The 57,671-nt window shown below is 71.2% G+C and carries 27 protein-coding genes (2 of these 27 only partly in view); 17 read left to right on the top strand and 10 right to left on the bottom strand.

Annotated elements, in window-relative coordinates:
• The 6 genes in view from HWY45_RS27015 to HWY45_RS26990 are tightly spaced (at most 59 nt apart) and all read right to left on the bottom strand, a layout consistent with a single transcriptional unit that may run on beyond the window.
• Positions 1-7,020 carry the 5' portion of a non-ribosomal peptide synthetase gene (locus HWY45_RS27015; protein ID WP_150999371.1) on the bottom strand. 2,064 nt of this gene lie to the left of the window's left edge, so only the first 7,020 of its 9,084 coding nucleotides appear in the window; its start codon is at positions 7,018-7,020; its stop codon lies off the left edge, out of view.
• A gap of 42 nt (positions 7,021-7,062) precedes the next feature.
• A complete protein-coding gene (locus tag HWY45_RS27010) occupies positions 7,063-7,281 on the bottom strand; it encodes an MbtH family protein (protein WP_059534389.1) in 219 nt (72 codons plus the stop codon).
• A gap of 59 nt (positions 7,282-7,340) precedes the next feature.
• Positions 7,341-8,111 carry an SDR family NAD(P)-dependent oxidoreductase gene (locus HWY45_RS27005; protein ID WP_059960446.1) on the bottom strand — a complete coding sequence of 257 codons (771 nt, stop codon included), beginning with the start codon at positions 8,109-8,111 and terminating at the stop codon, positions 7,341-7,343.
• Complete coding sequence (locus HWY45_RS27000) at positions 8,101-19,221, bottom strand: non-ribosomal peptide synthetase (RefSeq protein ID WP_081069869.1); 11,121 nt, start codon at positions 19,219-19,221, stop codon at positions 8,101-8,103. Before HWY45_RS27000 ends, HWY45_RS27005 begins: the two co-directional genes overlap by 11 nt.
• Positions 19,218-26,933 carry a non-ribosomal peptide synthetase gene (locus tag HWY45_RS26995; RefSeq protein WP_059884193.1) on the bottom strand — a complete coding sequence of 2,572 codons (7,716 nt, stop codon included), beginning with the start codon at positions 26,931-26,933 and terminating at the stop codon, positions 19,218-19,220. Before HWY45_RS26995 ends, HWY45_RS27000 begins: the two co-directional genes overlap by 4 nt.
• Position 26,934: 1 nt before the next feature.
• Positions 26,935-33,903: a non-ribosomal peptide synthetase gene (locus tag HWY45_RS26990; RefSeq protein WP_176118405.1), complete on the bottom strand. Its 6,969-nt coding sequence runs from the start codon at positions 33,901-33,903 to the stop codon at positions 26,935-26,937.
• A 366-nt stretch (positions 33,904-34,269) separates the two neighbouring features.
• Between HWY45_RS26990 and HWY45_RS26985 the strand changes: the two genes are divergently transcribed.
• Positions 34,270-35,574: an MFS transporter gene (locus tag HWY45_RS26985; protein ID WP_059564964.1), complete on the top strand. Its 1,305-nt coding sequence runs from the start codon at positions 34,270-34,272 to the stop codon at positions 35,572-35,574.
• Between the two features lie 111 nt (positions 35,575-35,685).
• Here the strand turns inward: HWY45_RS26985 and HWY45_RS26980 are convergent, their stop codons facing one another.
• Positions 35,686-36,672, bottom strand: a complete 987-nt coding sequence (locus tag HWY45_RS26980) for an AraC family transcriptional regulator (RefSeq protein ID WP_150999379.1) — start codon at positions 36,670-36,672, stop codon at positions 35,686-35,688.
• A 149-nt stretch (positions 36,673-36,821) separates the two neighbouring features.
• Here HWY45_RS26980 and HWY45_RS26975 point away from each other — a divergent pair, with 149 nt between their 5' ends.
• The 5 genes from HWY45_RS26975 to HWY45_RS26955 all read left to right on the top strand — a co-directional run bounded on the left by HWY45_RS26975 (position 36,822) and on the right by HWY45_RS26955 (position 42,048).
• Complete coding sequence (locus tag HWY45_RS26975) at positions 36,822-38,489, top strand: acyl-CoA synthetase (protein ID WP_059883404.1); 1,668 nt, start codon at positions 36,822-36,824, stop codon at positions 38,487-38,489.
• Between the two features lie 30 nt (positions 38,490-38,519).
• Positions 38,520-39,287 (top strand): 3-hydroxyacyl-CoA dehydrogenase, encoded by a 768-nt coding sequence (locus HWY45_RS26970; protein WP_059806573.1) that lies wholly within the window; start codon positions 38,520-38,522, stop codon positions 39,285-39,287.
• A 19-nt stretch (positions 39,288-39,306) separates the two neighbouring features.
• Positions 39,307-40,497: an acetyl-CoA C-acyltransferase gene (locus HWY45_RS26965; RefSeq protein WP_059883402.1), complete on the top strand. Its 1,191-nt coding sequence runs from the start codon at positions 39,307-39,309 to the stop codon at positions 40,495-40,497.
• Between the two features lie 563 nt (positions 40,498-41,060).
• A complete protein-coding gene (locus tag HWY45_RS26960) occupies positions 41,061-41,393 on the top strand; it encodes an H-NS histone family protein (protein WP_059564960.1) in 333 nt (110 codons plus the stop codon).
• A gap of 328 nt (positions 41,394-41,721) precedes the next feature.
• The gene (locus tag HWY45_RS26955) at positions 41,722-42,048 is read left to right on the top strand and encodes a hypothetical protein (RefSeq protein ID WP_059564959.1); all 327 of its coding nucleotides are present in this window, start codon (positions 41,722-41,724) and stop codon (positions 42,046-42,048) included.
• A 389-nt stretch (positions 42,049-42,437) separates the two neighbouring features.
• On the opposite strand, the gene HWY45_RS26950 is transcribed toward HWY45_RS26955, so the two are convergent.
• The 3 genes from HWY45_RS26950 to HWY45_RS26940 form a co-directional block, all read right to left on the bottom strand.
• Positions 42,438-43,598: a DUF3466 family protein gene (locus HWY45_RS26950; RefSeq protein ID WP_081069817.1), complete on the bottom strand. Its 1,161-nt coding sequence runs from the start codon at positions 43,596-43,598 to the stop codon at positions 42,438-42,440.
• Between the two features lie 572 nt (positions 43,599-44,170).
• Positions 44,171-44,875, bottom strand: a complete 705-nt coding sequence (locus HWY45_RS26945; protein ID WP_059883400.1) for a hypothetical protein — start codon at positions 44,873-44,875, stop codon at positions 44,171-44,173.
• 121 nt (positions 44,876-44,996) lie between these two features.
• Complete coding sequence (locus tag HWY45_RS26940; RefSeq protein ID WP_059883417.1) at positions 44,997-45,887, bottom strand: alpha/beta fold hydrolase; 891 nt, start codon at positions 45,885-45,887, stop codon at positions 44,997-44,999.
• 104 nt (positions 45,888-45,991) lie between these two features.
• Between HWY45_RS26940 and HWY45_RS26935 the strand changes: the two genes are divergently transcribed.
• The 11 genes from HWY45_RS26935 to HWY45_RS26885 form a co-directional block, all read left to right on the top strand.
• Positions 45,992-46,897 (top strand): LysR substrate-binding domain-containing protein, encoded by a 906-nt coding sequence (locus HWY45_RS26935; protein WP_059883399.1) that lies wholly within the window; start codon positions 45,992-45,994, stop codon positions 46,895-46,897.
• A gap of 74 nt (positions 46,898-46,971) precedes the next feature.
• Entirely contained in the window at positions 46,972-47,544 is a 573-nt protein-coding gene (locus tag HWY45_RS26930; RefSeq protein WP_059883397.1) for a GNAT family N-acetyltransferase, read from the top strand.
• Positions 47,545-48,138: 594 nt separating this feature from the next.
• Entirely contained in the window at positions 48,139-48,843 is a 705-nt protein-coding gene (locus HWY45_RS26925; RefSeq protein WP_059564975.1) for an energy transducer TonB, read from the top strand.
• A 74-nt stretch (positions 48,844-48,917) separates the two neighbouring features.
• A complete protein-coding gene (locus tag HWY45_RS26920; RefSeq protein ID WP_059883394.1) occupies positions 48,918-49,826 on the top strand; it encodes a MotA/TolQ/ExbB proton channel family protein in 909 nt (302 codons plus the stop codon).
• A gap of 17 nt (positions 49,827-49,843) precedes the next feature.
• On the top strand, positions 49,844-50,266 hold the full coding sequence (locus HWY45_RS26915) for an ExbD/TolR family protein (RefSeq protein WP_059806556.1): 423 nt from the start codon (positions 49,844-49,846) through the stop codon (positions 50,264-50,266).
• Positions 50,267-50,275: 9 nt separating this feature from the next.
• Entirely contained in the window at positions 50,276-50,701 is a 426-nt protein-coding gene (locus tag HWY45_RS26910; RefSeq protein ID WP_059806553.1) for an ExbD/TolR family protein, read from the top strand.
• 237 nt (positions 50,702-50,938) lie between these two features.
• Positions 50,939-51,514, top strand: coding sequence for a helix-turn-helix domain-containing protein (locus tag HWY45_RS26905; RefSeq protein ID WP_059883392.1), 576 nt, complete (start codon positions 50,939-50,941; stop codon positions 51,512-51,514).
• Positions 51,515-51,718: 204 nt separating this feature from the next.
• Entirely contained in the window at positions 51,719-54,469 is a 2,751-nt protein-coding gene (locus HWY45_RS26900; RefSeq protein WP_059883415.1) for a TonB-dependent receptor, read from the top strand.
• Between the two features lie 98 nt (positions 54,470-54,567).
• Positions 54,568-56,403 carry an extracellular solute-binding protein gene (locus HWY45_RS26895; RefSeq protein ID WP_230946955.1) on the top strand — a complete coding sequence of 612 codons (1,836 nt, stop codon included), beginning with the start codon at positions 54,568-54,570 and terminating at the stop codon, positions 56,401-56,403.
• Between the two features lie 19 nt (positions 56,404-56,422).
• Positions 56,423-57,475: a microcin C ABC transporter permease YejB gene (locus HWY45_RS26890; protein WP_059806545.1), complete on the top strand. Its 1,053-nt coding sequence runs from the start codon at positions 56,423-56,425 to the stop codon at positions 57,473-57,475.
• Positions 57,429-57,671: the beginning of an ABC transporter permease gene (locus tag HWY45_RS26885; RefSeq protein WP_059564949.1), read on the top strand. 867 nt of this gene lie beyond the right edge of the window; 243 of the gene's 1,110 nt are visible here — the first part of the coding sequence; its start codon is at positions 57,429-57,431; the stop codon falls past the right edge of the window. The genes HWY45_RS26890 and HWY45_RS26885 overlap by 47 nt, the downstream gene beginning before the upstream one ends.

Here is a 57,671-nt window from a genome sequence, read left to right as displayed (position 1 = left end):
CGCGGCCAGCGCACGCGGGTCGCGCGCGTGGGCGGCGTCCGGGATATGCAGCGTGCCGCCGCTCGCGAGCATCCAGAAGAGGGTCGCGATCGAGCTGTCGAACGCGAGCGACGGCACGAGCAGCATGCTCGCCACGGGCGGATACGCATGCAGGCGCGCCGCCGTCGACGCGGCCAGGCTGCGATGGCTGATCGCGACGCCCTTCGGCACGCCGGTCGAGCCCGACGTGAAGATCGCGTACGCCAGCGCGTCCGGATGCACGGGCGCATCGAGCGGCGACGCGTCGCGCGCATCGATCGCGCCGGCGTCGCGATCGACGAGCAGCATCGCGCGGGCCGCATCGGCGAAGCGCGGCGCAAGCGCCGCGCGCGTGATCACGAGCGCCGGCCTTGCCTCGCCGACGATCGTCGTCACGCGCGCGGGCGGCTGCTCCGGATCGACCGGCACGTAGACGCCGCCCGCCCGCAGGATCGCCACGAGCGCGACGACGGCGTCGATCGAGCGCTCGAGCGCGACGGCGACGATGCTTTCGGCGGTTGCGCCGGTTTCGCCGGTTCCAGCGCCGATGCCCATTGCGCGCAGCTGGCGCGCGAGCCGGTTCGCGGCGGCATCGAGCCCGCCGTAGTCGAGCGTGCGATCGGATGCGACCAGCGCCGGATGGCCGGGCGCGGCGCGCGCGTGCCGTGCAATCGCATCGTGCACGAGCGGTGCGTCGAGCCGCGCCGCGCGACGGTCGCCGAAGGCGAGCAATTGCGCGCGCGCCGCGTCGTCGAGGCCGTCGAGCCGCGCGAGCGGCGTGTCGGGCCGGCGCGCGAGATCCGCATACAGGCGGCGCAGCCGCGCGCTCAGCGCGTCGATCGTCGCGCGGTCGAACAGCTCGGCGTCGTATTGCCAGTCGAGCCGCAGTTGCCCGGACGCCGTGTCCTCGTGGGCGAACAGCGTGAGTTCGAACTGCGCGGCCGTTTCGTCGTCGTCGAACGCGTCGATCTCGAGCCCCGGCAGGCGCATCGCATGCCGGGGCGCGCTCTGCAGCACGAGCATCGCCTGGAACAGCGGCGTGCGGTCGGGCGTGCGCGGTTGGCCCGACGCGGCGACGATCGTCTCGAACGGCACGTCCTGCCATTCGAACGCGTCGAGCACGACGTCGCGCAGCCGGCCGAGCGCGTCGCGCGCGCTCGGTTCGCCGCGGAAGTCGCAGCGCAGCGGCAGCGTGTTCAGGAAGCAGCCGATCATCTGCTCGGCGTCGCGCGACGGCCGCTGGGCGATCGGGCTGCCGATCACGACCTCGTCCTGGTCGGCGTCGCGCGCGAGCAGCCACGCGTAGCCCGCGAGCAGCACGACGAACAGCGTCGTGCCCGTCTGCCGCGCGAGCGCGCGCAACGCGGCGGTTTCGTCGGCGTCCAGCGTGAACGACACCTTGCCGCCCGCGTGGCTGCGCTGCGCGCGCCGCGGCCGGTCGGTCGCGAGCGCGAGTGCCTCGGGCGCGCCCGCGAGCCGCTGCCGCCAGCGGGCCAGCGCCGTGTCGAGGCGTGCGCCGGCCGCCGCTTCGCGCTGGCGCGCCGCGTAGTCGGCATAGCCGAACGGCAGCGGCGCCAGCGGCGCGCCGTGCGCGTAGCCATGCGCGAACTCGCGCGCGAACAGGCCGAGCGACCAGCCGTCGCAGACGATGTGATGCATCGCGACGACGAGCAGCGCATCGTGCGCGCCGAGCGTCAGCAGGCCGACGCGCAGCGGCGGCTCGGCGGCGAGGTCGAAGCGCTCGCGGGCGAAGCGGCGGGCCGCGTCGCGCACGGCGGCGTCGTCCGCGCCGGTGAGGTCGACGATGCGCAGGGCCGGGCGCCACGCGGCGTGCACGCGCTGGCGCGGTGCGTCGCCGACGAGCGCGAACGTCGTGCGCAGGCTGTCGTGCCGCGCGACGATCGCGTCGATCGCGCGCTTTGCGGCGGCGACGTCGAGCGGCCCGCGCAGGCGCAGCGCGGACGCGATGTGATAGAGCGCGCTGTCGTCGCCCGCGAGGCGATCGAGGAACCAGAAGCGCTGCTGCGCGAATGACAGCGGGGCGGTGTGGATCGGGGCGGCTTCGGTTTCCGATTCGGGGTGGGGGATGGGGTTGTGCGCCGGCGCCTCTGCCTCTGCCTCCGACTCCGACTCCGACTCCGACTCCGACTCCGACTCCGACTCCGACTCCGACTCCGACTCCGACTCCGACTCCGACTCCGACTCCGACTCCGACTCCGACTCCGACTCCGACTCCGACTCCGACCCCGACCCCGACTTCGCATCCGCATCCGCAGACGCATCCGCAGACGCAGACGCAGACGCAGACGCAGACGCGGACGCCTCCACCGACACCGACGTACGCGACTGCGCTTCAGCGCGATCGCTGTCGCGCCGCATCGGTTGCGCGGTCGGCGATGCTTCCGCCGGTTCGCCGATCGCATCCGCGTTCGCCGCCGCATCGATCGCGGCGGCGAGATCCTGCACGGTCGGATGGTCGAAGATCGTCCGCAGCCGCAGGTCGATCCCGTGATCGTCACGCAGCCGCGCGACCACTTGCGTCGCGAGCAGCGAATGGCCGCCGAGTTCGAAGAAGTGGCCGGCACGGCCCACGCGCGCGACGCCGAGCACCTCGACGAAGACGGCCGCGACGAGCCGCTCGGTGGCGGTCGCCGCATCGCGCGTGTCGCGCTCCGTCGTATCGGCGACGGCCGCTGCCTGATGGATGGACGGCAGCGCCGCGCGGTCGAGCTTGCCGTTCGGCGTGAGCGGCAGGCGGTCGAGCAGCAGCACGGCGGACGGCACCATGTGCGCGGGCAGGCGCTTGTGCAGATGCGCGCGCAAGGTGCGCGGCAGGTCGTCGGGCTGGCGGAACGGTACGTTGAAGAAACGCAGCAGGTCGGCGTCGGCGGAAAGCGAGGCCGTGCTCGGCGCAAGCGCGTTCGAAGCACCGGATGCACCGGATGCATCGGATACGCCCCCCGTCGCCGCGCGGGGCATCCCGGACGCGGCGTCGAGCGGCGCGACGAACGCGTCGAACGCGCCATCTGCGCGACCGTCCGACCAGCGCAGCCGGCAAGCCGCACCGGCCGCCGACGTCGCTATGTCGACGGCGGCCGGATCGACCGCCGCGTCCGGCGCCGTCGTTGCGAAGCCGTCGGGCAGTGTCGCGCCGTCGTCGGCGGCATCGAGCCACGCGACGAACGCGTTCGCGTGCGCGAGCCGGGCGTTCGGAATCCGCCGGACGACGACGCCGGCATCGGCGCGCAGCGCGTCGTCGCACAGCACGCGGAGGTCCGCCGCGGCGGCCGCGTCGATGTCGCGCGGCGCGGCAGCCGGCACGGCGCGAGCCGCCGCCGCGCCGCCCGTCTTCGTGATGATCGCGTCATAGCGATACGACGCGAGCTCGTTGCCACTCGCGAAGTGCTTCAGCCGCACGTCGACGTCGGCGACGTCGCCGCGCCGCGCCGCGAGCGCGTCGAACAAGGCCGGATCGAACAGCAGCTCGGGTTCCTGCGCGACGAGCCGATCCAGCTGCGCGCGCAGCGTCGCGCGCTCGCGCGCGCCGTCGCGCCGGCGCAGCAGCTTCGTCGCCTGGAACTGCCGCAGCAGCGGCAGGCTGCGCAGGTCGCCGACGATCAGCCGGCCGCCCGGCGCGAGATGGTCGAGCGCGCGCTCGATCACGCGCAGCGCATAGGCGGCATCGGGAAAGTATTGCGCGACCGAGTTGACGACGATCGTGTCGAAATCGTGCGCGAGGCCGTCGAGCGCGTCGGCGGCGCGTTCGATCAGCGTCACCGTGCGCAGCCCGCGCCGCTCGACGACGCGGCCGAGCCGCGCGATCGCCTGCGCGGAGAAATCGAGCCCGACGAAGCGCTCGCACGACGCGGCGAGCGGCAGCAGCAGCATGCCGCTGCCGCAGCCGATCTCGAGCACGCGGCGCGGCGCCCGCTCGCGGATCCGCGCGAGCGTTTCGTCGCGCCACATCCGCATCTCGTCACGCGGGATCGGTTCGCCGTCGTAGCTGTCGGTCCAGCCGACGATGTCGAGCAGCTCGTCGTCGGCCGCGTCGCCGCTGTAGATCATGTCGAAGCTGTCGCGCCAGCCGGGCGCGGCGCCGGTTCCGGCCTCCGCTGCATCGGCGCCGCCATCGCCACCGCGCGGCACCGCGTACGCGACGAGCTGCGCGGCGTCGCCCGCGCCCGTCACGACGATCGCGCAGTCGGCGACGGCCGGATGCGCGCGCAGCGCCGCGTCGATGTCGCCGAGCTCGATCCGGAAGCCGCGCAGCTTGACCTGCTGATCGGCGCGGCCGCGATATTCGAGCCGGCCGTGCGCGTCGATGCGCCCGAGATCGCCGCTGCGATAGAGGCGGGCGCCGGCCGCATCGACGACGAAACGCTCGGCCGTCAGCGCATCGCGGCCGAGATAGCCGCGCGACACGCCTGCGCCGCCGACGAGAATCTCGCCGACCATGCCGGGCGGCACGGGCTGCAGATGCGGGTCGACGAGGCGGATCGTCATGTCGGGCAGCGGCTCGCCGATCAGGCTGCCGTTGCGGCCGCGCGCGTCGGCGAGCGTGATGCGCCGATAGGTGACGTGCACGGTCGTCTCGGTGATGCCGTACATGTTGACGAGGGCCGGCGTGTCGTCGCCGTGGCGGTCGATCCAGCCGCGCAGGCTCGCCAGTTCGAGCGCCTCGCCGCCGAAGATCACGTGGCGCAGCGCAAGCTCCGCCTCGCGGCCGTTGCGCTCCTCTTCGGCGATCAGCTGGCGGAACGCCGACGGTGTCTGGTTCAGCACGGTCACGCGCGCGTCGCACAGCAGGTCGTAGAACGCGTCGGCCGTGCGGCGCACGGCCTCCGGCACGATGACGAGTTCGCCGCCGTGCGCGAGCGCGCCCCAGATTTCCCATACCGAGAAGTCGAACGCGGTCGAATGGAACAGCGTCCACACGTCGGTCTCGTCGAAGCCGAACAGCGTTTCCGTCGACGTGAACAGCCGCGCGAGATTGCGGGCCGTCACGCACACGCCTTTCGGGCGGCCCGTCGAGCCCGACGTGAAGATCACGTACGCGAGCGCGTCGGGGTCGGGCGCGGGCAATGGCGGCGGCGATGCGACAGGCGGCGCGTCGTCGTCGATCGACCAGATCGCCGCGCTCGCGTGCGCGGCGGCGGGCAGCGTGGCCTCGAGCGCGCGCTCGGTGAGCACGACGGCAGGTTGCGCGTCCTCGAGCACCGTCAGCACGCGTGCTTCCGGATAGCCGGGGTCGAGCGGGATGTACGCGGCGCCCGCGCGCAGCACGGCAAGCATCGCGACGATCGTGTCGAAGCCGGGCCGGAACCACAGGCCCACGCGCGTGCCTGCGCCGAAGCCGGCGTCGACGAGCCGATGCGCGAGCGCGTCGGCGCGCGCATCGAGCGCGCGGTAGCTGAGCGTCGCGTCGCCGCAGCGCAGCGCGATCGCGTCGGGCCGCGCCCGCGCGTGCTCGCGCACGCGCTCGCAAACCGGCGCGAAGCGCGCGGCGGGCGGTGCGGCGTGCGCCGGTGCGGCATCGACTGCCGCGACTGCGCCCGCGAGCCCGCTCGACAGCGCGAGCCGAGAAAACGGCAGGTCCGGCTCGCGCCCCGCGTGTTCGAGCAGCGCGACGTACTGCGCGGCGAGCCGCTCGATCGACGTGCGCTCGAACAGGTCCGCGTCGAACGACAGCGCGAGCGCGAGGCCGTCGCCGTCGCGCGCGAAGAACAGTTCGAGATCGAAGCGCGACGCCTCCTGCGCGACGATCGGCTCGACCGTCAGGCCGCCGAGCGCGAAGGTCGCGTCGGGCCGCTGGTCGAGCATCGTGACGGCGATCTGGAACAGCGGATTGCGGCCCGCCTCGCGCGGCACGCGCAAGTCGTCGACCAGCTTGTCGTACGGCAGCGCCGCGTGGCTCATCGCATCGCGGATCACGGCCGTCTGCCGGCGCGTCAGCTCGCGCAGGCCCGGGTCGCCGGACAGGTCGCCGCGCAGCACGACCATGTTCGCGAAGAAGCCGACCATCGCCTGCGTCTCGACCCGCTCGCGCCCGGACACCGACGTGCCGATCACGATGTCGTCCTGTCGCGCATGTCGCGCGACCAGCGCCATGAAGCCCGCGACGAGCACGGCGAACGGCGTCGTGCGCTCGTCGCGCGCGAGGCGGTCGAGTGCCGTCACGATGGGGCCGGGGATCGTGCACGACAGCAGGCGATCGGCGTGCGCCGCGTGAGCCCGCCGCACGCCGCGCACGCCGTCGAGCGGCAGCTCGAGCGGCGTCGCGCCGGCGAGCTGCGTGCGCCAGTACGCGCGCTCGCGCGCCCAGTCCTCGCCGCCCGCGCGCTGCCATGCCGCGAAATCGCCATACGTGATGCCGAGCGGCGGCAGCGCGTGCGCGCGGCCCGCGCGCCGCGCGTCGTACAGCGCGATCAGCTCGCGCAGCAGGATGCTCATCGACGTGGCGTCGCCGAACAGGTGATCGAGATGCATCAGCACCGCGTGCTCGTGCGCGGACAGCCGCACGACACGCAGGCGGAACGGGCGGCCCGCCGCGAGATCGAACGGCGTCGCGAACAGCGCGCGCGCGGCCTCGACGAGCGTCGCGTGCTGCGCGGCGCCGGGGCGGCCGGTCCAGTCCTCGACCGCGATGTCGGCGTGGCCGGGCGCGCACACGTGCTGCCCGGGCACGCCGTCGCGCACGCGGATCGCGGTGCGCAACGCGTCGTGGCGACGCACGAGCGCGTCGACGCATTCGACGAACAGCGCCTCGTCGAGCGCGCCGCGCAGCCGGAACGCGCTGCCGATCGTGTAGCCGTTGCCGCTTTCGTTCAGTTCGTGCAGGAACCACAGGCGCTGCTGCGCGAACGACAGCGGCGCGTCCGTGCCGGGCGGCCGGCGCGGAATCGCGCGGTCGGGGGCGCTCGCGGCGACGTCGTCGCCCGCCAGCGATTTCAGCAACGCGAGATCGAGATCGAAATCGAGATCAAGACCGTTATCGTGAATCATGTACGCTCCGTCGGTTCGGCATCGGGATCGGCAGGGTGACGCTCAGGACTGCGGCTGGGACTGTTCGAGGAAGCGCCGCAGGCTGAGCGGGCGCATGTCGGTCCATACCTGGTCGACGTACGCGATGCATTCGTCCTCGGTGCCGGTCTTGCCGACTTCGCGCCAGCCGGCCGGCACGGGCCGGTAGGTCGGCCAGATCGAATACTGTTCTTCGTCGTTGATGACGACCGTGTAAACGGTGTCGTGATCGAGGTCTGCCATCTGCGTTCTCCTTGTGAAATCGAAAGATCGGTAATCCGAAGTGAAAGGCGCGGCGACGCTCATCCGAACGCGGCGCCGCCGTCGATCGCGAGCGTGCGGCCGACGTAGGCGTCGCATTCGATGATGAAGCGCAGCCCGAGCCAGATTTCGTCGGTCGACACCATCCGCTTGAGCGGCATCTCGTCGATCAGCCGCGCGCGGGTCGCGGCATCGAGCGTGGCCGCCATCGGCGTGTCGGTGAGGCCGGGCGCGAGGCCCGCGACGCGCACGCGGTGCTCGGCGAGCTCGAGCGCCCAGGTGCGGGTCAGCGCGTCGAGGCCCGCTTTCGCGGCCGCGTAGTTCGACTGCCCCGCGTTGCCGGCGCTGCTGACCGACGAGATGTTGACGATCAGGCCGTCGCGCGTCGCGTCGGCTTCGAGCCGCGCCGCGACGAACTCGCGCGCGAGCAGGAAGGGCCCCGTCAGGTTGATGCCGAGCACGCTGCCCCATTGCGCGGTGGGCAGCTTGCGCGCGTAGCGGTGCGCATCGAGCGTCGCGAGCCGGCCGTCGCGCAGCACGCCTGCGTTGTTGACGAGCACGTCGGGCACCTGGCCGTCGTCGACGAGCGTGGCCATCGCGGCCGCGACCGCGCGTTCCTGGCTCACGTCGACCGCCATCGTGCGCAGCCGCGCGGGCGCGCCGAGCGTATCGGCGAGCGCGCGCAGGCCCGGTGCGTGATGGTCGAGCGCGATCACGCGCGCCGCGCCCGCCGCGAGCAGCGCCTCGCAGAAGCGCTTGCCGATGCCGCTTGCCGCGCCCGTCACGAGCGCGGTCGTTCCTTCAATTCGCATTGTCGATCTCCTCGTTGACGGCGTCGGTCGCCGGTTGCGCGGCCGTGCGCGCCGCATGCTGCTGCCGCAGCGCATCGCGTTCGGCCGGCGACATGTCGCGCAGCCGAAGCCACGCGGCCGCGACCTTCGATGCCGCGCCGGGCGCGCTTTCGTGGCGTTCGATCAGCGCGGCCATGTCGGCCGGCGTGCGGCTCGCGAGCATGTCGCCGAGCGGCGGCTCGACGCCGAACACCTGGATCACCCGCGCGTGGATGCGCGTGAGCAGCAGCGAATTGCCGCCCAGGTCGAAGAAGTCGCTGTCGGGCGCGACCGGCGCGTTGTCGAACGCGCGGCGCCACAGCGCGCATACCATCTCCTCGAGCGCGTTCGCGGCCGCGCGCTCGGGGGCGGCCGCGCGCGGCCGTGCGGGCGGCGTCGCCAGCGTGCGGCGGTCGAGCTTGCCGTTCGCGGTGCGCGGCAGCGCGCCGTGCAGCGCGAAGACCTGCGGCACCATGTACGCGGGCAGGCGGCGTGCGAGCGCGTCGCGCAGCGGCGCGTCGTCGAACGGCCTGGCCGGGTCGCGCAGCACGAGATGCGCTTCGAGCCCCCACGCGCGGCCGTCGAGGCCGCGCCGGACCGTCGCGGCCGCGTCGGCGACGTTGTCGAGCGCACGCAGGTGCGCTTCGACGTCGCCGAGCTCGATCCGGTAGCCGTTGATCTTCACCTGGTCGTCCGCGCGGCCGAGCAGCGTCAGCGTGCCGTCGCCGTTGCGCACCGCGAGGTCGCCCGTCGCATACAGCCGCGCGCCGGGCTCGGCCGCGAACGGATCGGGGCGGAAGCTGCGCGCGGTGCGGCCCGGTGCGCGCGTATAGCCCTGCGCGAGGCCCGCGCCCGCGATCGTCAGCTCGCCGACCACGCCGGGCGGCGTCTCGTGGCCGTCGGCATCGACGACGCGCAGGCGCGTCGCGTCGAGCGCGCCGCCGATGCGCGCGGCTGCGGCCGCATCGGCAACGGGCAGCGCGGCCGACCAGATCGTCGTCTCGGTCGGCCCGTAGACGTTCAGCAGCGCGACGCCGCGCGCGAGCAGCGCCGCGGCGAGATCGGCGGGCAGCGCTTCGCCGCCGCACCACGCTTGAAAGCCCGGCTGCGGACGCCAGTCGGCCGACAGCAGCAGGCGCCACGTGAGCGGCGTCGCCTGCATCACGGTGGTCCTGCGCCCGGCGAGCTCGCGTGCGAGCGCGACGCCGTTCGCGGCCGTCTCGGCGGCCGCGATCGCGAGGTGCGCGCGGGTCACGAGCGGCAGGAAGAGCTCGAGCGCCGCGATGTCGAACGACACGGTCGTCACGCTCGTCAGCACGTCGTCCGGGCCGAGCGGGAAGCGCGCGGCGAAGCTGCGCAGCAGATTGACGAGCGCGCCGCGGCGCACGTCGACGCCCTTCGGGCGGCCCGTGCTGCCCGACGTGAAGATCGTGTAGGCGAGCGCGGCCGGATGCGCGCGGCGGGCGCGGGCGAGCGCGGTGCGCGCGGCGGCGAGGCCATCGGCGGCGGCGGGTGCGCGTGACGGCGCGACCACCGGCACGGCCACATCGCCGATGTTGCCGTCCGGATTCGCGACGATCGCGACGGGTGTCGAGTCGGCGAGCATCATCGCGCGGCGCTCGGCGGGCAGCAGCGGATCGATCGGCACATAGGCGGCACCCGCGAGCAGCGTGCCGACGAGCGCCGCGAGCAAGTCGACGCCGCGCGGCAGGCAGACGGCGACCGTCGTGCCGGGGCCGGCGCCGGCCGCGACGAGCCGTTCGGCGAGCTCGCCCGCTTCGGCAAACAGCTCGGCGCGCGTGACGGTGCGGTCCGGGCCGTGGATCGCGCTCGCCGGCGCGGCGTCGAGGGCGCGGGCGAACAGGTCGATCAGCGTGTCGGCGTTGGCGTTGGCGTGGGCGTCGTGCAGCACGGACACCGGCGCGATCGCGGCTTCGGCATCGGCCGACCCTGCGGAAGCGACCGCCACCGCGCCATCCGCAGCACACGAAGCAAGCGCGCCGATCGCATCGCCGCGCCCGTACGCGATACCCGCCGCAAGCTCGACGAGCGCATCGACGAGCGCGCCCGCCCGCGCGGCAGGCAGGCGCGCCGCGTCGTGCACCGCGTCGATGACGAGCCCGTCCGCATTCGGCTTCACGTACAGCATCAGCGGATAGTTCGACGCCTCGTTCGCCTCGATTGCACCGATGCGCAGCCCACCGGCATGCGCGCCCGCGTCGCGGTCGACCGGGTAGTTTTCATAGACGAACACGCTGTCGAACAGCGGCTGCTGTGCGCTCGCGCCGCTCCAGCGCTGGACGTCGACGAGGCTGCAATGCGCATGCCTGCCGACCTCCGACTGCGCGGCGAACAGCTGGCGCAGGAACGTGCCGACCGGCAGCGCGGGCCGGCAGTCGACGCGCACGGGCAGCGTCGAGATCAGCGCGCCGACCATGCGCTCGACGTCTGCGACCTCGGCGTCGCGCCCGGAGAACGTGACGCCGAACGTGACGTCGCGGCTGCGCGCGACGCGCGACAGCAGCAATGCATACGCGCCTTCGACGACGGTGTTGAGCGTCACCCGCTCGCGCGCGGCGACGGCGTTCAACGCGGCCGTCAGTTCGGGCGGCAGCACGCGGCGTACCGTGCCCGTTTGTGCCGCGTGCGGGGCGCTGCCGGCCACGGCCGTCAAGCCGAGATCGAGCGGCGCGTGGCGCGGGCCGAGCGTGGCACGCCAGAACGCTTCGGCGTCGCGCAGGTCATGCTGCACGCGCAGCCGCGCGGCGACGAAGCGGGCATACGACGGCGCGGCGGGCAGCGACGGCGCGCGGCCCGCGGCGTCCGCCGCATAGCAGTGCGCGACTTCGCCGAGCAGGATCGCCATCGACCAGCCGTCGAGCAGCGCGTGATGATGGGTCCACACGAGCCGCCACGGCGCGCCGTCGCGGCGCAGCAGCGTCACGCGCATCAGCGGCGGCCGCGCGAGATCGACGCCGCGCGCGCGATCCTCGGCGAGGAATGCGGCGAGCGCCTGCTCGGGATCGGCGTGCGCGGCGATCTCGCGGATCTCGAGCGCAAGCGGCTGCGGCGCGTGCACGCGCTGCACCGGATCGTCGAGATCGCGCCACGCGAAGCTCACGCGCAGCGCGTCGTGCCGCGCATAGACGTGCGACCACGCGCGCTCGAGGCGCGCCGCGTCGCATTCGCCTTCGATCGCCGCGACGATCTGTTCGAGATAGATGCCCGCCGACGCATCGGCGGCGCGCGCGTGGAACAGCATCCCTTGCTGGGTCGACGTGAGGCTCCACAGGTCGACGACGGGCGGCTCGGCGTCGAGCAGCGCCGGCAGCGCGTCCGCGGGCACGCGCGCGAGCGGGAAATCGCTCGGCGCCACGGCGGGCCGCGCGTCGCCGGCCGCCAGCAGCGCCTGCAGCTCGGCCTGCGCGCGGGCAGCCATCGCGCGGGCCTGCGTGTCGTCGAAGCGCCGCGCGTCGTAGTTCCAGCGCACGACCAGCCGGCCGTTCGCGACGAACGACACGATGTCGAGCGCGAAGCCGCGATCGTTGTCGTCGTCGGCGATCGGGCCGCAGTCCTCGCCGGCGAGCCGGATGCGCGACGCGGCGGGCAGCGCGCCGTCGATCTGGCCGAGATAGTTGAAGCAGACGTCGGGCAGCGCGCTCGTCGCGAGCGGATCGTCCGCCGGCGCCGCGTCGCGCAGCCGTCCGTAGCCGCGGCCATGCGCGGGCACCGCGCGCAGCGCGTCCTTTGCCGCGCGCAGGCGCGCGAGCGGCGACGGCGCGTCGAGCCGCTCGACGGCGAGCGGGTAGAGCGTCGTGAACCAGCCGAGCGCGCGCACGAGCGCCGCGTCGGCGCCGTCGCCCCGGCCGTGGTGCTCGATCGTCACGCCGACGCTGCTCGCGTGCGCCGCGTCGGCGAGCGCCGTCGCGAGCGCGGCGAGCAGGATTTCCTGCGCGCTCGCATGCAGCCGTGTCGCGCCGTCGCGCAGGAGGCGCGTCGTCAGGTCGGCATCGAGCGCGTGCTCGACGGTGCGCTGGTCCGCGTAGCGTGCCGCGCCCGCCGGCGCGAGCCGGCCCGCGCGCGCGGCGCGCGGTGCGGCCTCGCGCCAGTAGCGCTGCTCCGCTTCGTCGATCGCGGCGCACGCCTGCGCGCGCGCCCAATCGACGAAGCCGGACGGCGGCGCGGCGACCGGCCGCGCGTGCAGCGCGTCGTGCAGGTCGCTCGTCAGCACGCGCCACGACACGCCGTCGACGATCAGGTGGTGCATCACCAGCAGCAGCCGTGCGGACCCGTCCGCGAAGCCGCGCACGTGGAGCGCGCGCAGCAGCGGCGGCGCGCCGAGCTCGAGGCTGCGCTGCACGTCGCGCGCGAGCGAGGCGAGTGCGTCGGCGGCATGGTCCGCCGGCACGCGCGCCGTACGGAACCACGCTTGCGGCGGGCTCGTGTCGGCGAGCAGTTCCTGCGCGACGCCGTCGCCGCCGACCGTGAAGCGCACGCGAAATACGTCGTGCGCGGCGACGACGGCGGCGAGCGCGTCGCGCACCGCATCGTCGTCGAGCTCGCCCGGCAGGTCGAGCATCAGCGCCTGGTTCCAGTGCGCGGGCGCGGGCTGGTTCAGCGCGAAGAAGCGCGCCTGCGCGGGCGTGAGCGGCACCGGGCCGGGCAGCGCCGCGCCCCGGGCGCCGGCGTCGGCATCGACCCGCACCGCGACGCGCGCGAGCGCGGCGATCGTCGGATGCTCGAACAGGTCGCGCGGCGAGATCTGCCAGCCGCGCTGGCGGGCGCGCGCGCTCACCTGCAGGCTGACGATCGAATCGCCGCCGAGCGCGAGGAAATCGTCGTCGACGCCGATCGCCGTGCGGCCGGGCAGCAGTTCGTGCCAGATCGTCGCGAGCATCTGTTCGACGGGCGTGGCCGGCGCGCGCGCCGGCGCGGCGTCGCGCGCCGGTTCGACGGACGGAAAGCCGTTGCGATCGGTCTTGCCGTTCGGCAGCAGCGGCCAGTCGGCGGTTTCGGCGAACGCGCCCGGCACGAGCGACGCGGGCAGCCGCTCGGCCAGGAAGCGCCGATAGTCGGGCGGCGCGGCGTCGCCGGCGGCGGCCGCGTGCCGTTCGATCCACGCGACGAGGCGCACGCTGCCGTCCGGCATCGCGCGCGGCAGCACCGCGCAGCGCCGCACGGCCGGGTGCGTCGCGAGCAGGCTTTCGATCTCGCCGGGTTCGACCCGCCAGCCGCGCAGCTTCAGCTGGTGATCGCGGCGGCCGAGGTAGTCGAGCCGGCCGTCGGGCAGGCGGCGCGCGAGATCGCCGGTGCGGTACAGGCGGCCACCGTTCGCGCCCGGCAGCGGGTCCGGCCGGAAGCGCCGCGCGGTTTCGCCGGGGCGGCCGTGATAGCCGCGCGCGAGCCCCGCGCCGCCGATCCAGATTTCGCCGGCGACGCCGGGCGGCACGGGCGCCATCCGCTCGTCGAGAATGAACACGCCGACGTTGTCGATCGGCGTGCCGAGCGACGGCGGCGCGATGGCCGCATCCGCCTGCGCGGCGTCGCCATCGACGACGACGCAGCTCGTCGCATCGATGGTCGTCTCGGCCGGGCCGTAAAGGTTGATCAACTGCGCGCGCCACGCTTGCCGGAAACGCTCGGCCGTCGTACCGCGCAGCGCCTCGCCGCCGACGAACACGCGCGTCACGCGCCGCATCCGGGCGAGCGCGGCCGGGTCGTCGAGGATCACGTCGAGCAGGCTCGGCACGAGCTGCACGACGGTCGCGCCGCTTTGCTCGACCGCGTCGGCGAGCGCGTTCACGTCGCGCGATGCGTCGGCGGGCGCGAGCGCGAGCGTTGCGCCGCTCGCGAGCGGCGCCCAGAATTCCCACACCGACGCGTCGAAGCTGACCGGCGTCTTCTGCAGCACGACATCGGCTGCGTCGAGCGGGAAGCGGCCCGCCATCCAGCGCATGTGGTTCGCGAGCGCGCCGCGCGAGACGGCGATCGGCTTCGGCCGCCCCGTCGAGCCCGACGTGAAGATCAGGTAGGCGAGCGCATCGTCGGGCACGTCGCGCGCGATCGGCGCGGCGTCGCCGGAGGTCGCGCGGAAGTCGTCGAGCAGCAGCACGTCGGCGTGCGGCGCGGGCAGTTGCGCGGCCGTCGCCGTGGTCGCGACGACGAGCGCCGGCCGGGCTTCGTCGAGCGTCATTTGCAGCCGTGCGGCGGGCAGGCGCTCGATGTCGAGCAGGCAGTACGCGCCGCCGGCCTTCAGCACGCCGACGAGCGCGACCGCGACACGCACGTCGCCCGGCGCGAGCGCGATCGCGACGACCGTGTCCGCGCCGACGCCGCGCTGGACGAGGCGCGCGGCGAGCGCATCGGACGCGGCATCGAGCGACGCGAAATCGAGTTGCGCATCGACGCCGCGCACTGCGCGGCGCTGCGGATGCGCGCGGGCCACGGCGCGCACGCGGGCGAGCAGGTCGCCCGCCGGCAGGTCGGCCGGCGCGCCCTGCGACGCACGCAGCGCGGCGGCGTCGGCCGCGGCGAAGCGCGCGCCGGCATCGTCCGGCCGCGCCGCGAAATGGTCGGCCGCCTGCACGTAGCGATCCGCGAGCCACGCGATCTGCGCGTCGGAGAACGCGTCGCGATCGTACGACAGCGAGACCGTGATGCCGCGCGCGCCGTCGTTCGCGCGCGTGACGGCGAACGTCGTCGCGCACGGAATCTCGACCGCCTCGTGGCTGCGGGCCTCGACGACCGTCAGCGCGCCGTCGCGCCGCAGCGCGTCGTACGCATGAAAGTCGACGAAATTGAACGACGTGTCGAAGCGCGCCGCGCCGTTGCCCGGCGCGAGCAGGCCCGCGATCGCGGCCATCGGGTAGCGGCGATGCGCGAACAGGTCGGCTTCGGCGGCGCCGGCCGTGCGCGCCAGGCTCGTCCAGTCGTGCGCGTCGACGTCCAGCCGGAACGGCAGCGTGTTGAGGAACAGGCCGACCATCGCGGCGCCGTCCGTTTCGGCCGGGCGGCCGTTCGAGACCAGGCCGGTCACGACGTCGCGCGCGCCGCTCGCGAGCGACAGCACCTGCAGGTGGATCGCGAGCAGCAGCGACTTGAGCGGCAGGCCGTTGCGTTCCGCGTGCGCGCGCAGCGCGGCGGCGGTGGCGGCGGGCAGCGCGCGCTCGTGCCGGCCCGCGCGCGGCGTGTGCGGATCGCGGGGGGCGCGCGGCCAGCGCGGCAACGCGGCCGACGGCGCGCCGGCAAGCCGTTCCGCCCAGAAGCGCCGCGTGTCGGCGTTGTCGAGCGCGGCCTGCTCGAGCCGCACGAATTCGCGGTACGGCGTGGCCGGCGCGGCGATCTCGCCGCCGCCGACGAGCGTCGCGAAATCGGCGAGCAGCCGCGCGACGCTCCAGCCGTCGAGAATGGCGTGATGGAACGCGATGCCGATCTGCCATTCGTCGCGACCGAGCGCCTGGAGCACGAAGCGCAGCAGCGGCGGCCGGCGCGGGTCGCAGCGCTCGGCGCGCAGCCGCGCGAGCAGCGCCGTGAAGCGGCGCTCGCGTTCGAGCGGGTCGAGCGCGCTCAGGTCCTCGATCTCGGCCTGCGGCGTCGCATGCGCATGGACGAGCTGCAGCGGGCGCTCGACGCCGTCGAGCAGGAAGCGCGTGCGCAGCGCCGGATGCGCGGCCGCGAGCGCGTCGAGCGCGGCGGGCACGCGGGCGGCGTCGACGCGTGCCCGCACGTGGAAGCACATCGCGTCGTAATACAGGTCCCGCTCGTCGCCCGATTCGGCGTGGTGCAGCATGCCCGCCTGCAGGCGCGCGAGCGGGTACGCATCCTCGACGTCCGCCGGCAGGCGGCGGCGCTCGTCGTCGCTGATCAGCGAGAACGGCGGGGCGGGCAGCGGGGCGGGCTGAGCGGCGCCCGGCGCGGCATCGCGCGGTGCCGGCGCGCCCTCGCCCTGGCGCGCGCGCGGCTTCGCGGCGAGCAGCGCCTCGATCGTGCGATGCCGGAACAGGTCCGCGATGTCGATCTCGAAGCCGCGCTCGCGTGCGAGGCCAGCCACGCGGATGCTGCGGATCGAATCGCCGCCGAGCGCGAAATAGTCGTCCCGCACGCCGACGGCGTCGACGCCGAGCGCTTCGCGCCAGACGGCCGCGAGCGCTTCCTCGTCGGCGTTGCGCGGCGCGACGCGGGTGCTCGCCGCCTGCGCCGGCGCGGGCAGCGCGCGTCGGTCGAGCTTGCCGTTCGGCGTCAGCGCGAATGCGGGCGTCGCGATCAGGAACGACGGCACTTCGTGCGCGGGCAGCCGCGCGTCGAGATGGCGGCGCAGTGCGTCGACGTCGACTGCCGCACCGGGCTGCGCGACGAACCACGCGCACAGGCGCGCGTCCCGCGCGTGTGTCCCGCCCGGCTCGGCCGCGACGAATGCGTCGGCGATGCCCGGGTGCGCGAGCAGCGCCGCGCGCACTTCGTTCGGCTCGATCCGGTGGCCGCGGATCTTGAGCGCGTCGTCGCCGCGGCCGACGTACACCAGCTCGCCGTTCGCGTCGCGCCGCGCGAGGTCGCCCGAATGGTAGACGCGTGCCGCGCCGTCGCCCGTGAAGCGCTGCGCGGTGAGCTCGGGCCGGTTCAGGTAGCCGAGCGCGACGCCCGCGCCGCCGATCAGGATCTCGCCGGTCGCGCCGTCGGGCACGTCGTGCCCGCACGCGTCGACGATGCGGATCGTCAGATCCGCGAGCGGCTCGCCGATCGGCGACGCGTCGGTCTCGACGTCGCGCGCGCGCATCGGGCGCAGCGTCGCGTGCACGGTGATCTCGGTGATGCCGTACATGTTGTCGAGGCACGGCGCCGCGTCGCCGCGCCGCGCGATCCAGCCGGCGAGATCGCGCGGATGGAGCGCCTCGCCGCCGAATACGACGTGGCGCAGCGCGAGCGCGGGCCGCAGCCGCGCGTCGGCGTCGTCGAGCATCCGGAACGACGACGGCGTCTGGCTCAGCATCGTCACGCGCTCGGCGCCGAGCAGCGCGAGCAGCGCGTGCGGATCGCGCGCGGTTTCCCGCGACGCGATCACGACGCGTCCGCCGTGCAGCAGCGCGCCCCACAGCTCCCACACCGAGAAATCGAAGGCGAACGAATGCGTGCAGCTCCACGTGTCGTCCGGACCGAAGCCGAAGTGGGCGCGGGTCGCGTCGAACAGGCGGCCGACGTTGTCGTGGCTCACGAGCACGCCTTTCGGCTGGCCGGTCGAGCCCGACGTATAGATCACGTAGGCCGGCTGGTCGCGCCCGACGGGCGCGAACGCCGCGTCGGCCGGCGCCGGCCACGCGCCGACGTCGTCGAGCAGCAGCATGTCGCAGCCCTGCGGCGCGCGCGCCGCGGTCGCGCGCACGGCGAGCAGGTGACGCGCGCCGCTGTCGGCGACGAGGTACGCGAGCCGTTCGTCCGGATGCGTGCTGTCGAGCGGCACGTAGCAGCCGCCCGCGAGCAGCACGCCGAGCATCGCGGCGACGGCCGATGCGTCGCGCTCGAGCAGCAGCGCGACGCGATCGCCGCGCGCGAGCCCCGCGTCGCGCAGCCGCACGGCGATCGCGCGCGCCTGCGCGGCGAGTTGCGCGTAGGACGCCTGGCCGCCCGGATGCGTGACGGCGATGCGCTCGCCGGCGTCGGCGGCGACGGCGAGGAAGCGGTGCGCGAGGCCCGGGTCGGATGCCGGCTGAGCGGCAGCGGCTGGCAGCGCCGGCGTGACCGGCTCCGGCCGCAATCCCACTTCGCGCAGCGACGCCGACGCATCGCCCGCGAACGTCCGCACGACATGCAGCAGCGCGTCCAGCACGCCCTGCGCGGCGGGCGCGTCGATGCGCGCCGCGTCGAAGCCGAGCTTCACGCCGATCCGCTCCGGGCCGGGCGCGAAGCTCAGCGTGAGCGGCAGATGCGTGTGCTCTTCCTGCCGGACGTCCGAGATCCGGAAGCCGGCGTCGGCCGCGCCGAGCGCGTCCTGCAGCGGGAAATTGTCGACGGCGACGAGGCATTCGAAGAGCGGCCGGTCCGACGCGACGCCGGCCGCGTCGCGCACGTCGGGCAGCGCGCAGTGCGCGAGCCGCTGCAGCCCGTGCTGGCCGCGCTGCACTTCGCCGAGCCATTCGACGATGCCGGCCGCATCCGGCACGGCGATCCGGAACGGCACGGTGTTCGCGAGCAGCCCGACCATCTGCTCGATGCCGTCGACGGGCGCGGCGCGGCCCGACAGCACGAGCCCGAACACGGCTTCGTCGGCGCGCGCGAGTCGGCTCAGCACGAGCGCGCACGCGCCGATCAGCACGGTGCCGACCGTCACGCGCGCCGCCGCCGCGAGCCGCGCGACGTCCGTCGCGCCCAGTTCGGCGCGCAGCACGCGCATGTCCTTGCCGTCCTCGCCGGGCCGCGCCGGGCGATCGACGCCGAGCGGCATCGGCAGGCTCGCGCCGTCGAGCAGCGCGCGCCACGCGCCGGCGTCGCGCGCGGGATCCTGCGCGCCGAGCCAGTCGACGTAGTCGGCGAAGCGCGCGGCGGCGGGCGGCGCCGCGTGCGCTGCATCCGCGTAGAGCGCGAGGAAATCCTTCAGCACGAGCGGCAGCGACCAGCCGTCGATGATCACGTGATGGTGGGTCCACACGAGCGTCCAGCGGGCGTCCTCTTCGCGGATCAACGCGATGCGCATCAGCGGCGGACGGTTCAGCCGGAAGCCCTGCCGGCGCTGTTCGGCGGCGAAGTGCTCGAGCGCTTCGGCGCGCGCGGCGGCGGGCCGGGCGCGCCAGTCCTCGACGATGAGCGGCACCGTCGCGTCGGCGAACACGACTTGCCGCGGCTCCGACTGCCCGCGCGTGACGAACGCGCTGCGCAGCGCTTCGTGGCGGCGCACGAGCGCCGCGAGCGCGGCCCGGAAGCGTTCCGGGTCGACGTCGCCGTCGAGCCGGCAGACGATCTGCTCGAGATAGGCCGGGCTGTCGGGGGCCGCGAGCGCATGGAACAGCATGCCGCGTTGCAGCGGCGACAGTCCGATGATGCGCTCCACGGCAGGCGTGGAGCGCGGGTCGGAAACGGCGGGGCGGATCTGCGCTTGGCTCATTCGGTATCCGTAAGGTCGAGAAGCAGGGCGTCGAGTTCGGCGGGCCGCAGTTGCTCGCCGCCCGGAAGCGGTGGAGCAGACGGTTGCGGCGCCGCGGGCAGCGCGTCGAGTCGCGCGACGAGGTGGTGGCACAGGGAGCGGATCGCGTCGTCCGTCAGCGCGGCGAGCCGGCCGATGTCGGGCGGCGCGGCGGCGTCGCGCCGCGCGCCGCTGTACGCGAAGCGGATCGACAGCGCGCCGGCCGCGATCGCCGCGTCGATCGCGAGCGGATGCAGCACCGGGTCGCCCGGTGCGCGGCCGTCGGGCAGGCCGCCCGCGACGCGCGCGCCGAGTTCGGGCAGCGCGCCGGCATCGCCGTCGGCGGCCGTGCCGAGATAGTTCCAGCTGACGGCGCGCGGATGCGCATCGACGAGCGCGCCGTGCCGGGCCAGCACGCCGAAGCCGACGCCGCCGTCGGGCACCGCGCGCAGCAGCGTCTTGACGCGGCTGATCGATGCATCCCAGTCGCCGCCGGATTCGATGCGCAGCGGATAGACGCAGGTGAACCAGCCGACCGTCTGCGACAGGTCGGCGTCGACGCCCGCCGGCACCTGCCGGCCGTGGCCTTCGACGTCGAGCCGCAGCGCGGCGCCGCTCGTCCAGCGTCCCCACGCGTGCGCGAGCGCGGCGAGCAGCAATTCCTGCGTGCGGGTGTCGTGCACGCGATTGAGCGCACCGGTCAGTTGGCCGGTGAGCGCGGCGTCGAACACGAGCCGCACGCTGTCGAGCGCGTCGACGCGGCCGGGCACGCCGAGGGTGTCGTCCGCATCGCGGGGTGTCGCGGCCAGCATCGTTTCCCAGAAGCCGCGCTCGGTGTCGCGCGCGCCCGCCGTCGCGGCGAGCATGTCGTTCCAGCGGCGGTAGCTCGTCGTGCGCGGCGCGGCGGGCGGCGCTTCGCCACGCCGCGCGGCGCCGTAGCAGGCGTCGAGATCGGCGAGCAGGATGCGCCACGATGCGACGTCCACCACCAGGTGATGGGCGACGACGATCAGCTCCGGCGCGCCGGCCGGGCCGTGCGGCACGTAGCCGGCCCGCGCGGCGGGGCCGTGCACCGGATCGAGCCCGGCTTGCAGCGTGGCCGCGTACGCGGCCAGCGCCGCGTCGTCGGCGAGCGGGGCGGGCGCGATCGCGAGCGGCAGCAGCGCCGCGCCGTCGCGCGCCGCGTAGTGTTGCCGCCAGCCGTCCTCGCGGTGCGCGACGCGCAGCCGCAGCGCGTCGTGACGCAGCGCGAGCGCCGCGAGCGCGCGGGCGAGCGCGTCGGGATCGGGCGGCGCCGCGAAGGCGAGCCGCACGTCGAGCGTGAAGCGCCGCGGCGTGTCGCCGCCGCGTTCGAGGAACCAGCGCTGGATCGGCGCGAGCGGCACGTCGGCCGCTTCCGGTTCCGGCTCGGGCGCAAGCGCGCGCGCGTCGGCCGCAGCGCGCGTCCGGCAGACGTCGGCGATGGCGCGCGGCGTGCGCAGTTCGAGCACCTCGCCCGCGCCGATCTTGATCCCGTGCCGCAGCATCGTCGCGGCGACCTGCAACGCGAGGATCGAGTCGCCGCCGAGCGCGAAGTAGTCGTCGTCGATGCGCGCGTCGGGCACGCCGAGCACCTGGCGGAACGCGTCGCGCACCCAGCGCTCGACGTCGTCGCGCGGCGCGTCGGCCACGGCGTCCACTGCCGCATCCGTGCGCGGGGCAGGCGCGTGCGCGTCGCGCAGCGTCGCGCGATCGATCTTGCCCGACGACGTGAGCGGCCAGTCCGGCACGACCACGAAGCGCGCGGGCACCTCGTGCGGCGCGAGCGCGCGCGCCGCGTGAGCGCGCAGCGCGTCGACGTCGAGCGTGGCGTCGCGCGGAATCACGAACGCGGTCAGTTCCGGGCGGCGGCCGTATTCGGTCACGTCGACAAGCGCCTCGCGCACGGACGCGTCGCGCAGCAGCACGCCGGCGATGCCGTCCGGATCGATCCGGTAGCCGCGCAGCTTCACATGGCCGCCGGCGCGGCCGAGATAGCGGATCGTGCCGTCGGCGAGCAGCATGCCGCGGTCGCCGGTGCGATACAGGCGTGCGCCCGGCTCGGCCGCTGCCGGGTCCGGTATGAAGCTCGCGGCGGTGAGGCCGGGGCGGCCGAGATAGCCGCGTGCGAGCGCGGGGCCGCCCACGCAGATCTCGCCCGCGACGCCGACCGGCGCCACGCCGAGCCAATCGTCGAGCACGACGGTGCGCACGCCTTCGATGGCGGCGCCGATCGGCGGCAGCGGCTCGTGCGCGTCGCACACGTGCAGGCTCGCGCACACGGTGGCTTCGCTCGGGCCGTATGCGTTGACGACGCGCCGGCCGCGCGCCCAGCGCGCGAGCAGGCCGGCGGGCGCGGCTTCGCCCGCGGCGACGATGGTCCTGACGCCGGCGAGGTCGGCATCGTCGAGCGCCGCGAGCAGCGACGGCGGCAGCGTCACGTGCGTGACGCGGCCCGCGCGCGCGGCGTCGATCAGCGCGCTCGACGTGTCGCTTTGCTTCGCGCCTTCGGGCGGCAGCACGAGCGCGGCACCGGTCGACAGCGCCGTGAAGATTTCCGCGACCGACGCGTCGAACGTGAGCGGCGGGAACAGGAAGATGCGGCTCTGCGCGTCGACCGCGAAGCCGGCGTGCATCGCGCGGCACATGTTCGCGATGCCCGCGTGCGTGACGCCGACGCCTTTCGGCTCGCCGGTCGAGCCGGACGTGTAGATCACGTAGGCGAGGCTCGACGAAGGCGGCGCGGGGAGCGGTGCCGCATCGTCGCCGGATTCGTCGCGGGATTCGTCGCCGGATTCGAGCAGGTCGGCGATATGCAGCGTGACGATGCCGTCCAGGTCGAGCGCCGTCGCTCCGGATTCGGCCGCACCGATCACGACGCGCGCGCCGGCGTCGCGCAGCATGTAGCCCAGGCGCGCTGCCGGATAGTGCGGATCGAGCGGCAGATAGGCGGCGCCCGCCTTCAGGATGCCGAGCAGCGACGCGATCGCGTTCACGCCGCGCGGCAGCATCATCCCGACGACCGTTCCCGGTCCGGCGCCGAGCCGTCGCAACCGCGCGGCGATCGCGCCGGCGCGGCGCGCGAGCGCGGCGTAGGTCAACGTGTCGGTTGGCGTGATCAGCGCGGGGGCGTCGGGCCGGCGCGCCGCCGCGCGCTCGAACAGCGCGTGCGCGAGCGGCGGCGCGCCGTCGTATCCGTCATGCGGGGCGGGCAAGGCGGGCACGTCGCGTGCGCCGTCTGCGTGCCGTGCGGCCGGTTCGTCGCCGATTTCGGCCAGCGTCGCGCCGGGCGTCGCGGCGAACCGTTCGACGAGCCGCGCGAGCCGCTCGACGAGCGCAGCCGCCTGCGCGTCCGGGTAGCGGTTCGCGTCGTATTCGAGCCGCAGTTCGAAGCACTCGCCGGGGATGATCGCGAGCGTCACCGGGTAGTTCGTGTGCTCGTGATAATCGGGCCGCGCGAACACGAGCCCGCCGGGCGCGGCGAAATTGCCTTCGACCGGATAGTTCTCGAACACGACGAGCGTGTCGAACAGGTCGTTGGTATCCGCGCCGGCCGCGCGCAGGATGTCGGACAGGCGCTCGTGCTCGCTCGCGTGCAGTTCGGCGAGCGCCTGCTGCACGCGGGCGAGCAGGCCGCGGACGGTCTGCACCGGCGCGAGCGTCACGCGCAGCGGCAGCGTGTTGATGAACAGGCCGATCATCGCGTCGGCGCCCGGCGCGCCGCTCGAGCGGCCCGACAGCGTGACGCCGAACGCGACGTCCGCGCCGACGCCGCTGCGCGCGAGCAACAGCGCCCACGCGGCGTTGAACACGGTGCCGGGCGTGACGCCCGCGCCCCGTGCGAGCTGCTCGATCGCGCCGCTCGCCGCGCGCGTGAGCGTGACGTCGCGGCGCGCGTGGCGAGCCGGGCCTCGCGCGGGCGCGGCGAGACGCGCGGGCGCCAGCCCCGCGAGCCGGGCGCGCCATGCCTCGTGTGCGGTGCCCGGTGCGCGCAGCGCGAGCCACGCGAGATGATCGGCGAACCGGCGCGGCGCCGGCAATGCTGCGTCGCGCCCCGCGTAGATTGCGATCAGCTCGCGAAAGAACACCGGAATCGACCACCCGTCGAGCAGGATGTGATGGAAGCTCCACAGCCAGCGATGGCGCTGCGGGCCGAGCGTGGCGATCGCGAGCCGCATCAGCGGCGGGTGCGACAGGTCGAACGGTTGCGCGGCGTCGTCGCGCAGCCATTGCGCGAGCCGCGCGTCCTGTTCGGCGGGCGTGCTTGCATCGGACCAGTCGAGCCGCGTGACGGGCAGCGCCGCCTGCGCGCCGACGAACTGGATCGGCCGGCCGCCCGCGCGCGCGACGAAGCCCGCGCGCAGCGCGTCGTGCCGCTCGAGCATCGTCTGCCACGCGGCCACGAAACGCGGCAGGTCGAGCGGGCCGTCGACCGCCGCCGTGATCTGCTCGTGAAACGCGGTCGACGCGTGGTGCGCGCTCGCCTCGAACAGCATGCCTTCCTGCAGCGGCGTGAGGCTGGCGACGATCGCCGCGTCGGCGATCGCCGGGGCGAGTTCGTCCATCTCGTGCTGCGCGAGGCGCGCGAGCGGATGGTCGGCCGCCAGCCGCGGCGCGGCGGCGATCGCGTCGAGCAGCGCGTCGAGCCGCGCGATCCAGCGCTGCGCCGCGTCGCGCATGTGCTGCGGATCGAGCACCTTCGGCGAATAGCGCCAGTCCATCCGCAGCTCGCCGTCGATCACGCTGGCGACGACGTCGAGCGTGAAGCTGCGGCGGTTCGCGCCGTCGCGCTCGCCGGCGATCAGGTCCGGGCGCAGCGCGAACGTGCCGTTCGCCGGGCGGCCGATCACGCCGAGGAAGTTGAAGCTGATCTCCGGCAGCCCCGCGGCGTCGAGCCGTTGCCGGGCGTCCTGCGACGCGCCGAGCCAGCGCACGAGGCCGTATTCGTGGCGGCGCGGCGCGAGCGAGGCGAGCGCATGGGCGGCGCGCGCGAGCAGGTCGAGCGGCGCGTCGCGCAGGCAGTCGTCGAGCACGATCGGGCTGAGCGCGGTGAACCAGCCGACGAGCGCCGACACGTCCACGCCGTGTTCGCCGTCGCGGCCGTGATGTTCGAGCGTGAGCGCGACGCGCTCGCTGTCGAGCGCGGGCGCGAGCGCCGCGCACAGCGACGCGATCAGGATCGCCTGCGTGCGCGAGCGGCCGCCGGCCGGGCCGCTGTCCAGCAGGCGCGTGGTCTGCGCGGGCGACAGGCGCCATGTGTCGACGCGCGTGTCCGCCTCGGACCCTGGGGCGACCGCGTCCGAGCGGGTCGGCAGCGCCGCGAAGCCGCGCGCGGCGAGCGCGAGCCACGGTGCGGGGTCGGCCGCCAGCGCGGCGGCGCTCGCGGCGCGATGCCAGTGCGCGAGCGACGCGGCCGGGGCGGGCGGCGGCGCATCGCCGCCGAGCGACGCGGCGAGCTGGTGCAGCAGCACCGACCACGAGAGCGCGTCGACGGCGACGTGGTGGACGGCGAGCGCGACCAGCGGCGGCGCGCCGTCCCGGCCGATCAGCGCGGCGCGTGCGAGCGGGCCGTGCCGCAGGTCGAGGCGCGCGGCCAGCGAGGCGATCACGTCGCGTGCTTCGTCATCGCTCGCGACCGTGCAGACGTCGAGCGGGAAGCGTTCCGGCGTGCGCTGTTCGCCGCCGTCGCCGCCGTTGCCGCCGTCGTCCGGCTCGAACGCGACGCTGGCGCGGCCCGCGTCGAGCGTGACGCGCTGGCGCAGCGCCGGGTGCTGCGCGGCGAGTTGCCGCAACGCATCGCGCAGCGGCTCGGGCGCGATCGCGTGCGCCGTTTCGACGACGATCGTCTGTGCCCAATGATTCGGGGCGGCGAGCCCGAGCTGCGCGAACCACGCGATGATCGGCGTCGGCGGCAGCGCGTCGTCGGCGCACGGCTCGCCTGCAGCGTCGCGGGTTGCGACAAGCGGCGCATGCGTGAGCGGTTCGTGATCGAGCGCGTCGGCGAGCGCGCGCAGGCTGACGCCGCCGAGCATCTGGGCGGGCGTCAGGTGCAGGCCCTTGCCGCGCGCTTCGACGATCGCGCGCAGCGCGCTCAGGCTGTCGCCGCCGAGCGAGAAGAAGCTGTCGTCGCGGCCCGGTTCGCGGCCGAGAATACGGGCCCAGACGTCGGCGAGCGCGCGCTCGGTGGGGGTGGCGGGCGGGGTGCGGCGGGGTGCGGCATCGGCGTCGGCATCGGGGTTGCCGCTGCGGCCGCCGTCGTCGCCGGCGCGCGTTGCTGCCGACACGACTGGCCCGGCGGGCGACGGCACGGCCGGCGGCGGCGGCGCGAGTTCAGGCAGCGGCAGCCGTGCGATCGGCTCGTGCGGTGCGCGCAGCACGGCGTCGACCAGGTCGGCGAAACTCGCCAGCCAGGTATCGGCAGTCTGCGCATCGAGCACGTCGCAGCGATGTTCGAGCGCGGCATGCAACGCGTCCGCGCGCGGTTCGAGCATCAGCGTCAGGTCGAATTTCGCGGCGGCCGGATACACGGGCACGACGTCGATCGACAGCGTGCCGAGCCGCGGCATGCGCAGCGGCGCGCTTTGCAACGCGAACAACGCGTGGAAGAGCGGCGTGTCGACCGCATCGCGCGCATGCCGCCGCGCGACTTCGTCGAACGGCGCGTTCGTATGCGCGAATGCCTCGAGCACGACGCCGCGGCAGCGCGCGACCAGGGTCGCGAAATCGGGCTCGCCCGACACGTCGATGTCGAGCACGAGGGTGTTCGCGAAAAAGCCGATCATCGGCTCGAATTCGGGACGCAGCCGGTTCGCGACCGGCGTGCCGACCGCGAGCCGCGTCGCGCCGCTCGCGCGATGCAGCAATGCCGCGAAGGCGGCGAGCAGCACGACGAACGGCGTCGTGTCGGCGTCGCGCGCGCATTGCTCGACGCGCCCGGCCAGCGCGGCGGCAAGCGCGCGCTGCGTCGTGCGTCCCGGCGTGTCGCGGCGGGGCGGCGCGGCGGGCTCGCGCGGCGGCGCGGCGTCGGCCGCACGCGGAAACGGGAACGGCGCGAGCGGCGCGAGCCGTTCCGCCCAGAAGCCGACGTCGGCCGTCAACGCGTCGCCGGCCTCGATCTCCCATGTTGCATAGTCGCCGTACTGGAGCGCCGGTTCGTCGGGCGCGCCGGCCGCGGCGCCGGTTTCGTACGCGTATTGCGCGTCGAGCTCGCCGACGATCCGGTCGAGCGACCAGCCGTCGCATGCGATGTGATGGATCACCAGCGACAGCACGTGCTCGTCCGGCGCGAGTTCGAAGAGCGCCGCGCGCAGCATCTGCGGGCGGCGCAGGTCGAACGGCGTGGCTGCCTCGGCCGCGAGCCGCGCGGGCAGCGCGTCGCGTGCGAGCGGCTCGCGCGCCAGTTCGAAGGCGGCAGACTCGTGGACGAACTGCATCGGCTGGCCGTCCACCGCGCCGTAGCTCGTGCGCAGGATTTCGTGCCGGCGCACGAGCGCGTCGAGGCTGCGCGCGAGGGCGTCGGCGTCGAGCGCGCCGACGATGCGCAGCGCGAGCGGGATTGCGTAGGCGGTCGAATCCGGGTCGAGTTCGGCCAGCATCCACAGGCGCCGTTGCGCGCGCGATTGCGGGAAGACGAAGACGTCGTGCGTGTCGAGCGGAGCGCGGTTCGTGTGCGTCATCTCAGAGGATCTTGTCGAGAGTCGTGTGGTGCGAGCCGTCCGGCCCGGCGGAAACCCGCGCGCGCACGCGCGGTGCGCGGCGCACGGGCGACGGCGTCGGCGCGCCCGTTTCGCGCGCGTCGGCCGCGAGCGCATCGATCCACGCGGCGAGCGCGTGCAGCGTCGGCTGCGTGAACATGCCCTGCAGCGGCAGGTCGAGGCCGGTCGCCTGACGCGCCGCGTTCAGCGCCTTGAGCGATGCGATGCTGTCGCCGCCGAGCGCGAAGAAGCTGTCGTGGCGGGCGGGCGCGCGGCCGAGGACGCGCGCCCAGATATCGGCGAGCAGGCGCTCGGTGGGCGTGGCGGGCGGCTCGCGGTCGGCGTTGGCGTCGGCGGAGACGGCTTCGGGTTTGGGCAGCGCGCGGCGGTCGAGCTTGCCGTTGACGGTGAGCGGCAGCGCATCGAGCACGACGAAGTGCGCGGGGATCATGTGGGCCGGCACGCGCGCGGCGAGGTGGGTGCGGAGGGCGGCGGCGAGTGCGACATCGCCGGCATCGCCGACATCGCCGACATCGCCGACATCGCCGACATCGCCGACATCGCCGACATCGCCGACATCGCTGACATCGCTGACACCGCTGACATCGCTGACATCGCCAACATCGCCAACATCGCCAACATCGCCAACATCGCCGTTGCTGCCGGCATCGAAGTTATCCGGACCATCCCCGCGCCGCCGCGTGACATACGCAACGAGCCGTGCATTGCCCTGCGCATCGTCATCGGCGACGACCGCAGCATCACGCACCGCAGGATGCGCACGCAGCGCGGCCTCGATCTCGCCGGGCTCGATACGGAAGCCCCGAATCTTGATCTGCTGGTCGGCGCGGCCGAGATAGTGGATTTCGCCGTCGGCCTGGCGTTGCGCGAGGTCGCCGGCGCGATAGCGCCGCGCGCCCGGCGCGCCGTGCGGATCGGGAACGAAGCGCGCAGCGGTCAGGCCGGGCCGGTTCAGGTAGCCGCGCGCGACGCCCGCGCCGCCGACGTGAATCTCGCCGGGGACGCCGTCGAGCACGGGCTCGCCATGACGATCGAGCAACTGCAGCGAGAGATCGGCGAGCGGTTCGCCGATCGGGCTGAGCGGGGCGTCGGCGTCGGCGCTGCGCAGCGTGCGCGCGGTGACGTGCACGGTGGTCTCGGTGATGCCGTACATGTTGACGAGACGGGGCCGCGCGTCGCCGTAGCGATCGAACCAGCCGCGCAGGCTGGCGGGGGCGAGCGCCTCGCCGCCGAACACGACGAGGCGCAGCGCGGGCAGGGTGCCGGGCTGACGATCGAGCAGGCGGAACGCGGAAGGGGTCTGGCTGAGGACGGACACGCGATGCTCGCGCAGGAAACCGGCGAACGCGAGCGGATCGCGGCTGGTCTCGAAGGGCACGAAGACGGCCTGCGCGCCGTGCAGCAGCGCGCCCCAAAGCTCCCAGACGGAGAAGTCGAAGGCGGTGGAATGGAACACGCTCCAGACGTCCTGGCTGGAGAGGGCGAACGATTCTCGGGTGACGTCGAACAGGCGCAGCACGTTCGCGTGGGTGACGACGCAGCCCTTGGGGGTGCCGGTGGAGCCGGACGTGTAGATCACATAGGCGGCCTGGGCGGCGCAGATGGCGCGCGGCGGGGCGGGGCGGGCGCGGTCGTCGCGGTCATCGCGGTCATCGCGGTGGTCGCGGTGGTCGTGGTCGTCGTCGCCGTCGAGATCGATCTCGCAGCGCGGCAGATCAGGGCAAGGCAGGCGTTCCAGCTCGGCAGCGGTGCCGACGATGGCAATCATCGCGCTGTCGTCGATGAGAAAGCGCAGCCGTTCGTCCGGATAGGCGGAATCGAGCGGCACATAGGCTGCGCCGGTCTTGAGGATGGCGAGCATGCCGACCGCGAACGGGATGTCGCGCGCGCAGGCGAGGCCGATGCGCTGCTCGGGGGCCGCGCCGAGTTCGCGCAACGTCCAGGCGAGCGCATTGGCACGCGCGTCGAGCTGCGCATAGGTGAGCGAACCGGCATCACCGGAAACGGCGACCGCATCCGGATAGCGCGCGGCGATCTCCTCGAATGCATCGCAGAGATTCGCGTACCGCAACGCCGGCACATCGGCCGGTGCACGCGTTGCCGCCGGCACGTCGCGCAAGCCGGAAACCGGCATCGCGAGCCACGGCGCGTCGATGTCGGACGCCATGTCGCGCAGCGCCGCGTCGAGCACCGCGAGATGCCGCTCGATGTGCGACGTGCGGAACTGCGCGACATCGTAGTGCAACGACACGTCGATGCCGTCGCCAGCCGGATCGCGCGTGAACTGCACGAGCAGCGGGAAGTCGGTTTCCTCGTGCGCGTCGAAGTCGACGACCGTGACGCCGGGCAACGCGAGCGCATCGCGATAGACGCGGAAATGGATGTAGTTGAACGCGACGTCGAACAGGCGGCCCGCGCCGGCCTCGTCGGCGATTGCGGCGAGCGGCAGGCGCTTGAGCGCATCGATTTCGCGCTCGACGGCGGCGACATGCCGCGCCAGCCCGGCCCACGAGCCGGGCGCGAGGCGCGTGCCGAACGGCACGGTGTTGAGAAAGAGACCGGCGGCGCGCGCGCTTTGCGCGTGATCGGGGCGATTGTGGACGACGTAGCCTGTCACCGGACGATCCGATCCCGTCAGCAGCGACAGCGCGCGCAGATGCGCGGCGAGCAGCAGCGTGCGCAACTCGATGCCGAGCGTGCGGGCGTGCGCGACGAGCGACGCCGCCAGCGGTTGCGGCACGCGTCGGACGACGCGCGCGACCGTGCGCTGGCCGGCGGCCCCGCTCGCGTCGCGTGCGTGGCCGTCGCCGTTCGCGACGTCGCCGCCGGCGAGCGGCGTCGCGGGCGAGCGCGCGACGCGCTCGCGCCACGCGCGACGCAGCGCGTCGTCCGCGCGTGCGTCGCGCTCGTGTGCCGCGTGCAGCGCAAGCACGGGCGCGTCGCTTTCGGGGGCGGCGAGCGGGCCGCCGCACGCGCCGCCGATGATCTCCGTCATCAGCGTCGCGACGCTCCAGCCATCGACGATCGCATGATGAAAGCTCAGCGTGACGTGGATCGTGTCGTCGGCGACGCGGTGGATGAACAGCCGCAGCATCGGGCCGTTCGCGACGTCGAAGTCGCGCTGCTGCTCGGCGTCGGCGAATGCGTCGAGCTCGGCTTGCTGCGCCGCCTCGTCCAGCGCACGGCAATCGAATACCTGCAGCGCGGGGGCGGCTTCACGCCGGATCAATTGCAGCGGCGCCGAAAAACCGTCGAGCGCGAACACGGTGCGCAGCGCCGCGTGCGCGCGCGTCGTGGCCGCGAGCGCGCGTCGCCACGCAGCCTCGTCCCACGCGGCGACGCGCAGGCGATAGCGGAACACGTCATGGAATACCGCGCCGCCGTCGCGCTCCCGATGAAACAGCATGCCAAGCTGCAGGCGGGACATCGGCAATGCATCCTCGAGCCCGTCGGGCAGCAATGCGCGGTCGGTGTCCGGCAGCAGCGCGAACGGCGCGGGCGCGGTGGAAGCCGACACCGGCTGCTGCGGATCGCGATCGACGGTTTCGGCGAGCGCGGCGAGCGTCGGGCATTCGCGCAACTGGCGGGGCGACACGTACACGCCGCGCGCGCGTGCGGCGGTGACGACTTCCAGCGAATTGAGGCTGTCGCCGCCGAGTGCGAAGAAGCTGTCGTGGCGGGCGGGCGTGCGGCCGAGGACGCGCGCCCAGATATCGGCGAGCAGGCGCTCGGTGGGCGTGGCGGGCGGCTCGCGGTCGGCGTTGGCGTTGGCGGAGACGGCTTCGGGTTTGGGCAGCGCGCGGCGGTCGAGCTTGCCGTTGACGGTGAGCGGCAGCGCATCGAGCACGATGAAATGCGCGGGGATCATGTGGGCCGGCACGTGCGCGGCGAGGTGGGTGCGGAGCGCGGCGGCGGCGAGTGCGACATCGCCGGCATCGCCGACATCGCTGACATCGCTGACATCGCTGACATCGCTGACATCGCTGACATCGCTGACATCGCTGACATCGCTGACATCGCCGACATCGCCGACATCGCCGACATCGCCGACATCGCCGACATCGCCGACATCGCCGACATCGCCGACATCGCCGACATCGCCAACACCGCCAACACCGCCAACACCGCCAACACCGCCAACACCGCCAACACCGCCAACACCGCCAACACCGCCGTTGCCACCGGCATCGAAGTTATCCAGACCATCCCCGCGCCGCCGCGTGACATACGCAACGAGCCGCGCATTGCCCTGCGCATCGTCATCGGCAACCACAGCCGCATCACGCACCGCAGGATGCGCACGCAGCGCGGCCTCGATCTCGCCGGGCTCGATGCGGAAGCCCCGAATCTTGATCTGCTGGTCGGCGCGGCCGAGATAGTGGATTTCGCCGTCGTCCTGGCGTTGCGCGAGATCGCCGGCGCGATAGCGCCGCGCGCCCGGCGCGCCGTGCGGATCGGGAACGAAGCGCGCGGCGGTCAGGCCGGGCCGGTTCAGGTAGCCGCGCGCGACGCCCGCGCCGCCGACGTGGATCTCGCCGGGGACGCCATCGAGTACGGGCTCGCCATGACGATCGAGCAACTGCAGCGAGAGATCGGCGAGCGGTTCGCCGATCGGGCTGAGCGGGGCATCGGCGTCGGCGCTGCGCAGCGTGCGCGCGGTGACGTGCACGGTGGTCTCGGTGATGCCGTACATGTTGACGAGACGGGGCCGCGCGTCGCCGTAGCGATCGAACCAGCCGCGCAGGCTGGCGGGGGCGAGCGCCTCGCCGCCGAACACGACGAGGCGCAGCGCGGGCAGCGTGCCGGGCTGGCGATCGAGCAGGCGGAACGCGGAAGGGGTCTGGCTGAGGACGGACACGCGATGCTCGCGCAGGAAACCGGCGAACGCGAGCGGATCGCGGCTGGTCTCGAAGGGCACGAAGACGGCCTGCGCGCCGTGCAGCAGCGCACCCCAAAGCTCCCAGACGGAGAAGTCGAAGGCGGTGGAATGGAACACGCTCCAGACGTCATGGCTGGAGAGGGCGAACGATTCTCGGGTGACGTCGAACAGGCGCAGCACGTTCGCGTGGGTGACGACGCAGCCCTTGGGGGTGCCGGTGGAGCCGGACGTGTAGATCACATAGGCGGCCTGGGCGGCGCAGATGGCGCGCGGCGGGGCGGGGCGGGCGCGGTCGTCGCGGTCATCGCGGTCATCGCGGTGGTCGCGGTGGTCGTGGTCGTCGTCGCCGTCGAGATCGATCTCGCAGCGCGGCAGATCAGGGCAAGGCAGGCGTTCCAGCTCGGCAGCGGTGCCGACGATGGCAATCATCGCGCTGTCGTCGATGAGAAAGCGCAGCCGTTCGTCCGGATAGGCGGAATCGAGCGGCACATAGGCTGCGCCGGTCTTGAGGATGGCGAGCATGCCGACCGCGAACGGGATGTCGCGCGCGCAGGCGAGGCCGATGCGCTGCTCGGGGGCCGCGCCGAGTTCGCGCAACGTCCAGGCGAGCGCATTGGCACGCGCGTCGAGCTGCGCATAGGTGAGCGAACCGGCATCACCGGAAACGGCGACCGCATCCGGATAGCGCCCGGCGATCTCCTCGAATGCATCGCAGAGATTCGCGTGCCGCATCGCCGGCACGTCGGCCGGCGCGCGCATCGCCGCCCCCGCATCGCCGGCCGCCGACCTCGCCGAAACGAGACGCGCATCCGCATCGTCGAGCGCGTCGCGCATCACGGCGTGAAACGTCTCCACGAATGCCTGCGGCGCGAGCGCGCCGAAGCACGAATCGTTCGTGTCGAAGTCGATGTAGATCGGCCGCTGCGCGCTGAAATCGCGGACGTACACGCGCAGCGGGTAGCTCTGCGCGGGCGTGCGCAGCGGCGTCACCGTCGTGGACGTGCCGTCGAACGTCGCATCGTAGTCGTGCCGTTCGTACGACAGGCTCACTTCGAACGGCAGGCGGCCCTGGTCGCCCGACACCGCGTCGAGCGGGTAGCGCTGATGCCGGAAATCGGCCTTCAGTTGCGCGCCGATCCGCGCGGCGAGTGCCGCGAACGTGTCGGCAGGCGCCGCCGACGCGCGCAGCACGCAAAAGCCGAGAAAGAGCCCGATCGTCTGCTTGTCGGTCGCGGTGCGCCGGTTGAGGATCGGCAGGCCGATCGCGAGATCGCGCGCGCCGACCACGCGAAACAGCGTCGCGTGCAACACAGCCGTGAAAAAGTGGAATGCGCTCACGCGGTGCGTGTCGCACCATGCGCGCACCGCGGCGGTGTCGGCCTCGCCCAGTTCGAGCACCGTGCGCCGGTTCGACAGCGACGTCGCGCGCGGGAAGTATTCGCTGTCGTACGACGCGAGCCGCTCGGCCCAGTATCGGCGCGACGCGTCGCACCGGTCGGACGACAGATACGCGCGCTCGTCCGCCAGCGCCGCGTCGACGCTCGTCTCCTCCCACGCCACCGGTTCGCCGCCCGCACGCAGCCGGTTGTACGCGTCGCACAGGCGCGCGTAGAACAGCGATGTGCCCCAGCCGTCGAACAGCGCGTGATGGAAGGCTGCATATGCGATGTGCTCCGCGTCGCCTGTCCTGAGCAATATCATCCGGTTCGCGACGTCGTGTCCGTCGGCGGCGAAACGGCGGTTCGCGAAATCGTCGTCGATGAAGCGCCGCGCGGCCGCCTGCGGATCGGCGTGCGAACGCAGGTCGAGTGTCTCGTGCGCGAAGCCCGCAACGTCGTGCACGACCTGGAACAGGCCGTCGGCGCCGTCATGCAGCGCCGAGCGCAGCGCAGGACTGTGCGCCGCGACGAAGTCCGCCGCGCGCCAGAACAGGTCGGGCTCGAGCGTGCCGACGATGTTCGCCGCCGCGCCGATTTGCGCGAGCCGGTGGTCTTCATGGAAGTTTTGCGCCGCGTGGATATTGCGCTGTGCCGCCCGGAAGGGGTATTTCATCTGACAGCCCGACGTAGATGGATTCGCTTGCGAAGGTTCTTCGGATACCGATACGTTGTGCGCTTGCCGCGAGATGCGCGGCATCGGGAAACCGCCCCACGCGCTGACATGCATGCGCGCCAGGAATGCGGGCGGCCGATGCGGCAATGCGCGAGTGACGGCGATTAGAGCACCGCGCCGGTCGAACGTCTGTCCCCGGAACGCCGGACAATGCGCGCGCGCCGTCATGCATTCCCATGACAGACGTGGTCCGGCGCCGGTGATCTAATCCGGCAGGCCTGCCCACGCGCCCGCCGCGCGGGTGCCGGGCGCGACGCGACGCGCGCGCCGTCCCTGCGCCGTCGCGCTCAACCCGATAAGGAATGCATGTCGCTAGGTCGTCGTTTCTATTTCTTCTGGCTGGGCGAATCGACGATGCAGTTCGCCGCGGCGTTGATGTCGTTCGCGCTCGGCGTCTGGGTCTATCGACAATCCGGCTCGGTGACGGCCTTCTCGAATACGGTGATCGCCGCGACGCTGCCGTCGGTGCTGATCCTGCCGTTCGCGGGCGGCCTCGCCGATCGGCTCGACCGCAAGCGCATCATCGTCGCGGCCGACGCGGCGCTCGCGCTGCTGACGCTGCTGCTGCTCGCGCTGCTGCTGGCCGGCCGGCTGCAGCCGCTGCATCTGTACGTGTTCAACGGCTGCGCGTCGGCGGTCGGCGCGTTTCGGGGGCCCGCCTATCAGGCCTCGGTAGGTTCGCTCGTGACGAAGGACGGGCTGACGCGCGCGAACGGCCTGATCGGCATCGGCAAGAACGTCTCGACGCTCGCCGCGCCGTTGCTCGGCGGCATCATCATGGGCGGCGCGGGCCTGCAGGCGGTGTTCGCCATTCATTTCGTCGCGAGCGTCGCGGCGATGCTATGCGTGCTCGCGGCGCTCGGCCGTCTCGGCGCGGCATCCGTCGAGCCGGCGTGCGCGAACCGGCCGTTGCTCCATGACGTGCTGACGAGCCTCGCGAGCGCGCGGCGCTTCTTCGAGGCGGAGCCGCTGCTGCTCGGGCTGCTCGTCTACGTGATGCTCCAGAGCGCGCTGATCTCGCTCGCGACGATGATGATCGCGCCGCTCGTGCTCGCGCAGCATTCGAGCGCGGAGCTCGGGTTCGTCTATACGTGGGCCGCGCTCGGCGGGCTCGCCGGCATGTCGCTCCTCGTCGCGGCGACCAACCCGCAGCGCCTGATGCTGATCGTCGTGTGCGCGGATACGGTGCTGTCGCTCTGCATGCTGTCGATCGGCCTTGCGTCGTCGACGTCGACGTACTGCGCGATCGCGTTCGTCGCGCTGGCGGCGGGCAGCGTCGCCGAAGGGTGTTGCAACGCGTTGTGGATGCGCAAGATTCAGGCGCGCAACCGGGCCAGCGTGCTGTCGTGCGTCAGCATGCTGATGATCGCGACGATGACGATCGTCGTTGCGGCGGGCGGATTCGTCGTCGACCGCGTGCTGGAGCCCGCGCTGGCGGCAGGCGGCGCGTTCGCGCAGGCGGCGCATGCGTGGTTCGGGATCGGCGCGGGCGGCGGCGTCGCGCTGCTGTTCGTCGTCGCCGGCGCGGCGAGCGTGCTGCTGTGCGCGTGCATGTTCGCGCATCCGCGCATGCGCCGGATCGATCTGCTCGTGCCCGACGAGGCATGCTGAAGCACGGCGCCGGAAAACCTGGCGCGCCGCTTGCGGCGATGCGTGGCGCCGCGCCGCGCGGAATGCGGCGCAGCCGACGAAGGGGGGCGTATCAGCCCGCCGCGCCCGGCATCACTCACCGTCGCGGCGGAACGCGCCCGGCGAATGCCCGGTCCATTTGCGGAACGCGCGATGGAACGCGCTCGGCTCGGAGAAGCCCAGTTCGGACGCGATGTCGGCCACGCTGCGCTCGCCGTCGCGCAGCAGCGCCTGGGCCATCACGCTGCGCATCTCGTCCTTGATCGCCGCGAAGCTCTGCCCTTCGCTGCGCAGGCGCCGCCGCAGCGTCGCCGGCGGCACGCCGAGCTGCGCGGCGAGCGCGTCGAAGGTCGGCCATTCCGCGGCCGCGACGGCTTTCAGGTGCGTGCGGATCTTCGCGACCCATCCCGAGTCGTGCCGGTAGCGCACCAGGATGTTGGCCGGCGCGCCGCGCAGGAAGGCTTTCAGCGCCTGTTCGGAGCGGATCGTCGGCAGCCGCAGGTAGGCCGCGTCGAACGCGAGCCGGCAGTCGGGCTGGTCGAAATGCACGGGCGCGCCGAAGAACTGGCTGTAGTCGGCGCGATGTTCGGGGCTCGGGCACGAGAAGTCGATGCGCCGCAGCGGAATGCGCCGCCCGATCAGCCAGCACGCGAGCCCGAGCAGGACCAGCCAGAACGTGCGGTATGCGAACGCGGGGCGCGGCGCGCCCACGTCCGCGAGCACGATGCGCGCCTCGCCGCCGCTCGCCTGCAGCGTGCCGTGCGGATGGTCGAGCACCACGCGCAGGAAGCGCAGCGAGCGCCGCAGCGCCTGTTCGAGCGTGCGCGTGTGCAGCACCGCATGCCCGAGCAGCGCGAAGCTGCCGACCCGCATCGGGCGCGCGGCGAGGCCGAAGAACTCGTCGTCGAGCGCTTCGGCCATCGCGAGCCACAGCCGCCCGTACTGCTGGACCGTGACCGGCGCGTCCACCTCGCCGGGCAGGCCCGCCGCGCGCAGCAGCGGCGCGACGTCGACGCCCTGCACGCGCAGGCACGCAAGTGCATCCTCGACGAAACCCGACGCGATCATCTGCCGTTCCACCGCAAGCCTCCTCCATCCGACATGGCAAATCCGATCAAGATCGTAGACCCGATTTGTCATTGTTTGCAATGTCGGCGATGACTACCATCGGGAACGAATCTGCGGCTCCGGTCGCCCGGCCGGCAGCGATACAACGGGAGGAGACACCCATGTCGGATCAGATCGTCGTCGACGCCACGCCCGCCTATGCGGACGCGCTGGCCGGCTTCAGCGTCGAAGCGGCCGCCGCGCGCCTGCACGGCGACCTCGCGCGCGGGCTGAACGCGTGCGTCGAATGCTGCGACCGGCACGTAGCCGACGGCGGCACGGCGCTCGACTGGATCGATGCGGGCGGGCATCACCACAGCTTCAGCTTCGCGCAGATGCAGGCGCTGTCGGCGCGGGTCGCGAACCTGCTCGTCGCGCAGGGCATCCGGCCCGGCGACGTGGTGGCCGGGCTGCTGCCGCGCACGCCGGAGCTCGTCGCGACGGTGCTCGGCGCGTGGCGCGCGGGCGCCGTCTACCAGCCGCTGTTCACGGCGTTCGGGCCGAAGGCGATCGAACACCGGCTGCGCATGAGCGACGCGAAGCTGGTCGTGACCAACACCGCGAACCGGGCCAAGCTCGACGACGTGGCGGCGTGCCCGCCGGTCGCGACCGTGCGCGCGCCCGACGCGCCGCTGGCCGGCGGCGATCTCGATTTCCGCGCCGCGCTCGACGCGCAGCCCGATGCGTTCGAGCCGGTGCCGCGCACCGGCGCGGACCTGTTCCTGATGATGTCGACGTCGGGCACGACCGGGCTGCCGAAGGGCGTGCCGGTGCCGCTGCACGCGCTGCTCGCGTTCGGCGCGTACATGCGCGACGCGGTGGACCTGCGCCCCGGCGACCGGTTCTGGAACATCGCCGATCCGGGCTGGGCGTACGGCCTCTACTACGCGATCACCGGGCCGCTGCTGCTCGGCCACGCGACGACGCTCTACGAAGGCGGATTCACGGTCGAGGGCACCTACGACGTGATCGAGCGGCTCGGCATCACCAGCCTCGCCGGCTCGCCCACCGCGTACCGGCTGCTGATGGCGGCCGGCGCCGGGCCGGCCGCGCGCATCAAGGGACGGCTGCGGGTGGTCAGCAGCGCGGGCGAGCCGCTGAACCCGGAAGTGATCCGCTGGTTCGACGCCGAACTCGCCGCGCCGATCCGCGACCACTACGGCCAGACCGAGCTCGGCATGGTGGTGAACAACCACCACGGGCTTGCGCACCCCGTGCATCCCGGCTCGGCCGGCCTCGCGATGCCCGGCTACCGCGTCGCGGTGCTCGACGACGCCGGCCGCGAGCTCGGGCCGAACCAGCCCGGCATCCTCGCCGTCGACATCGCGCAATCGCCGCTGCTGTGGTTCTCGGGCTACTGGCGCCAGGCGACGCCGGCCATCGCCGGCGGCTACTACCGCACCGGCGACAGCGTCGAGCTCGAGCCGGACGGCAGCATCAGCTTCATCGGCCGCGCCGACGACGTGATCACGTCGGCCGGCTACCGCATCGGCCCGTTCGACGTCGAAAGCGCGCTGATCGAGCATCCGGCGGTGATGGAGGCGGCCGTGATCGGCGTGCCCGACCCCGAGCGCACCGAGATCGTCAAGGCGTACGTCGTGCTGTCGGCCGGCTACGCGGGTTCGCCGGAACTGGCCGACGAACTGAGCCTGCATGTGAAGAAACGGCTGTCCGCGCATGCGTACCCGCGCGCGGTCGAATTCGTCGACGCGCTGCCGAAGACGCCGAGCGGCAAGGTGCAGCGCTTCGTGCTGCGCAAGATGGCCGTCGAACAGAACGTGAATTCCTGAATTCCTGAATTCCTGAATGGAGTGGCATCAATGAACATCGATAACCGGGTATTTGTCGTCACGGGCGCGGGCTCCGGCCTCGGCGCCGCGGTCGCGCGGATGGTCGTCGCGCAGGGTGGCCGCGTGCTGTTGGCCGACGTCAATGCGGACGCCGTCGCCGGCGTCGCGCGCGAGCTCGGCGCGGCGGCGCGCGCCGTGGCCGCCGACGTGACGAGCGAAGCCGACGGGCAGGCCGCGATCGCCGCGGCGCTCGACGCGTTCGGGCGCATCGACGGGCTCGTCAACTGCGCGGGCGTCGCGCCGGGCGAGAAGGTGGTCGGGCGCGACGGGCCGCACCGGCTCGACAGCTTCGCGCGCGCGGTGTCGATCAACCTGGTCGGCACCTTCAACATGATGCGGCTCGCGGCCGACGCGATGTCGAAGCAGGACGCCGATGCGAACGGCGAGCGCGGCGTGATCGTCAACACCGCGTCGGTGGCGGCGTTCGACGGGCAGATCGGGCAGGCGGCCTATGCGGCGTCGAAAGCCGGGGTGGCCGGGATGACGCTGCCGGTGGCGCGCGAGCTCGCGCGCTTCGGCATCCGCGTCGTGACGATCGCGCCGGGCATCTTCGAGACGCCGATGCTGACCGGGATGCCGCAGGAAGTGCAGGACTCGCTCGGCAAGAGCGTGCCGTTCCCGTCGCGGCTCGGGCGGCCCGACGAATTCGCGGCGCTGGTGCGCCATATCGCCGAAAACCCGATGCTAAACGGCGAAGTCATTCGACTCGACGGCGCGCTGCGCATGGCGCCGCGCTGATCCACAAGGAGAGGGAATCATGACGACACACGATCCGATTGTCATCGTTGGCGCGGCGCGCACGCCGATGGGCGGCTTCCAGGGCGACCTGGCCGCGGCATCCGCGAGCGAGCTGGGCGCCGTGGCGATTCGCGCCGCGCTCGAACGCGCGGGGCTGCCGGCCGAACAGGTCGACGAAATCGTCTTCGGCTGCGTGCTGCCGGCCGGGCAGGGCCAGGCGCCGGCGCGCCAGGCGGCGCTGAAGGCGGGGCTGCCGCTGGCGACGGGCGCGACCACGGTCAACAAGATGTGCGGCTCCGGCATGAAGGCCGCGATGCTCGCGCACGACCTGCTGGTCGCGGGCTCCGCCGACGTGGCGGTGGCCGGCGGCATGGAGAGCATGAGCAACGCGCCGTACCTGTTGCCGAAGGCGCGCGGCGGCTACCGGATGGGCCACGGGCAGGTGCTCGACCACATGTTCGTCGACGGCCTCGAGGATGCGTACGACAAGGGCCGCCTGATGGGCACGTTCGCCGAGGATTGCGCGACGGCCTACGGCTTCACGCGCGACGCGCAGGATGCGTTCGCGATCGCGTCGCTCACGCGCGCCCAGAAGGCGATCGCGGAAGGCCGCTTCGCGGCCGAAGTGGCGCCGGTGCGCGTGAGCGCGGGCAAGACCGAGGCGCTCGTGAGCATCGACGAGCAGCCGGGCAAGGCCAGGCTCGACAAGATCCCGACGCTGCGGCCGGCGTTCCGCGAAGGCGGCACGGTGACGGCGGCGAATGCGTCGTCGATCTCCGACGGCGCCGCGTCGCTGGTGCTGATGCGCCGCTCGGAAGCGGAGAAGCGCGGCCTTGTGCCGAAGGCGGTGATCGTCGGCCACTCGACCTATGCGGACAAGCCGGGGCTGTTCACGACCGCGCCGATCGGCGCGCTGCGCAAGCTGTCGGAGAAGACCGGCTGGCGGCTGGGCGACGTCGACCTGTTCGAGATCAACGAGGCGTTCGCGGTGGTCGTGATGGCGGCGATGCGCGATCTCGACCTGCCGCACGACAAGGTCAACGTGCATGGCGGCGCGTGCGCGCTCGGGCACCCGATCGGCGCGTCGGGCGCGCGCGTGATGGTCACGCTGCTCGCGGCGCTCGAGACGCACGGCCTCAAGCGCGGCGTGGCGTCGCTGTGCATCGGCGGCGGCGAGGCGACGGCGATCGCGATCGAACGGCTGTCCTGACGCGGCCACGCGAATCCGCCCCCGGATTCGCGACGACGTCGAATGCGCAGGCGAATCGGGCGCGGCCGGCAGCGGCTGGCTGCACCGATTCGCCGGCCGGCCACTTGCGCTGCATGGACGCCGCGCCACGCGGATCACGCGTCCAACCCGGGCGACACCTCCGAAAAACGGCCGCTGGCCGTTCGGGACAGGTGACGCCCGCGCGCCGGCTGCTACAATCGCGAATTGTTCCAGTGTGCTTGACGTGACGGGCCCCGAACGGTTCGCAGGCGGCCGGCAAATTTGTCGGCGGCGCGAGTGGCCGGACCGGTAACTTTGTCGAGTCCGACACCTTCGGTCGTGCTGACGAGCGCGACACGTCCCCGGCGTTTTCCCCGATTTTTCCGGCAATCCGGCATCGGCGCCCGCTCGGGCCGATTCGACGGACACCGAAGCAGCGCGCGTGCCGCGCGATGCGGTGCGGGAGGGGGCCATCCCGTAGCGGCCAGGCAGACTGTGAACGAGTGACGGACATCCATGTATCTGGGTGCCGCCAGGCACCGCATCGACGAAGACTACGCCACGTGACATCCAGCAAAATCCAAACGCTGCAACAGCAGCTCGGCCATCTCAACCTGCTCGTTGAAGAGGCCCGCAAGAAAGAAAAGGCAGAAGCATTGGCCGCGATCCGCGAGCATGTGAAGGAGTTCGGCATCACCGAGGTGGAGCTCCTGCGTGCGGCCGGCTTCGTGAAGGACAAGCCGAAGAAGCTGCCGGCCAAGTATTACGATCCGTCGTCCGGCAATTCGTGGACAGGGCGCGGCGCCCGCCCGAAATGGCTGGTCGACAAGAACCTCGACGACTACCTGATCCAGCCCGCTTCCACCGCCAAGCCCTGGTGGCCGGGCGAAGAGTAATTCTCGCAATTCTCGTACCTGCATCGCGCGTGATCGCGCAGTCGGCCGGCGGGCGTTTGCCTGTGCCGGCCGTCGTGCGTGATGGGGTCGGGGCGCGGGGTCGTATTGATGGGTGGCGACCCCGGGCCGCGCGGTGCCGCGCATCGGATGCCCGGCCGACGGGCATCCCGCGATGACCTACACTAGAAGCCCGCCCGTCGCGGGCCGGCGTGCCGCTCCGGAGCCAAGGCGGCCGCGGCGATGGCCCGCGCATGACGATCGAACGGGAAACGCGGCTTGATCGGCCGCCCGGCCCCGCCGGGCGCCGACGTTCGTGAAGGAGGTCATCATGTTGCAAGCCAGCGAGATGCAGCAACGCTTCAGCCATCTACAGCAAACGATCAGCGACGCATCGCGAACCTGCCACTCGGACAAGACGGCGCCCAGGGCGCTGCTCGACTGGGTGGACGAGCTGGATCGGGAATGCAAGTCGGCCAGGAAGATCATGGCGTCACGCGACGAGGATCGCATCCGCCAATGGATCGACGATCTCGAACGGATCGGCGATCGCGCCGAACGCGCGTGCACGCAGGCCGGCGGCGTCGATGCCGGCGTGATGAGCGCGGTGAGTTCGATGCACTCCGAACTGTCTGACCTGAAGCAGAAAATGCACTGAGGTATTCGACTGCCCCGGCCGGGATGGCCGGGGCGGCCGGGGCTGCGGGCGGGTAAACCGTGAGCGGGTTTACCTGTCTCGAATGGCGGTTTTTCAAGTAGTACGATCAGCCGTCCAGTTTGTTGTTAGAGGTTTCTCACAGCGAAGCTCGCCCGCGTTTTGCGGGCTTTTTTTTGTTTTCGCGGGGTGGCGGGGGGCTGTTTGGCCCGTTCCGGCTGCTCGTCCCGCTGATGCGACGACGGCAGCGTTCCGGATGCGACAGACACTGCTGTCCGGGAACGGCGGGAGCGGGCGAAGGGCACCTCCGTGCAAAACAGCGCTGCGGGACCACGCGCGATGGCTGGCCCCGAGTTCGAATGCGCGTTGTGTACAGCCGGTTATCGGCCGTTCTATCGCGTCCAGAGGACGGCGCGCTGCCCGGACCACGTTCCAGACCATCCGGCCACTTCGCCGCGCTCATTGATGCCGACGGCGAAGCTCTCGTTGTGACCGGCGAGCGTACCGAGGTCGGTCATCACCCCGTCTCTGTAAAAAAAGGCGTGCCTGTCCCCGGTCGCGGTGGTCGAGGTGCCGACCACTTCGCCGCGATCGTTGATGCCCGTCGCTTCACTCATGCTGCCGCCGAGGGTGCCCAGGTCCGTCATCACGCCATCCTTATAAAGAAATGCGTGAGCACCGGTCGCGGTGGACGATGTTCCTACCACGTCGCCGCGATTGTTGATCGCACTGGCATCGCTGGCGTGGCCGCCGGGGAGCGTGCCAAGGTCGGTCATCACGCCCTTGTCGAACAGAAAGGCGTGCTCAAGCCCGAGCGCGCTGTTGCCCAATGAGCCAACCACCTGGCCACGATTGTTGATTGCAGTTGCGAAGCTGTTTTGGTCAGGATTGAGAAGCGCGCCGAGGTTCGTCATTACCCCATGTTGATACAGGAAAGCGTTTCTGAACTGGTGCCTTCCCCGTCCGCGGCTCACGAGGCCGACCACCTGGCCGTTCGCATTGATTCCATAAGCTTCGCTATCGGTAAAACCCGGAAGCGTTCCGAGGTTGGTCACGGCCCCGTCCTGATACAGGTAAGCGAACCGACCCGGATGTGTCGCGGGGTTCGCGGAGCCGACCACTTGACCCCGTGCGTTGATCCCGTTCGCGTCGCCGCCCCGGAGCGTGATGAAGTCGGTCATCACGCCATGTTCGAAAAGAAATATGTGCGTGTCCGGCCCGCCGGCCGTAGCGATGGACGACTGCCCCACCACTTGGCCACGATCATTGATCGCGGAAGCGTAACTGTCATTTCCGCCGGGCAGCGTGCCGAGGTCATGGATGGCGAACGTTTGGCCAGTGGCGGGCTGGAGCGCGGCGATGCCTATCAGGGCCGACGCGATCAGCGCATGGTGGCCGAAGCGACCTTGCTTGCAGGGGAATGTCGCCGTGCATCCCTTTCCGCGCTGTGTGGCTTTGGCGCCGAAGGCTTTGGCCAGCGTCTTATGTGCGACCACACGCGCCGCCGAAAAGAGGGATGTCGCCAGCTCGGGAATACCTGGGGTTCCGGACATGTCAGTCACTCCTTCTGGATGGACTTCCCCCCGGCATCTCGTGGACAGCCGCCTGCGCAGGCAGGTCGGCGATATGTCTCATGAGCTAAAGCAAGCGGCGCCGGACTGCTCGAAACGCAGGCGGATCGAGCCTCCGCGCCGGGAAATCGATGATCTGGAATGACTGCGCCGGGCGCATCGATCGCCACGCCTTTTTGGGCTATCACGCGATCACGCAAGATTTGCGCCGATGCCGACACGACAAGCGCTCCGGTGTCCGTGTTGGTCGCGGGCAGAGGGATTCGAGCGAAAACCGTTTCGTGGCTGAAACGAGGCCACCGCACGGCACATGAACCCGGTGGCGACGCGCCGTTGCATGGCCGCGCCCGCCCGTCGTTCACACGGGCCGACGCGCGCTGCCTCTCTTGCCGCCGCGCGTGCAATGTCGTCTCGATCGTGCTGTCACAAGCGGCCGTTGATGGAGCGAAGCCGACACTTGAACGATCGCGTGGTGCGAGATCGAACGGCCGCAGCTGGCTGATCGCCGACCGTCCACCCCGCGTTTCCCGAAATCCGCGAAGCCCCTTTTTCGTTCATCGCGGACTGACGTGATCGGCCTCACGCTGCGCATGCTTCAGCATCGATTTGAGCCGCTCCAGCAGGCCGTTCGCATGCACCATGAATTTCGCATCGGCGGTATCGGCGTCATTGGCGGGGGAAAGCTTGCCGGCCATCGCAAGATAGGCGTTTGCGGGACTATCCTGGCGGCCAGCACCTGATTGCGAAAGGATGTCCGACGGCGAGATCGCATCACGCGCGGTCGATGGATCCCCGGCCGCAACACTCGCCACTGCCGTCGCAGCATCCGTCGACGCAGCGGCCTCCGATGCACCACCACCCGCCGCCATGCCGTTCGCGTTTCCGCCGTCCCCCGACACGGCCGGGGAAGCACCGGACACGTCGCCACCCAGCGCTTTTCCTGCATCCCGGTATTGCGCGACGAGGCCTTTCACTTCCTTGATGATCGCCGCGAGTTGCCTGGGCGACAGCCCGAGCATGGCCAGTTGTCGCAGCATCTCCTCGATCTCCTCCAGACGCCTGCGCGCATACTCCTTCGCGCTTTGCGCCGATGACCGCCCAAGGTCGCTCAATGCCACACGGGCCTCCTCGTTCCGTTTGAGCACGTCGCCCAGCGAAAGCCCGGTGCTCGCCGAGCCGTCTGCTTTCCTGGAACCGTCGCGCTCGCGAACGGGGTAGGGGTACGTGCCGCCGGAATAGCTGGTGGCCTTGATCGCCATGGTGCCCTCTCGTTGTCTGGCGGTGGCACCGGAAGGACAACGCGAAGCCTGCCGCCGTTATTGTGAATGCATTCTGTAATGTTCATTAACGGCAGTAATCTGCCTGGGTTTAGGATCTGCTTCACCCCTGCCGGAAAAACCGCAGGATGGCCTCGGCGACGGCCTGCGGCGCCTCGCGCTGCGGGAAATGCCCCACGCCATCGAGCATCTGCCGCTCGTAGCGGCCCTGGAAAAACGCCTCCCGTCCCTTGGAACTGTCGGGATGGTTGCAAGTATCCGCCCCGCCGTGCAGGACCAGCGTCGGCACGGACAGCACAGGCGCCGGGCTCAGGCGCGCGTCGTCCTCGACATAGGCCGGGTCGCCTTCGGCAAAGCCCCAGCGGTGGCGATAGGCGTGCAGCACGATCTCGGCCCAGTCGTCGCCCTGAAACGCCTGCGCCGCTTCGTCGAAGTCGGCCTCGCTGTACCAGCCGGCCGGGGCCCAGGTGTCCCACATCTGCCGGGCGAAAGCCTCGCGCTCTTCCCGAACCACGCGCGCGCCGCGCGGCGTGGCCATGAACCAGTGATACCAGTAGTTGCGCGCCTGTTGCAGCGACAGCGGCTGGTTCGGGTCGTTGGTGCCGTAGCCCACCGACAGCATCACCAGATGAGAGGCCGCGCCGTCTCGCAAACCGCATGCGTTGGCGGCGGCTCGGGCGCCCCAGTCATGGCCGATCAGCGCCGGCCGCTCCAGCCCCAGCACGTCCATGAATTCCAGCAGATCGCGGCCCAGCGCGGACAACTGCCCGCTTCGGGGCGTGGCCGCATCGGTGAAGCGGGTGGGCGCGAAGCCACGCAGCGCCGGCGCCAGCACGCGGTAGCCGGCGCCGGCCAGGATTGCAGCGACAGTCTTCCAGCAGGCCGGGCTATCCGGCCAGCCATGCAGAAGCACGGCCGTGCGCGGCCCCTGCGGATTCCATTCGAGATAGGCGATGTCGAGCCGCCCGGTTGCGGCGCTGCGGTAAGTGCTCATGGCGTTGTTCTCGCGCAAATGGGATGGCTTCAGCGTAGCTGGACGAATCTGCTTGATTGGCGAATAATCGGCGACCATTCACGACGTTTTGCGTTGAATCTCTGATGGACACCTTGCCTGCCGCCGACGGCACACCGCTCGATACCGTATTGCTGCGCACCTTCCTCGAAGTCGTGGATGGCGGCAGCTTCGCCACGGCGGCTGAACGCCTGGCGCTGACGCCTTCGGCCGTGAGCGGACACATCAAGCGTCTGGAGCAGATCGCCGGCGCGAGCCTGCTTGCGCGCACGACGCGCCGCCTGGAGCTGACCCAGGCCGGGGATACGCTGTACGCCTACGGCCGCAGCATCCTGGACCTGGAGCGCGAGGCCCGCGCGAAACTGCGCGGTACGCCACTGCGCGGCAGGCTGCGGGTCGGCGCATCGGAAGACTTCGCCGGCACCTGGCTGCCCGAGGTGCTGCAGCGTTTTCGCCAGCGGCACCCCGACGCGACGATCGAGCTGAAAGTCGGCATCACCGCCGATCTGCTGCGCCAGCAGGAACGTGGCCGCCTGGACCTCGTATTCGGCAAGCAATGCAGCCGGGTCGACGACGAAACCGGCGACCTGTTGTGGGAAGAGCCGCTGGTCTGGGCGTTCGCGGCGGATCAGCCCCTGGACCTTGGCCAGCCGCTGCCGCTGGCCGTCTTTCCCGAGCCGTGCATCTACCGGGAGTCGGCCATCACGGCGCTGGGCAAGACCGCCCAGGCCTGGCGCGTGGTGTTCGAAAGCAGCAGCATGGCGGGCTGCCTGTCGGCTGCGCGCGCGGGCTTTGCGGTCACGGTCATCGCCGACAGCCAGCGGGGCGAAGGCTTGCGCGTGCTGGGCACCGACGACGGTTTGCCCGAGTTGCCGGCTGCACGCTTCTACGCCTTTGCCCGAACCGGCACGCCCGTCGGCGCGGCCCTGATCGATGCGGCGCGGCGCGCGGGTCGGCAAGGCCGTTTCAGCCCGCGTGTGATGCGCGGGTAATCGACCCGGTGCCTGCAGGCACCGCCTGCGCTATCTTCTCGGCTCCGGTGTTTCGCCATTCCACCAGTCTGCCGATGAAATCCACCCCTTCGCCCGCGCCGGCGCCGCTCGACACGGGCCGCCTGCTGCTTCGCCCGGCCCGTCGCGCGCATGCGCCGGCGCTGCACGCATACGTCGTCGCCAACCGCGCGCATCTGGCGCCCTGGGAGCCGTCGCGGCCCGAGTCGTTCTACACGCTGGCGTCGATCGAGACGCGCCTGGATGCGATGGAGGACAGCATCGCATCCGGTCGCGCGCTGCATCTGCTCGCCTTCGATAAGGATGACGATCGATTGGTCGGCGAGTGCCATTTCACCCAGATCGCGCCGGAGCCGTTTCTCGCATGCTATCTCGGGTTTTCGATCGCACACGACCGCGAAGGGCAGGGCCTGATGCGCGAATGCCTCGAGGCTGCGATTCGCCACGTGTTCGACGAACTCGGCCTGCATCGCGTGATGGCGAATCATCGCCCCGAAAACACGCGCAGCGCGCGGCTTCTGAAGCGGCTCGGTTTCGAGCAGGAGGGTTTTGCGCGCGCGTATCTGAGGATCAACGGCGTGTGGGCCGACCACGTGCTGACTGCGCTGACGAATCCCGTGCCGGTTTGAAGGCGGTGCACCTGCCCGTCATTCAGGAAATCTATTCATTCACGCTGCTGAATGATCGGACTGCACAGGAATTGAGAGGCCGATTCAATTCGAATCGATCATGTTTGATGTGATCAAACTTTAAATGGCATGCATTTAAGAGAGATATTGAAATTTGTTTGATTCCATCAAACTTTCGATATTTACTTGAAATTTTCCTGTGAAGTTTGATGCAATCAAACTTTGAGTATTTCATCAAAAAAAGTTTGACGCTCGTTTTTTTTCCTTGATATCTTTCACAATCAAGAAACGACGGTTTGATTTGAAATATTTAACCCGCCCGGGCATATCGCCCTGGAGCGGCCTGCGTGGCCGTGTTCTGGCTTTCATTTGCCATTCGCGTCCCAAGCCGGTAAATATCCCGCTCTTATTCGATAAGAGAATAATGATTGGCAAATAGTCGATTTGCCCGCCCAGCAAGGCCGGCGGGCGCGGATTGCATTTTCAATAAATAAGCAATTCGCATTTTCGGGAAAATGAAACCGGACCTGTCGTTATTCGAGGCCGTGGTTGAAACGGGTGGGCGAAATTCGCTTCGGGGGATTGAAGGTGAGCATCAAGATCGAGGATGGAGTGCTCGCGGGCAGCAGCGGGCTGGCGAAGCTCGGGCGTCCGCGGCAATTCGGCGCCAGGCAGCAGCACCCGGTGCGCCGGTTCGGCGGGATCGCGGTCGTGCTGCTGCTGCACGCGGTGCTGATCTATGCGCTGGTCAACGGCCTCGCGACCAAGGTCGTGCAGGTGATCCAGCATCCGATCGAAACCCGCATCATCGAGCCGGTGAAACCGCCGCCGCCCCCGCCGCCGATGCCGGTGGTCAAGCTGCCGCCGCCGAAGGTCGCGCTGCCCCCGCCGCCGTTCGTGCCGCCGCCGGAGGTGCCGGTGCAGGCGCCGTCGCAATCGACCATCACGCATCAGGCGGCGCCGGTGCCGTCCGCGCCGGCGGTGCAGGCGCCGGTGGTGGCGCCGGCCGTGCCCGCCGCGAAACCGGTCAGCCATGAAGTCGGGGTGGTCTGCCCGAACTCCGACCAGATGCGCGCGGCGATGCAGTATCCGAAGGAAGCGCAGGAAAACAACATCACCGGCGACGTCACGATCGAATTCGTCGTCGATGCGGAAGGCAACATCACCGGCGAGCGGGTCGCGCAGTCGGCCGATCCGATCCTCGATCGCGCCGCGTACAACACGGTCAAGCGATTCAAGTGCATGGCCCAGGGGCAGGCGGTGAGGGTGCAGGTGCCGTTCTCGTTCAACCTGAACTGAGCGGGCTCGCGGGCAGAAGAACCGGACGATCAAGCGTCCTATTTAGTAAGTTTAACGAAAGAATTGGAGTAGGTATGGCAAAGCGTTCACTGGCCGCGCTGGCGGCCTGCATGTTGATCTCCGGCGCAGCGCTCGATGCGCTCGTCGCGCCGCAGGCGGCGTTTGCGCAGGCCAGCGGGCCCGTGGCCGCCGCATCGCTCGCGGCGGCGCCGCAAGCCGCCGCGCCGCAGGCCGGCGCGGCCGAGCCCGCACCGCCGCCCGCGCCGGCGGCGGCCAGGGCGGTCGAGAACCCGTACGGCCTCGGCGCGCTGTGGAAGAACGGCGACTTCGTCGCGCGCTTCGTGCTGATCCTGCTCGTGATCATGTCGATGGGCAGCTGGTACATCATGATCGCCAAGTTCGTCGAGCAGTTCCGCGCGAACCGGCGCGCGACGCTCGCGGACGAACAGCTCTGGTCGGCCCCGTCGCTGTCGGACGGCGCGAAGCTGCTCGACGAGGCGTCGCCGTTCCGCTTCATCGCCGAAACCGCGATCGAGGCCGGCGAGCATCACGACGAGGCGCTGCTCGAAGCGGTCGATCGCAATACCTGGATCGACGTGTCGGTCGAGCGCGCGATCACCAACGTGTCGAACCGGCTGCAGGACGGCCTCGCGTTCCTCGCGACGGTCGGCTCGACCGCGCCGTTCGTCGGCCTGTTCGGCACCGTGTGGGGCATCTATCACGCGCTGACCGCGATCGGCATCGCGGGCCAGGCGTCGATCGACAAGGTCGCGGGCCCGGTGGGCGAGGCGCTGATCATGACGGCGATCGGCCTGGCCGTCGCGGTGCCGGCGGTGCTCGGCTACAACTTCCTGGTTCGCCGCAACAAATCGGTGATGGAGCGCGTGCGCGGCTTCGGCGCGCAGCTGCACACGGTGCTGCTGGCCGGCGGCAGGCGCCCGGTGCGCGCCGTGGGCGCGCCGGCCGCGGCGCTGGTCCGCTGACGCGAGCGAGGTGCGCGATGGCCATGAGCGTCGGGCAGGACGACAACGACGAGGTGATCGCCAACATCAACACGACGCCGCTCGTCGACGTGATGCTGGTGCTGCTGATCATCTTCCTGATCACGATTCCGGTCGTGACGCATACGATCCCGCTGGAGCTGCCGAAGGAGACGGTGCAGCCGCTGCAGACCGCGCCGAAGAGCGTCGAGATCGCGGTGAACCGGGACGGGAAGTTCTTCTGGGGCGAAGCGCTGGTGGACGGCCCGACGCTGCTCGCGAAGCTGAAGGCCGTGTCGCAGATGTCGCCGCAGCCCGACGTGCACGTGCGCGGCGACGAGAACACGCGCTACGAATTCATCGGCCGGGTGGTCACGGCCTGCGAGCGGGCGGGCATCGTCAAGGTGTCGTTCATCACTGAGCCGCCGGCGCGCGGCGGATAGGAGTCGACGATGGGCATGAACGTAACTTCGGGTGGCGGCGAGCCGGACGTGATGGTGGACATCAACACGACGCCGCTGATCGACGTGATGCTGGTGTTGTTGATCATGCTGATCATCACCATTCCGATCCAGATGCATTCGGTCAGGATGGACCTGCCGGTCGGCAATCCGCCGCCGCCGGCGAAGCCGCCTCAGGCCGTGCAGATCGATATCGACGCCGCCGGCGCGACGACCTGGAACGGCACGCGGGTGCCGGACCGCGCGGCGCTCGAGCAGAAGCTCGCGCAGGTGGCCGCCGAGCCGGAGCAGGCCGAGATTCGCCTGCGGCCGGACCGGCAGGCGCCGTACAAGGCCGTCGCGGGCGTGCTGGCAAGCGCGCAGCGTGTCGGGGCGACCCGCATCGGGTTGATCGGCAACGAGCAATACATGCCGTGACGGCGGCCGGCGCGCCGTGTCGCGGTTGGGTCGGGTTGGGTTGGGGGAACGGGCGGGCGAGGACGTGAAATGGCCATGTTGATACGCAGTGCAAAATTCATGCGGGGCAAGGTGAAAGGCAACCCTTCCGCGACCGCGGCTTCCATCGGTGTGCCGTCACGCTGAACGCCGGCGGCATGCCCGCCGCACGGGATGCACATTCATCCAACAGATTTCGACTACGAGGCCCGTCCCACCATGGTTTCGCCTTCCGACGAATCGGTGCTTGTCGCCGCGTCCTCAATAGGAAACAAGATCCGCGTGCTGCGGCGGCAGCTCAAGCTCACCCTCGACGTCACCGCAGCCGCGGCGGGGATCTCGAAGCCGTTCCTGTCGCAGGTCGAGCGCGGCCGCGCGACGCCGTCCATCGCGTCGCTCGTCGGCATCGCGAAGGCGCTGGGCGTCACGATCGACCATTTCGTCGGCCCGCCCGCCGACACGCCGCCCGCACGCCCGTGCGAGCCGCCGCCGCGCGTGGGCGCCGACATGCTGGCGGGTGCATTCGCGCAACTGTCGCATCTGACGAACGGCACGAAGCTCGACGCGATGCTGTTCCGGATTCCGGTCGGCGAGGCGGCGGCGGAGGTTGCGTCGTACACGGGCGAAGAATTCCTGTACGTGATGAACGGCCAGGTCGAGCTGACGCTGGACGACCGCACCGTCGTACTGAAGGCGGGCGAGACCGCGCATTACGAATCGACGGTCTCGCATGCGTGGAGCAACGCCGCGCATGAAGAAGCCGTGGTCGTTTGGGTGGGGGCGCCGCGGCACTGAAGAATGACAGGGACGACGCATTCATCCGTCCATGAAAGTCGATCAGGATGACTGATGGTGTGGCGGATAGAAGGAAAAACGCAGCAGCGCAGGTAGCAGGTCGGCAATAACGGGACCGGTATGCAAACGCCCTCGATCGGGCGGGGATTCACGAGATCCCGACGCAAAACCGGCGGATTCCAATCGATGAACGAGTGGGGCAAGATGAAGCAGAGAGCTTTGGCGTTGGCGGTCAAGAGGATGATCTGGGCGGAGGTGGCGCTGACGGCCACGCTGGCTGCGCCGGCATTTGCGCAGAGCCAGCCGTCGCCCGGCGGCGCATCGGTCGCGCAGGCGACCGCGCAGGATGCGCCCGCGGCGGCCGAGCCGGACGCGGCGGCGCCCGGAAAGAACAAGGTCGCGCAGATCAAGCGGTTCGAAGTCACGGGTTCGCTGATCCGCAGCGCGGACAAGGTCGGCTTCAACCAGGTGCAGACCGTGACGGCCAAGGATATCGAGAGCAGCGGCTACACCAGCGTGTCGGATTACCTGCGCGGCGTGTCGGCGAACTCGTCGAGCAGCTGGGGTGAAGGCTCCGGCGCGCAGGGCAGCTTCGCGCCGGGCGGCGCGGGCATCGCGCTGCGCGGCCTGAGCGAGAAATACACGCTGGTGCTGGTGGACGGGCAGCGCGTGGCGCCGTATGCGTTCGCGGTGAACGGCACCGACCAGTTCTTCGACCTGAACACGCTGCCGATCAACATCATCGACCGCATCGAGATCGTGAAGACCGGCGCGGTGTCGCAGTACGGCTCCGACGCGATCGCGGGCGTCGTGAACATCATCACGAAGAAGAACTTCCAGGGCCTCGAGCTCGGCGGCAGCTACGGCGGCGCGACGCAGGACGGCGGCGGTGCGGGCACCAGCCAGTTCAGCCTGCTCGGCGGCTTCGGCGACTTGAACGCCGACCGCTTCAACGTGACGGCGGCGCTCAGCTACTACAAGTCGAACGGCGTGCTGGCGTCCGATCGCGACATGTCGCAGAACCAGGATTTCTCGAACTTTCCCGGCGGCCTGAACAACGAATCGCTGTCGTACTGGCGCCGCAACGGCACCAACATCCCGCTGTCGCCGTGCCCGAACGGCGGCCGGCCGATCGCGTCGAATTCGACCGCGCAGGCGTTCGGCGCGGGCGGCACGGTATGCGGCAACAACACGGCGTATGCATCGTCGATCTCGCCGTGGACCGAGCGCCTGAGCGCGAAGGTGCACGCCGACTTCAAGATCAGCGACGCGATGCAGGCGTTCGCCGACCTGTGGGAAAGCAACAATACGACGGTCACGAACACCGGCGTCGGCCGGCTCGGTTCGAGCACGCAGACCTTCGATCCGGCCACGGGCGGCGTCAAGCTGGTGTCGAACGTCGTGCCCGGCAGCAATCCGTATAACCCGTTCGGCGCGCCGACGCAGTTGCGCTACGCGTTCGGCGATACGCAGTCGGTGCACACGAGCGCGAATTTCTGGCGGGCGGCGACGGGCGTGAAGGGCAACTTCTCGACGCCGAAGGTGGGCGACTGGGATTGGTCGGTCGCGTACTCGCATTCGCAGAGCACGGTGTCGAACAACTTCTCGAACCGGATCCGCGCGTCCGCGCTGGAGAATCTCATCCAGAACGGCGGGTTCGACTTCGCGAACCCGTCCGCGACGCCGAACGGCCTGGACGGTTTGTACGGCAACACGGAAACGCAGGCGATCACGAAGCTCGACTCGGTCGACGCGACGATCGCGACGCCGAACCTGTTCACGCTGCCCACCGGCAATGTCGGCCTCGGCCTCGGCACGCAGTTCCTGCATGAAACCCAGTACATCGGCACGGGCCTCGGCTGGGCGAACGGCACGTTCATCCAGCCGGCGATGCAGTCGGTGAACGGCCAGCGCAACGTCGCGGCGATCTACTACCAGCTCGACGTGCCGATCCTGAAAAACCTCACCTTCAGCCAGTCGGGCCGCTACGATCACTACAGCGATTTCGGCGGCGCGTTCTCGCCGCGTTTCGCGCTGCGCTTCCAGCCGGTGCGCGAGTTCACGACCTACGCATCGTACACGCGCGGCTTCCGCGCGCCGACGCTGATCGAGAACACGTCGTCGCGCACCTTCGCGACGCAGGGCGTGATCGACCGGAACGACCCGAACAACCCGGGCGCATACGGCCTGACGGAGGAAATCCAGGCGGGCAACCAGAACCTGCAACCCGAGCGCACGAAGAACTACAACATCGGCTTCCAGCTGTCGCCGACGCGCACGACCGATATCGGCTTCGACTGGTACAAGATCCACGTCGACAACGTGATCGGCACCGACGACGTGCAGGGCGTGGTCGACGCGAACGATCCGTCCCGCGTGGTGCGCAACCCGAACGGCTCGATCGCATACGTGGTGATGCCGTACAAGAACCTGTCGCATCTCGACACGGACGGCTTCGAGACGACGTTCCGCCAGTCGGTGAAGACGGGCATCGGCACGTTCACGCTGTCGGGCGACTGGGCCTACGTGTGGCACTTCAAGATGCCGGTGGGCGGCGTCGAGACGGATTTCGCCGGCAACAACGGCTCGGTGAACCAGCCGTTCGGCGGCAGCTTCCCGCGCTGGAAGGGCAACACGAACCTGAACTGGAACTACCGGAAGTGGAGCTCCACGCTGACCTGGATCTACGTCGGGCCATACAGTCAGGCGATCCTGCCGGCCGGGAACTACCCGAACATGCAGGACAGCGTCGCGTCGTACAGCCAGTTCAACCTGACCGTCAGCTATACGGGGTTCAAGCACTGGACGCTGTATGCGGGCATCAACAACATCTTCAACCGCAAGCCGCCGTTCGATCCGGTGTACATGAACGCGGCCTACCAGACCGGCTACGACACGTCGCTGTATACGTACGTCGGCCGCTTCGCGCAGGCCGGCGCGACGTACCGGTTCTGACCTGACGGCGTGCACGCACGCCATTCGACCCGACCTCGCACCGGCCGCGCGCCGGTGCGGCCACACGAAACCCGACGATGACAGTGTTGATGGTGCAGATGCGGCGCGCCGCGTGCGCGGCGCTGCTCGCGTATGTCGCGACCGCCGCCACCGCGACGGCGGCGCCCGCGATCGCGCAGTTCGGCCAGCCGAAGTATCCGGCCGGTTTCACGCATTTCGATTACGCGGACCCTGCCGCGCCCGACGACGGCACGCTCAATTTCCAGAACTACGACGAGGCGCAAAGCTACGACTCGCTGAACCCGTTCCTGCTGCGCGGCGCGGCGGCGCCGGACATCCGCAACCTGATGTTCGATACGCTGATGCAGCGCAGCTGGGACGAGCTGGCGTCGTCGTATGCGCTGATCGCCGACGATGTGCAGGTCGCCCCCGACGGGATGTCGGCGACGTTCCACATCAACCCGGCCGCGCGCTTCTCGAACGGCGACCCGATCACGGCCGCGGACGTCAAGTATTCGTTCGACATGCTGACGAGCCCGCAGGCATCGCCGCTGTTCAACGCACAGTTCTCGGTGATCCGGCGCGCGGTGGCGGTCGACCGGCTGTCGATCCGCTTCGACTTCGCGCGCGCCGAGCGCGCCGCGCCGCTGATCGCCGGGGATCTGCCGGTGTTCTCGCCGAAATGGGGCCAACGGCCCGACGGCACGCGGCCGCCGTTCGACCAGATCGCGACCGAGCCGCCGATCGCGAGCGGCGCGTACCTGATCGAGCAGCGCAGGAACGACAAGCAGATCGTCTACGTGCGCAACCCGCGCTACTGGGCGGCGAACCTGCCGTCGCGGCGCGGCATGTATCGCTTCGCGCGCGTGTCGTTCAAGCTGTATCTCGACCAGTACACGATGCTCGAGGCGTTCAAGGCCGGCGACATCGACGCGCGGATGGAATTCAGCGCGACCCAGTGGGCGCGCCGCTACGTCGGCAAGAATTTCCGCAACGGCCTGCTCGCGCGCGGGACCTTCCCCGACGGCCCCGCGCAGATGCAGGGCTTCCTGATCAACCAGCGCAAGCCGCAGTTCGGCGACGTGCGCGTGCGCCACGCGCTGGCGCTCGCGTTCGACTACGACTGGATGAACCGGATGATGTTCTACGGGCAGTACCGCCGCACGAACAGCTACTGGGAAGCGAGCCCGTTCGGCGCGCAGGGCATGCCGAGCGCCGGCGAGCTCGCGCTGCTCGCGCCGTATCGCGCGGAACTGCCGCCCGAGGTATTCGGCCCGATGGTGAAGCAGCCGTCGACGCTGCCGCCCGGCTCGCTGCGCGACAACCTGAAGCAGGCGCGCGACCTGCTCGCGCAGGCCGGCTGGAACTATCGCGACGGCGCGCTGCGCGACGCGAGCGGCACGCCGATGACGATCGAGATCATCGACGACCAGCCGGGGATGGACCGGCTGATCCTGCCGTACATCCAGGCATTGGGAAGGCTCGGCATCCGCGCGACGCTGCACGAGCTCGACAGCGCGCTGTACCAGCGGCGCATGGACAACTTCCAGTTCGACATGACGACCTTCATCTATCCGGTCGTCACGATTCCCGGCGCGGAGCTCGTGCGCCGCTTCGGCAGCGCGGCGGCGTCCGAGCCCGGTTCGGAGAACTATCCGGGCGTGCGCTCGAAGGCGGTCGATGCGCTGATCCGCGCGGCGCTGGCGGCCAACACGCTGGAGGACCTGCAGACCGCGACCCGCGCGCTCGATCGCGTGCTGATCAACCTGTACCTGCTGGTGCCGCAGTACTACCTGCCGAACGCGCGGATCGCCTACAAGACCACGTACGGGCATCCGCCCGTCATTCCGGCCTCCTATCAGTACGAGGACTGGATCATCGACTACTGGTACCGGAAGCGGCCGGCGGAGGCCGCGCCGCACGCCGGCACATAACGGAGCAAGGAACACGACGATGCTTGCCTATGTTCTCAGACGCCTGCTGCTGATGATCCCGACGCTGATCGGCGTCGTCACGATCACGTTCGTCGTCACGCAGTTCGTGCCCGGCGGCCCGGTCGAGCAGGTGCTCACGCAATTGCGCCACGGCGGCACGCGCGGCGGCGAAGCGGGCGGCGGTGGCGGCGGCTACCACGGCAGCCAGGGCATCGACCCGCAGCAGATCGCGCAGATCCGCCGGCAGTTCGGCTTCGACCAGCCGCCGCTCGTGCGCTATGCGGCGATGCTGAAGCGCTACGCGCGCTTCGATCTCGGCGAGTCCTACTACGTGCATGCGCGCGTGTGGGACGTGATCCGCTCGAAGCTGCCCGTCTCGATCACGCTCGGCCTGTGGACGGTGCTCCTCACGTACCTCGTGTCGGTGCCGCTCGGCATCGCGAAGGCGGTGCGCAACGGCTCGCGCTTCGACACCGCGACGAGCGTGCTCGTGCTCGCCGGCTACGCGATTCCGGGCTTCGTGCTCGGCGTGCTGCTGCTGATGCTGTTCGGCGGCGGCACGTTCTGGCAGCTGTTCCCGATGCGCGGCCTCACGTCCGACGGCTTCGACGACATGACGCTGGCCGGCCAGGCGCTCGACTATCTGTGGCATATCGCGCTGCCCGTCACGGCCGCGGTGATCGGCAACTTCGCGATCGTCACGATCCTGACGAAGAACACGTTCCTCGACGAGATCGGCCGGCAGTACGTGCTGACCGCGCGCGCGAAGGGCGTGCCCGAGCGCGACGTGCTGTGGAAGCACGTGCTGCGCAACGCGGCGATTCCGCTGCTGACCGGGCTGCCGGCCGCGTTCGTCGGCGCGTTCCTGAACGGCAACCTGCTGATCGAGACGCTGTTCTCGCTCGACGGCATGGGCCAGCTTTCATACGACTCGGTGATCCGCCGCGACTATCCGGTCGTGCTCGGTTCGCTGTTCCTGTTCACGCTCATCGGCCTCCTGACCAAACTCATCGCTGACGTCTGCTATGTCCTCGTCGACCCCCGCATCCAATTCGACCGCGTGGCGCGCTGACGCCGCGCACCCCGGCCGCACGGCGTCGCCGTGGCGGCGCACGTGGCAGCGCTTCCGCAGCCAGCCGCTCGGCTACTGGAGCTTCGTGATCTTCGTCGCGCTGTTCGCGATCAGCCTGTTCGCCGACGTGCTGTCGAACGACCGGCCGCTCGCGCTGCGCTACGACGGCCACTATTACTTCCCGATCCTGAAGGAC

Origin of the sequence: Burkholderia stagnalis, assembly GCF_902830275.1 — a bacterium.
In the GTDB taxonomy this organism is placed as follows: Bacteria; Pseudomonadota; Gammaproteobacteria; order Burkholderiales; family Burkholderiaceae; genus Burkholderia; species Burkholderia stagnalis.
This window is presented reverse-complemented; position numbering and strand designations above follow the sequence as displayed.

Excerpts from the sequence above, each read along its gene's own strand:
- HWY45_RS27010 (WP_059534389.1), bottom strand. The coding sequence starts at position 7,281 with ATGGCAGACCTCGATCACGACACCGTTTACACGGTCGTCATCAACGAC.
- HWY45_RS27005 (WP_059960446.1), bottom strand. The coding sequence starts at position 8,111 with ATGCGAATTGAAGGAACGACCGCGCTCGTGACGGGCGCGGCAAGCGGC.
- HWY45_RS27000 (WP_081069869.1), bottom strand. The coding sequence starts at position 19,221 with ATGAGCCAAGCGCAGATCCGCCCCGCCGTTTCCGACCCGCGCTCCACG.
- HWY45_RS26995 (WP_059884193.1), bottom strand. The coding sequence starts at position 26,933 with ATGACGCACACGAACCGCGCTCCGCTCGACACGCACGACGTCTTCGTC.
- HWY45_RS26990 (WP_176118405.1), bottom strand. The coding sequence starts at position 33,903 with ATGAAATACCCCTTCCGGGCGGCACAGCGCAATATCCACGCGGCGCAA.
- HWY45_RS26985 (WP_059564964.1), top strand. The coding sequence starts at position 34,270 with ATGTCGCTAGGTCGTCGTTTCTATTTCTTCTGGCTGGGCGAATCGACG.
- HWY45_RS26975 (WP_059883404.1), top strand. The coding sequence starts at position 36,822 with ATGTCGGATCAGATCGTCGTCGACGCCACGCCCGCCTATGCGGACGCG.
- HWY45_RS26970 (WP_059806573.1), top strand. The coding sequence starts at position 38,520 with ATGAACATCGATAACCGGGTATTTGTCGTCACGGGCGCGGGCTCCGGC.
- HWY45_RS26965 (WP_059883402.1), top strand. The coding sequence starts at position 39,307 with ATGACGACACACGATCCGATTGTCATCGTTGGCGCGGCGCGCACGCCG.
- HWY45_RS26955 (WP_059564959.1), top strand. The coding sequence starts at position 41,722 with ATGTTGCAAGCCAGCGAGATGCAGCAACGCTTCAGCCATCTACAGCAA.
- HWY45_RS26950 (WP_081069817.1), bottom strand. The coding sequence starts at position 43,598 with ATGTCCGGAACCCCAGGTATTCCCGAGCTGGCGACATCCCTCTTTTCG.
- HWY45_RS26945 (WP_059883400.1), bottom strand. The coding sequence starts at position 44,875 with ATGGCGATCAAGGCCACCAGCTATTCCGGCGGCACGTACCCCTACCCC.
- HWY45_RS26940 (WP_059883417.1), bottom strand. The coding sequence starts at position 45,887 with ATGAGCACTTACCGCAGCGCCGCAACCGGGCGGCTCGACATCGCCTAT.
- HWY45_RS26935 (WP_059883399.1), top strand. The coding sequence starts at position 45,992 with ATGGACACCTTGCCTGCCGCCGACGGCACACCGCTCGATACCGTATTG.
- HWY45_RS26930 (WP_059883397.1), top strand. The coding sequence starts at position 46,972 with ATGAAATCCACCCCTTCGCCCGCGCCGGCGCCGCTCGACACGGGCCGC.
- HWY45_RS26920 (WP_059883394.1), top strand. The coding sequence starts at position 48,918 with ATGGCAAAGCGTTCACTGGCCGCGCTGGCGGCCTGCATGTTGATCTCC.
- HWY45_RS26915 (WP_059806556.1), top strand. The coding sequence starts at position 49,844 with ATGGCCATGAGCGTCGGGCAGGACGACAACGACGAGGTGATCGCCAAC.
- HWY45_RS26910 (WP_059806553.1), top strand. The coding sequence starts at position 50,276 with ATGGGCATGAACGTAACTTCGGGTGGCGGCGAGCCGGACGTGATGGTG.
- HWY45_RS26905 (WP_059883392.1), top strand. The coding sequence starts at position 50,939 with ATGGTTTCGCCTTCCGACGAATCGGTGCTTGTCGCCGCGTCCTCAATA.
- HWY45_RS26900 (WP_059883415.1), top strand. The coding sequence starts at position 51,719 with ATGAAGCAGAGAGCTTTGGCGTTGGCGGTCAAGAGGATGATCTGGGCG.
- HWY45_RS26895 (WP_230946955.1), top strand. The coding sequence starts at position 54,568 with ATGCGGCGCGCCGCGTGCGCGGCGCTGCTCGCGTATGTCGCGACCGCC.
- HWY45_RS26890 (WP_059806545.1), top strand. The coding sequence starts at position 56,423 with ATGCTTGCCTATGTTCTCAGACGCCTGCTGCTGATGATCCCGACGCTG.